The following is a 57,671-nucleotide window of genomic DNA, read 5'->3' on the forward strand; positions in this document are numbered from 1 at the left end:
TCGGTAGTTTCAACTTGAGTCGAATCACCAGAATTATTCGCAATATCTTTGACTTCTTCCTCAGTCGTCACTGCTGGATTAGTAGGCTTTGTATCTACTTTGTCGGTAGTTTCAACTTGAGTCGAATCACCAGAATTATTCGCAATATCTTTGACTTCTTCCTCAGTCGTCACCGATGGAGTAGTAGGCTTTGTATCTACCTGATCCGTTGTTTCAACCTGAGTCGAATCAGTAGTATCTTCGTCGGTAGTAGCGGTAGGCGCTGGAGTGGTGGGAGTCTCTTGATCTGAAGTTGATGGATTCAGAATTTCCTTTTCTAAATCATCCAGTAAATCTGATAATTCAGCATCTACATTTGGTTTTGCTTCCGGGGTAATGTAAGGTTTCGCATAAGCAATAAGTGCCTTGCCCAAATCAGTTTTTCGCCACTCTTTATCCTGGTTAATCACAGTATCAAGCAAAGCAGCTTTTGCTGTCGCACCCCGCACTTGGAAAATGATATCGTTGTAATCCCTATCACTCCCCGAATCTAACCGCATATCCTCCATGACAAAGGTATTGCCTTCTCCCGTGACATCGGCAATTTGACCAAAGTGAAATCCCTCCACAGGATTCGCCATTGCCATAGAAAATAAAGGACGTTGAGCGCCGCCAACAGTCGGATTATCATACACAGACTTTACACTACCGTTGGGTACTAACATCACCCCATATTTACCCCCAGCAGTTACGGCAAAACTCTTGACTCCTAGGTAGACTCCTTCGTTGGCATTACTCTCTCCTAAGAAACCGGAAAACCGTGCACCTTCTGTAGCATCATTAATCACTACATGACCTTTCACCGAGTTACTTAAAGAACGCGCAGCTACTTCTTTAATGAATGCTTCCGAACCGGGTTCAAATTTGTCTAAATCGTCTAAGCTGAAAATAGCTAACTCACCTTGGAACCTCCCACCATCAAATGTGTAGTCTATACTGATGCGACCTGTTTGATCCGTAGTAAATACCCCCGATGTAAAGGGAGAAATTAACTTTTTATCTGTAGTCGCTTCTGGTTCTTTTTGGGTTTCAGTTGTTGCTACGGTAGTAGTTGAATTCTCTTTCTCTGTTTCTTCCCCGTTGCTAGTGTCAGTATTTGTTTCGTCTTCTGGCTTGCTGGCATCTGGGGAAATAGTAACTACCGTCTCGCCTGTTTTTGATTCTTGAGTGGCAACTGTTTCGCCTGCAACTGCATCTGTTTTGGCGGCGGCTGTGCTATTTGGATTGTTGGTGGCAGCAGTTTCGCTGGGTTCTTCGGCGATTGAAATTGCCGAATCGGTTGGTGGTTTGTCTGGTGCGATTTCCCCCGCTGATGTAGTCTCTTCATTTGGCAGTTCTTCGCTAGCTGATTCAGTCGTGGCTACAGGTTTTTCCGCTTCAAATGTGAGAGTTGTTTCGGAGTCGGTAGTGACTGGTTTGTCGGTAGTTATTGAGGTTATTTCTGTGGCTGCTTCAGTCGCTGCGACAGGTGGTTCCGGTTCAGATGTGAGAGTTGTTTCGGAGTCGGTAGTGACTGGTTTGTCGGTAGTTATTGAGGTTATTTCTGTGGCTGCTTCAGTCGCTGCGACAGGTGGTTCCGGTTCAGATGTGAGAGTTGTTTCGGAGTCGGTAGTGACTGGTCTGTCGGTAGTTGTTGATGTTGTTTCTGCCGCAGATTCAGTCGTTGCTACAGATTTTTCCGGTTCAGATGTGAGAGTTGTTTCGGAGTCGGTAGTGACTGGTTTGTCGGTAGTTGTTGATGTTGTTTCTGCGGTGACAGTCTTGTCTTCAACAGGAGTTCCTGTAATTACATCTATGTTTGCAGTGGGTTTTTCCGAAGTTTCGGCGCTGTTTGAGGGAAGTGGAGAATCTGATTGTGCACCGGTGAGGGTGTCTGCGTCGGATGATTTTTGAGTGCTAGTTGGTGCTAAATTCAGCGTGTATTTGATGTCGCCACTGATTTGCAAAACTTTGACTGAATAGTCTCCGGCTAGTAAGCTGTCAACACTAATTGTTTCTGCACTGGTTCCCGCGTTGGTGGAACTGTAAAGTGGTGCGCCACTAGAGTTTAACAAAAATATGTCGGCATTCCCGCTCAAACCGTCGATCGTGAATTTGAAACTTCCCGGACTGTTGATGTTAAATTTGTAAAGGTCAAAAATATTTGTAGTGTCAACACTACCTGTGTAGGTTTTGCCGTCAGTCAATGCCCCGATGTTAAGTTCAGTCATACTACCCCTGAAAAATAGTTGGTTGAAAACGCTCTTAATTATCTATCTGGGGGAAGTTGAGGTTTTTATGCGAAGCGCGGTGAATCGTTACATAAGTTTACATTAGGGTTGCCGATCGCCCAAAATTTGCAATCTACCCGCATTTAATTTACTGGTGATTTTGCTTAAAACTCCTGTGGGGAGTATGGGTTGGGCATCCTGCCCGCCCCAAAGGTGCAATTTAAATACAGAAAAGCTTAGTTGCACTTCACTGCGGAAAGACCAAAGTGCGTGAAAGTCAACAGTCACACGCCACCAGTCAAAGATTTCTCGCCCTCACGCATCCTACAAGTGCGATCGCCCCAGACAATCCCTTATCCCCTACAATAAACAAGCAATTATTATATTTTGAGTTATCCTGTGAGTCCTACTGCCGAAGTCAGCAATACCCTAAATGCGGGCGCTCTACCAACCGTTACCGCTACCGCAGCCCGCCGCGCTGTTTTTCCCTTCACTGCAATTGTTGGCCAGGAGGAGATGAAACTGGCGCTGCTGTTGAATGTCATCGATCCCAAAATTGGCGGGGTGATGATTATGGGCGATCGAGGTACTGGTAAATCTACCACAATCCGCGCCCTCACTGATTTGCTGCCGGAAATTGAGGTGGTGGCTGACGATCCTTTTAACAGTCATCCCACTGATCCTGATTTGATGAGCGATGAGGTGCGCGATCGCACTTTATCTCAAACTGACATTAAAATCGCCCGCAAAAAAGTCCAAATGGTAGATTTGCCTTTGGGCGCTACCGAAGACCGAGTTTGCGGTACGATCGACATCGAGAAAGCTTTGTCGGAAGGTGTTAAAGCTTTTGAACCGGGGCTTTTAGCTAAAGCTAACCGCGGCATTCTGTACGTGGATGAAGTCAATTTGCTCGACGATCATTTAGTCGATGTGTTGCTCGACTCCGCCGCCAGCGGTTGGAATACTGTTGAAAGAGAAGGCATTTCGATCCGCCACCCGGCTAAGTTTATTTTAATCGGTTCCGGGAATCCAGAAGAAGGAGAATTGCGGCCGCAGTTGCTCGACAGATTCGGGATGCACGCAGAAATTCGGACTGTAAAAGACCCGAATTTAAGAGTGGAAATTGTCGAACAGCGATCGAGTTTTGACCAAAATCCGCCGGAGTTTCTCGCGAAATACCAGCGCGAACAAGATGAAATGCAGCAGAGGTTGGTGGAAGCCCAAGAAAGATTGAAATCGGTAACTATCGATCGAGAGTTGCGGGTAAAAATCTCCCAAGTTTGCGCGGAATTGGACGTAGATGGGCTGCGGGGCGATTTGGTGACGAATCGGGCTGCGAAAGCTTTCACGGCTTTGGAATGCCGCACAGAGGTGACTGTGGACGATATTCGCCGGGTGATGACTCTGTGTTTGCGGCACCGGTTGCGGAAAGACCCGCTAGAATCAATAGATTCGGGGTATAAAGTGACTAAAGTGTTTGATCGGGTATTCGGCCTAGAAACAACTGAGGGGTAATTGGTAATTGGTAATTGGAAATGGGTAATTGGTGGTGATGAAACCTTCCCAAATTTTCATACCTAATTCCCATTCCCAATTACTAATTCTGGCAATGGAAAAACGAATTTTAGGATTAGATCCGGGCTTAGCAAATCTTGGCTACGGGGCAATTTCCTGTCAAATTGTCCCCGGCCAACAAGATAAAAACAGCGTTTCCATGATTGATTGCGGCGTCATACAAACAACGCCAAAACAGGAAATGGGACAGCGCTTGAAAACAATTTACGACGATTTGCACGAAGTAATTGAACAGATTAAACCTGATATAGCAATTGCCGAAAAACTGTTCTTTTACAAGATGGGAAATACCATACTTGTAGCGCAAGCGCGGGGCGTTTTGACCCTAGTATTGGCGCAGTGTGGAGTGCCGCTGTTCGAGTTTACGCCGGCTCAAATTAAGCAAGCTTTGACCGGCCGCGGTAATGCAGATAAATCCGAAGTGCAAGAGGCCGTGGCGCGGGAGTTGGAGTTGGGTTATATTCCGAAACCCGATGATGCGGCGGATGCTTTGGCGGTGGCTTTGACTGGTTGGTACGATGATGATATTTGTCCGAAGAAAATACAGTTGGAAACAGGAAAAATTTGATGCAATATCAAATCATCGGCAAATTAAGCACAAATCCGGGCAAGACATCTTCTCCCGATAAAATTACAGGAAATTGTACAATCTCTACTTCGCGAGAAGGGCGATAAATTTCTACTTGTTCGTCTTGAGGATTAATTAGCCAACCCAAACGCAAGCCGCTGTTTAGATACTCCTGCATTTTCTCCTGAAGCGGCAGCAGCGGGTCTGTGCGCGAGCGCAATTCTATGACAAAATCAGGACAGATTGGCGGAAATTTCTCTTGTTGTTCTTCTGTTAAAGCAGACCATCTTTCTAAGCTAACCCAAGCCGCGTCTGGAGATCGATCGCCATTATTAGGCAAGCGAAAAATTGTGGAAGAACTAAACACTCTCCCTAGCTGCGTTTGACGGTTCCATAAGCCCAAATCTGTAATTAAATCGGCTTCTCGATTGCCGCTGACTCCGCCTACGGGTGACATAATGATAATTTCTCCTTTAGCAGTCCGTTCAAATTGCCAATCTCGATTCATCTGGCATAAACGGTAAAACTGTTCGTCTGTTAGTTCGACAGTATCTAAGTTTAAAGTAACGGTCGTCATTTTTCTTAACTCCCTAAAAATATGAGTCCTGCAAACTTATTTTAGCGCCGCATTTGGTCAATTTTAACATCACTCCTCATAGCCCGGACTTAAGCTTTAATACGAGAGTTTAAGTCCCAGCCCGACTATTGCGAAGTGCAAAATATTAGTGGAAAATGTAATTAAGTTCGATCGCCCAATTCCACCCTCGCTCAAAAAATGCTATAATAGCAACTTTAATTGCTAAACTTATCCCGCAAGCAGAAAACACAGGAAAATAATATGGTGATTATTACCTCACAACAAATTGCCCAATTCCGCTCGCAATTAGCAGAATATCCCGAAGCCCTAAAAGCCCTAGACGCCATCGAAGATTGCGAAGGTAACATCGAAGATGCAGCGATATCTCTAGCAATTCAAGCCGGACAAGAACCGAATATCTCGGAAAATTGGTTAGACGGATTGGCCAAAAGATGCCGCGTTGCTATCTGCAAATCAGAGGTTAAAGAAGAGTTGACAAACGGACAATTGAATGCAGCATTTAGAGATTTAGTTGCCGCAAAAATTTGCCCTGATATTTTGGTGACTTCGGTGATTATTTATGTATTTAAAACTGGGGTGAATGATTTTTGTGAACCTCTCGAATATAAACTGTAAAGCCATCGAGGCATTTAAAAATTAGGTGAGGCGAAGCTATCCCGAAGGGTAGGGAATCGCCCTCTTTTCTCAAAACATGATACAACGAGGCGATCCTCTTCGAGGGCTTCGCTAACGCACTTTTTCTCTACCCCTTTGCACTACTGTACCCAGTCGGCACAAAATCCGGCGACAAACCCAAAGATTTCCCCAGCAAACGAGCAAGTTGCACTAAAAAATTAGCAGTATCTTCGTCACCTTCGCGGGCCATTGAAGCCGATATCTGGATTAGCATTTGCACAAATCCCGCATCAATTAAATCGGAACAGGAACTCAAAACTTCTGGTTCTTGGCCGTTGGGACAGGTAAGCACTCGCTCGATTAAGTTCAAATAAGCCTCTTGGCGTTCTGGATTCATTTTGGGAGGATCTGTACAGTAAATAATTTATTATTACGTTTAACTCACTCCTGTCAATCAGGCGATCGAATAAGCGATCCCCGTCTTTCCTCTAGAAACTCCATTCAGTCAGGAATAGACAGAAGCTTAAAGAAAATCTTAAGTTTCTCCATGCTAGTTTAGTCGAGGTAAGGTGCGCTGAACATCACCCTACTATTCAAGGGAATTAGGAATATAAAAAATGAAAATAGGAATATTTTTAGGAAATCTAGGAAATCCCGCCATCTACTATCCCAAATTCGCCAAAATCACCGGCGGGGTCACAGCCAGTATTTTTCTGTGCCAATTATTGCAATGGCAATCACAACATTCCTACTTCGGCGAATGGGTGAAAACTAACAGCACTGAAATAGAAAAAGCCACCGGTTTAAATCAGGAAGAACAGGAATTAGCGAGACAGCAACTCAAAGTGCGATCGCTCCTCAAAGAAAAACTACAAAATCCCAACACCGACACCCTAGAACTCTGGGCGGACATTGACGCTTTTGAGGAAAAACTCAATAACTTTTGGACATCGAATCCTGCGGTAATTATACCACAGACAAGCCGCGAAAGCAACAATCGCCCTGTAGAAATATTCCCCGAAACATCACCCCCAAATCATGTAGTTAAAAGCGACAAATATTTCGGGCAACCCCGCCAACAAATAGCCGTTGCTGTCACGCCTCATTACCGATTTAGCGGCCCTTGGAACTCCCAAGAAGAATTGCACAACTTTCAGCGAGCTTTAGAAGCATATGCTCAAGAGCGTAATTTAGGATTTGGCAATCCTTCTGGATGGGCATTTAAAATTATTGACAGCATGACAAAAGGCTTAACCTCGACTTTTTGGGAGGAATTTATCGCCGGAATCCCTTTAGGAGAAAGTCAGAAAGTCAAGCGGGATTGGGAAATCGAGCCGGAAGTGCCTTATCCTGCCTTTGAAGAGGAGCGAATTCAGTATTACGTGCACAAAGGCGAACCGCTGGAAGCAGCAGTATCTAAAGCCCGTGCTGACTTGAGAAACCCGGTTTTGGGCAAAGATTTGTGGGAGGGATTTTTGCGAAAGTGCGATCGCCTTGCCGATGATGCACTCAAAGCAAAACAGCAAGGCGTTGACACACCATATCTGCCGTCTTCCTTCAACGAAAAACCGCAAATCACCAAGGATAGTGTAATGCGGAAGTTAGGGGCGATCGCGCCTCAATCGGCATTAAATCAATCCACATCTGAAACAATTGCTGAACCGCCAAAAAACGAACTAAAAGAGCTGCCAACTCCCGCCGAAATTCCCAGTGTTTCCTCTTTGCAAAAAGCTTATCAAACTCCTCTCGGTCGAAGTATAGTTGAAAAACAAATCGCTGCAAATCCAGACTGGGGCTACGAAATAGTTGACGGTGAAATAGTCGAATCAATCCCTTTTTAGGAGGCGGATATGAAACGAATTAGCGATATTAATCCGCTGGGAGAAGAGCGACCAAATCCTTCTGAGGAAGAGAGAGAACAACTGCGGCGGTCAAGATTGCAGCGAGAAAGAGATGAAGGATATCAAAAGTTAGTTGAACTCTGCTATTTAGGCGAATGCGATATGGCCGAGCAGTTGGCAAATCGCAACTATAATTGGGGTTATGAAATAGTTGATGGAATTGTGATGGAAAGGATAAATTAGGTTCGCAGTTATCCCATTTGTCACTTTCATGGGCGGGCAAGATGCCCGCCCCACAAAAAATTTAATATGTCGTGGAACAGGCATCTTGCCTGTTCCTAAGAATATGGGCCGGCTCTCCGGCATACCCCACAAGAAACTTGATATGTTGTGGAACAGGCATCTTGCCTGTTCCTAAGAATGGTGCAAGTGGACTACCGCAATGTCTATGTTATAATTATAACTAAAAATTAAATAACTATTAAAATATGACGACAATTATTAATGCCAAAAACCTAACTTTATCCGAAGTCCACCGTCTGTTCGGCTTTCAAAAACAGTACACTAACTCATTTACCTCTCTGTTATCCCTTGAAGATATCACAGAACACGAACAGCAGGAAATTATACAAATTAGGGATGATTTCGATGACTACATTTCAACTGATAGAGTTTCTGAAGGACTGGTAAAAGCTCTGACTACCTTTCCCTTAATGCGATTGGCTGGCTTCTACCGCCGCCCGATTAAAATTAGTTTAGAACAAGACATCGCCGAAATTAGCATTGAAGATGAAGATAATATCATTAAAGGACGGTTTGATATCTTGGCTGTCAACAGGATAAAACCTATCAGAAGCGATACATATTTTTGGGTTTTGGTGATTGAAAGTAAAAATTCTGGAATCAACGCATTGATGGGTTTATCCCAATTGCTAACCTATGCTTATCAAAATTTAAAGTATCAAGACACAATCTGGGGCTTGACAACAAACGGAATGCACTATCAGTTCGTCAATATTCAGGGGGGCAATAACCCAACCTATCAGCTAATGCCTTTGCTAAACCTGATGGAGTCCGACTCTTCAATTTTGTTGCTGCAAGTGTTAAAAGCTATTTGTAAGCTATAAAAAAAGAGGCAGAGAAAATTCTCCGCCTCCAATCTGCAATGACTGTTAACCTAAAAGTTAGATTAGCCAGCCAATACTTTTTAGTAGCCTCTGGTGTTAGGCTTGTGGACGATGAAGCTGAGCACTTGGCACTGCTTCACGTTGTCAAAACCCATGACGCGGATGTAGCAGCTAGGATTTTCTTGACGGCAAGCTTGAACTTCAGCCATGATTTCTTGGACGCTGCGAGCACCAAACAAAGGCAACTTCCACAAAGTCCAGTAGCGCATTTCAGCGGCAGAGGTTTCGTTGAATTCTACGCCGGGAATGTAGCCTTGATCCAGGATGTACTGGAGTTGCTTGGCAATTTGGGCGTCTGTCAGCGGGGGCAAATAGGACAGAGTTTCGTAACGACGCTCTTTAGGTAAAGTCTTCATTTTTTGTATCTCTAAGGTGTGTGTTCGATCGCACTTGTCGATCGATTAACTCGACAAATTATCCAGATTCGGTTCAGAATCTATTGATGTTTCAGGATTACTGCTAGAAACAGACCAATTAAGTTGCGTAGTTCGCTCTAAATGCTGGCGTCTGTGTTCCATATTCGCCTGTTGAATGCCAGTACAAACCATTTCTGGCAAAAATTCCGTCACATCGTGAGCCAGATACTCTCGCACAGTCATGATCCGAAAGCCTAAATCTTGATTTTCCAAAAGCAACTCTTGAATATAAGCTTCTCCATCTTGGATTTTGCCCTTAGTGGAAAAGTCATTCAACCAGATTGCCAGAGGAGGATTGGTTTCGCTCAACTGAGCGACCACCATCCGCACGGATTGATAGGTTAGGTAACTTGCCAGCACCTTAGCGGTGTCTTTCGCAACTTGTTTGAGATCCATTTTGACCCCAGCTCCCTCAAATTTTAGATTTTGGATTTTAGATTTTGGATGCAAACTTACTTGTAAATCTTCTTCAAAGATAAAGACTTCCCAGCAAGTTTGCGACCTAAAACCTAAAATCTCAAACCAAAAATCCTTAAAGGGTATCCATTGCCTCGAACTCAAACTTGATTTCTTTCCAGAGTTCGCAAGCAACAGCCAGTTCAGGAGACCATTTGCAAGCTTCGCGAATTACGTCGCCGCCTTCGCGCATCAAGTTGCGACCTTCGTTACGAGCTTGGACGCAAGCTTCCAAAGCAACGCGGTTAGCAGTTGCACCAGGTGCGTTACCCCAAGGGTGACCCAAGGTGCCGCCGCCGAACTGTAAGCAGGAGTCGTCGCCGAAGATTTCCACCAAAGCCGGCATGTGCCAGATGTGGATACCACCAGAAGCAACCGGCATGACACCGGGCATGGAGGCCCAATCTTGGGTGAAGTAAATACCGCGGCTGCGGTCTTCTTCGATGTGGTCTTCGCGCATCAAGTCTACGAAGCCCATCGTGATGCCTTTTTCGCCTTCGAGTTTGCCCACAACTGTACCGGAGTGCAGGTGGTCGCCGCCGGACATCCGCAAGCACTTGGCAAGCACGCGGAAGTGGATACCGTGGTTTTTCTGACGGTCAATCACGGCGTGCATAGCGCGGTGAATGTGCAGCAAGATACCATTGCGGCGGCACCATTTAGCCAAGGTGGTGTTTGCAGTGAAACCACCGGTCAGGTAGTCGTGCATGATGATGGGGGTTTTGATTTCCTTAGCGAACTCAGCCCGCTCCATCATTTCTTCGCAGGTGGGGGCGGTTACGTTGAGGTAGTGACCCTTGACTTCGCCGGTTTCTGCTTGGGCTTTTTCAATAGCTTCTTGAACGAACAAGAAACGATCGCGCCAGCGCATGAACGGTTGCGAGTTGATGTTTTCGTCGTCTTTGGTGAAGTCCAAACCGCCGCGCAGAACTTCGTAAACGGCACGGCCGTAGTTCTTAGCAGACAGACCCAATTTAGGCTTAATTGTACAACCCAGCAAAGGACGGCCGTACTTGTTCAATTTGTCCCGCTCAACGGTAATACCGTGAGGAGGGCCTTGGAAGGTTTTCAGGTAAGCGATGGGAATCCGCAAGTCTTCCAAACGCAGAGCGCGCAGAGCTTTGAAACCGAACACGTTACCGACCAAAGAGGTCAGCAAGTTGGTGACGGAACCTTCTTCAAACAAATCCAAAGGATAAGCAATGAAGCAGATGTATTGGTTGTCTTCACCGGGAACTGGTTCGATGTCGTAGCAGCGACCTTTGTAGCGGTCGAGGTCGGTCAGGAGGTCTGTCCAAACTGTCGTCCAAGTACCAGTCGAAGATTCAGCAGCCACAGCAGCGCCTGCTTCTTCTGGGGGAACTCCCGGCTGCGGTGTGACGCGGAAGGCAGCCAAAATATCTGTATCTTTCGGCGTGTAGTCCGGCGTGTAATACGTTAGTTTATAGTCTTGAACTCCGGCTTTATACCCAGCCTTTGATTGAGTTTGGGTTTGCGCGTAAGCCATATCTCGCTTCCTAGTATTCGCTTAATTTTTTTGCCCGATCGCAGGCTGTTAAAAATATATCAACAAAGTGTCACTCTCAAATTTTAATATTCTTTTAATCATCATAAGTATTATTTATTTTGCTTTACATTAGGCAAATATTTGTAACATATCTTATGAAATACCAGCGACGAAGGATGCAGGAGGAAAGGCTGGGGATCGAAGAGATTTTGGATTTTAGATTTTGGATTTTAGATTGAGGAAACAGGAAAGATTAGTCATAAATACTTAATTTTATGGTGGAGATCGATTAAATTTGAGATTGTAAATTTTAGGTTGGGGGGAGGAAAAGTTAGTTATAAATACTTAATTTTAGGGTAGGAGATCGAGCTCAACTGCAATCGAGTATGCAATTCTTTAATTGAAAATCCCGTGGGGGGCCAAGAAACCGGGTTGATGGGAAAAATTTGGGTGTATTAACGAGAAATATAGCAAGAAACCGGGTTTCTGAGGTTGTAAAGCCCGATCGCGCCAACTCTGGCACAATCAAAAATCCAAAATCCAAAATCCAAAATCCAAAATCCCGTGGGTGGGCGAGAAACCGGGTTTCTACGAAAAATTGGTGCTAAACGAGAAATATACCAAGAAACCCGGTTTCTGAGGTTGCTGCTGCGATCGCGCCAACTCTCCCAAAATCCACAATCTAAAATCCACAATCTAAAATCGAAAATCTAAAATCCCGTGACTTCCAGACCGCCAACTCAAAAATCGACAGCATAGCACATAATATGGACAGGACTTGTACTCTCAAACCAAATCCGTCTTACAGCCATTTAACCTCGCTGAAAACCGGGTTTCTGCGTTAGCTGCGCGTAAGTCTAGTATGGATATTTAGCCCCATTTTTACTCTGGTTGTGCCTCACCCCCCTTCAAAAGCCGTTCACTGCATCAATCCAGATTGCCCAAGGCCCTACCCTCAGACTTGGGGCAACAATTTTTGTCATAGTTGCGGGGCTCCCCTGCGGCTAAAAAATCGCTACGTGCCTCTACAAAGCCTCGGTTCCGGGGGTTTTGCAGCGATTTTCACAGTTTGGGACACAGAAACTGAAACCGAGCGCGTCCTGAAAGTGTTGCTCGAAACTTCCGCCAAAGCGCTGAAACTGTTCGAGCAAGAAGCTTGGGTTTTGGCACTTTTGCGGCACCCTGGCGTCCCTAGAGTCGAGCCTGACGGTTATTTTCACGTTCAAACCCAAAATTTTGCAGGCGGGGAGGGAAATCCTGCGGCGAAGCGGCTGCCTTGTTTGGTAATGGAAAAGATTCACGGCAAAACTTTAGAAGAGGTTCTCGACGAGCACCCTCAAGGATGTCCGCAGGAATGGGTGTTTAGTTGGCTGAGTCAAGCTGTGGAAATTTTAGAGGAGTTGCACAGGTGTCAGATTATTCACCGCGACATTAAACCCTCAAATTTGATGCTGCGAGACCCGGAATCGCCCCAAGTTTTGCTAAGCAAGGGTTTGGGTGGACTGCAATTGGTGACGATCGACTTTGGGGGAGTTAAACAAATGGGCGGTGTCGAATCCGTGGGGAAAGATTCTCGGAGTTCGACGCGGTTGATTTCGCCTGGGTACAGTCCCCCGGAACAAATTGTGGGAGGCGGTGTGGTGCCGGCGACGGATTTTTATGCGCTGGGGCGGACTTGCATTCATTTGCTGACGGGGAAGTATCCGGCGGAAATTGAAGATCCGATGACGGGTGAGTTGCGGTGGCGCCACATTGTATCTGTGAGTCCGGCTTTTGCGAATTTGTTGGACGATATGGTGCGATCGAATGTGCAGCAGCGTCCGGCGACTGCTGGCGATGTTCGGGCGCGTTTGCAGGAGATTTATTCTAGGAGTAAGGGCAAAATCGCGCTCGCCCCAATGGGTCAAGCTATTGTAGAATTCTGTCGGCAAGTCGTGGTGGCGGGGGCGCAAAAAACGGCAAATTTGACGGTTGTGCTGTTCGGCGCGATCGCCCAAATCGTGGTAGCTTCTCTGGATACCGGCTGGGAAATGGTGCTGGGTGCCGTTGGTGGATGTGCGGGGGCGATCGGCGGTTTGGTTTTGGGTTATGCTTCGCCTATTGGCCCGGAAATTGCCAGTTTTCTAAATGAAGGTTTGCAGCAATTAATTCCTAACATGACTTTCGCTGTCGGGCCGGAAGTGTTGCTGTTTGGATTTGCGGGGTTCGGAACTGCGATCGGTTTGACGGATGCGGGGAGTTTTCGCCAGCAAAAACAGTATTGGCTGTCTGGATTGATGGGAGCTCAGGGTTATTTGTTGGCGGGTTTGTGCTGGATGGAAGCCACAGCTTCTAGTGGTGTGCAGGGGGTTATTTTGGGAGCTTTTGCGATCGCCTCTATGACTGTGGGAATGGGTTTGCGGAGTCATCAATTAGTTCACGCTTTGGTAGTGGCTGTTTTCTCTACGGGAATGTTTCTGTTGCTGAATGCGTGGAACATTTTTCCGGGGAGTTTCTTTGGGATTTTGTCACTGTCTAACGTTACCTTCGGCTGGCTGCAAGTTTGGGGCTCAATTGTGTTTTTTGGTTTGTTGGGAAGTGCGATCGGGCTTTGTTTGGGAGTTAGTCATTATTTAATTGTGCCTTTGTTAAGGTGGTTGGGTTGGAAGTAGGAATTAATACCAAATTACTATGCTAATCGAGTCGTTATCAATTAAGTCTGTCTCAAGATTTTCAATGGTTGGTGCTGTGGCGATCGCCCTTGTGCTCAGCAGCCCCAATCTCGCCAAAGCCGAATCGCGAGAACAAGCTGTCGATCGATTGACCGATTTCTTATTCTACAGGGTTAATCCTCAGTTAAACAATCGCAAACTCCAAGCGGGCGATCGCGAATATAGCAATCAATGGCGGAGATTGCGCGAAGCGATCGATCCACGAGTTAAGTCGGTACAAGAAGTCTGTTTTAGGCCAGCCCCAGAAGAGACAGGATGGGAATTCACGACAATTAACGGCGAAACCTACGAGCAAACCTACGATTTACTTGCAGATACAATTTTTTACAGTCGCCATCCTCAACGAACCGGACAGCCCATTCCCAAAAGCGATCGGATCGGCATTAGTGAATGGTCAGCAATTCGACGCGAAATGTATATTTCCAATTGTGGACTGTGAGACTCGATCGCCTTACAGCGCAGCATTTATCGAAGATAACTCCTAGAGTAGAGGTCATCTCTACATAACTATGTAAAAAGAAAGGTTTTAAACCGATGAGTATGAAAAGTTGGATATGCGATCGCACTCTTATTACAACCAGAATTATTGCACCATTGATGGGACTAATCACTATTGGATATACAAGTTTTGCCGATGCTGCCCCACAGCAACAAGTTCCCAGCATAAATAGTGCAAACATCGATACAACAAGTAAAAAGAATTACCTGAATAATCCAGAAGAAAATTCAACAATCGAGGCTTTAAATAAAAAAGTTCAAGTCAGCCTTGAAAATTCTGTAAATTCCCCTAAAAAAATACCTCTTCAACAAGGTATGCCATACAAAGAGGCGCGTCAAATCCTGATTCAACAAGGGTGGCAGCCCAGCTTACAAGGTCAACCTAACCTCAGAGATCGTTCTGTTAAAGAGCTATTTGATTTGGGATATAAAGAGATTAAGGATTGTTCTGGTACAGGAGAGGGGCCTTGTCGTTTTGAGTTTATCAATCAACAAGGAGAACTGCTAGTTATAGTCGCTACGACCAGAGGTTCTGAAAATACAAAACGTTTTGTGAGGAATTGGTGGATTGAGAAAAAGACAGATAGTAATCAACAAAAATCGTCATCAAACATAATTGAAGAAGGTCGTTATTGGTTGGGAGGTACGGATCAGGGTTTAGAGGTCAAGGGAAAACAATATCGATATTATGACGAGTCTAATATCGAGCGACCGTGGCAACCTCTCTCTGAGTTACAATCTATCAAAAAAGGCGTTGTGTTTGATGGTAAAAATTATTGGTGTTTATCTACTCTAGCACCTCAAACAGGAGGAATTTCTTGTTCTAGAGATGGATGGCAACAAAAGATTTATCATCAGCTATATCGGAGAGATTGATAATTTTTATTGGGTTTAATCGTGCTAATTAAATTACTTTCAATTAAGTCAAGAGCTAAGTTTTTAGGGGTGTGTGCGTTAGCTATAGCCCTTGTACTCGGTGGCGCCAATCTAGACAGGGCTACAGCGCGCGATTATGAATCACGCACTCAAGCTGTGGATAGGTTTACGGATTGGTTTTTTTATAAAGTGAATCCTCAATTGGGAGGTCGCAAATTGCGATCTGACGATTCTTCTGCCTACATCCGCGAATGGAATGCTATTCGTAATACAGTCGATCGAGAAATGATTACTACACAAGGAGATTGCGTCGGTGATGCTTTCTGGGACTTCGATTATCGTTCTCATGGGCGATCGCTCGATCGGATTGCAGATACAATTTGGGATATCCGCGATCCATCGGGTGACAAAACTCGTGCAGATGTTTCTAAACAAGAATGGCAGAAGCTTCGTAATTCAATAATTAGAGAACATTTTTGCTATTAAGTTGCCATATTTCTCAACCCAATTTAAAGAATAAAGAACAACAGCGCTTTTAGTTACAAATATTGTTAAAATGTAAAATAGGCAACCTCGCTTGTAGATCATTCAGTCGAAAGACAACGAAAACATTCTCTAGCAAAACAAAAGGATAAAATAATGGGCCGAGTCACCGCAACAATAACCGTCACCAACGAAGTAGACAAGATGCTAGCAGAAAGAGGGTTCATCCCCGCAGAGCAAATACGCTGTATCACCATCGATAACGTCCTAGTAGATAAAAAAGCAACTCGACTCTGTTTACCAGCAGATATTATCAGTCAGTTAGGTTTAACTTTAGTTGGTGAAATCCAAGGAAATACAGCAATAGGAACCCGACCATTTCGTCTGTTCAAAGATGTCAGTCTTGCCGTAGCTGAACGGGAAGGCAGGTATGATTGTGTAGAAATTCCCGCAGGAGAAGAACCTTCACTGGGCTTAATTACCCTCGAAGATTTGGGTTTAGAACCGGACTTGAAAAATCAGCGGTTGATTGTTTTGCCGGCGGAGGGAATGCAAAGCTATATTCGCGTGTAAAATCTAAATTATTAACGTTAAATGCTGGCTATACCTACATTAGAGCTTACTTGTCTCTGATTCATTGTTTAAAATCCCGATCGCAAAATTTGATAGTTTTTTGTTATTATGGGAAATAGTAGTTGACTCAAATAGGTGACTCAACGTAATGAACATATCCTTAACTCCCGAACTAGAGCAGTTTGTTCAGTCAACAGTAAACAACGGTAGATACTCATCAGCTTCTGAAGTGGTATGGGCTGCGTTACGATTGCTAGAACAACGAGAAATGGAACGCTTGGTGCGTTTAGAGGAACTCCGCAAGGAAATAATGATTGGAATTGAAGCTTCCGATCGCGGAGAGGTTTTTGATGGTGAAGAAGTGTTAAGAGAACTGCGTGAGGAGATTCAGCAAGCCGATGAGGGTGAAAAATGAGTCGATACACTTTGAGTGCCCCTGCCAAGCAAGATTTAAGGGAACTCACGAACTATCTGTTGCTGTTTAGCGCCAATGCAGCCAACCATTTTCTTAATGTTTTTCAGGAAAAAATTCGTTTATTAGCAGATTTTCCAGAAATGGGGCGCAGTCGTGAGGAATTAGCACCGTCTCTACGCAGTTTCCCTGTAGATAAATATGTAATTTTTTACCGGGTTATTAAAAATGGTATCCAAATTGAAAGGGTGTTGAGTGGTTATAGAGACTTTGAGGATGTTTTTGTAGAAGACAGATAATATTATATTTTTGCACTAAAATGTCAGTCACTACTCATCAATTAATTCAGTGGAAACAACAAGGGCGGTCAATTGTTGCCCTGACAGCTTATGATTATGCGATCGCCCAACTCATCGATCAAGCAGGCGTAGATATCATCCTAGTCGGCGATTCCCTCGCCATGACAGTCTTAGGCTACGACACAACCCTACCCATAACCCTCGATGAAATGCTGCACCACGCTAAAGCTGTGCGTCGCGGAGTTAAACAAGGATTAATTGTTGTCGATTTGCCGTTTTTGACTTACCAAGAAAGTCCCCAGCAAGCCATGCACTCGGCGGGGAGAGTTTTGAAAGAAACCGGCGCTCAAGCTGTAAAATTAGAAGGTGGATATCCAGCAATGGCGGCTACAGTTTCGCAGCTAACATCCGCCGGAATTCCGGTGATGGGACACGTCGGTTTAACTCCGCAGTCTGTACACCAACTCGGTTATAAAAAACAAGGAAAAACGGCTTATGCAGCCGATCGCATCATAGCAGAGTCGATCGCACTTCAAGAAGCCGGTGCCTTTGCGATCGTCTTAGAACACATTCCCGCCGACTTAGCCGCTCAAATTACCCAAAAATTAACTATTCCCACCATTGGTATCGGCGCCGGGCCGCACTGCGACGGACAAGTATTAGTTACTTCCGATTTGCTGGGACTTTCTGAAAAACAGCCGCCTTTTGCCAAAGCTTACGCCAATTTGCGAGAAACAATTACCCAAGCTGTGAAAGATTATTCCCTTGAAGTTAGAGAAGGCAAATTTCCCGAATAGGTTCGTAGTGAGGGCTTGAACCCTTAAAAATGAGGACTAAAATCCTCACTACAAACCTAATTTACACTTTCGGCTGGCCCTCTTCCTCTTTATCCTTCTCAACAGCTTCATCCTCCGATTGACCAACCCCTTCCTTAAAACTCCGCAGCGTTTTGCCCAAAGCATTTCCTAACTCAGGAATCTTCTTGGGGCCGAAAATTAGTATGGCAACCACCGCAATAATGCCCATTTCGGGCAATCCCAGACCAAACATACAAAATCTCCTCTAAAACTTGCTCGATCGTAAGTCAATCTTAAGTCAATCTACTGATATTGTTAAAGTATCTACCTTTTTTCCTGCATCCTGCAACAGTAGAATCCAGTTTAATTAAGCTATCGCACGATAAATAAGAATGTTAGAAACATCCCAGCCTTCTCTACGCGACCAACAGCACCATCTCATCCGCGATTTAGCAGACCGGATGGAAGCAGTATGGCACCGCTATCTCGACCTCGAACCCTACCACCTGCCCGCTGAGTTGGGATATGTAGAAGGCCGCTTGGAAGGAGAAAAACTGATCATTGAAAACCGCTGCTATCAAACGCCCCAGTTCCGCAAAATACACCTCGAACTCGCTAAAGTCGGGCCGGTACTTGACATTCTGCACTGCGTGATGTTTCCCAGACCGAATTATGCTTTGCCGATGTTCGGTACGGATATCGTAGCAGGCAAAGGCCAAGTTAGCGCCGCGATCGCAGACCTTTCTCCCCTCAATCGAGATCGAACTTTGTCGGAAACCTACCGAACCCAACTGGAAATTTTGCCCCTCAAGCAATTTTCTTGTCCCCGCCAAATTCCCGAATGGGGGGATATTTTCTCAGAATTTTGTCTGTTTGTGCGGCCAGAGTCGATCGAAGAAAACAGTCGGTTTTTGGATATTGTTGAATCCTACGTTGAAATTCACTGCAAACAGGCAGTCGCTTCCGAACCTGTCTCTGCCACCGAAGCATCGGAAATTCTCGACGCTCAAATTTACTACTGCACCCAGCAGCAGCAAAACGACAAAACCCGCCGCGTACTCGAAAAAGCTTTCGGTCAAGATTGGGCAGAACATTACATGACAGAGGTGCTTTTTGATATCCCTAAATAGCTGAAATTGGTTTACAATACTTAATAGTAGGTGGGCAAAACTTAATTAGGAAATCACCTACTTTATAAGTAATGGGAAAGGAATCACGGCTCAAGGATAAATCATTTTTAAAACCCCCAGGGCGAGGAATCATCGGTTTAGCGATCGCCGCCACTGTTATTACCACAGGAGTAGGTTTTTGGCAAGTATCTCAACTTAAAAAAGCCGAAGAGTTACAGGCGGCGGCTGCAACGGCGGCTGCAACTTCCGTCGCCACCCGCAACAGCGTTACCGCTTTGGGTAGGTTGACTCCGCAGGGGGAAGTTATCAAATTGTCGGCCCCTTCGGCGTCGGAGGGAGCAAGAATTGAACTGTTGCAGGTGGAAGAGGGCGATCGAGTCAGTCAAGGACAAATCATAGCAGTTCTCGATACGCGCGATCGGCTCCAAGCAATCCTCCAACAAGCCGACAAAGAAGTCAAAGTCAAACAAGCAGAATTAGCGAAAATTCAAGCAGGCGCAAAAACAGGCGTTGTCGGCGCCGGGAAAGCAGAAGTTGCCAAGTTTGAAGCACAAGTGCAAAGAGAAACCGAAGGCGAATTAGCCAATATCGCCCGCTTAGAAGCTCAACTACGAAGAGAAACCGAAGCCGAACAAGCTAACGTCGCCAAATTCGAGGCACAACTGCAAAGAGAAACCGAAGCAGAACAAGCTAATCTTGCCAAATTTGAGGCACAATTAGAAAGAGAAACAGAGGTGCAGCAATCCAAATTGGCTAGGTTAGAAGCTCAATTGCGCGGCGAAATTGCCTCTCAAAATGCTACAGTCGATCGGCTAAAAGCCGAATTAACCAACGCCGAAGCCGAGGAACAACGCAATAAAGAACTTTCCGAAACAGGCGCAATTTCTGCTTCCGCCTACGACACCAAACGTTTAGCAGTAGAGACGGCTCGGCAGAGAGTCAAAGAAGCTCAAGCTGTATTAGAAACAACAGTGCAAACACTGCAAGAGCAAATAGTCGAGACTAAAGCCACAGTCAAACAAACAGTAGAAACAGGCAAGCAGGAAATCAATCAATCCAGAGCCAATCTCCGACGCAAGTTAGAAACAGGTAGGCAGGAAATTAACCAAGCCAGAGCCACCTTAAATCAAAAGATAGAAACTGGTAGAGAACAAATTAATCAAGCCGAAGCAATACTCAAACAAAAAGCAGAAACCGGCCAAGAAGAAATCAATCAAGCCAAAGCAAATCTCGACCAAATTGCCGAAGTACGTCCCGAAGACGTGCAAGCGGCCCAAGCAGCCGTAGAAAGTGCGATCGCCACCAGACAAAAAGCTCAAGTAGACTTAAACTTAAGTTACGTCAAAGCACCCGTATCCGGCTACATCCTCAAAGTTCACACCCGACAAGGAGAAGGCATCAACACTGAAAATGGCATCGTAGAACTAGGCCGCACCGATCAAATGTACGCCGTAGCAGAAGTTTACGAAACCGACATCGCTAAAGTGCGAAACGGCCAGCGCGCTACCGTCAGCAGCCCCGTATTTGCAGGCACTTTGGAAGGAACAGTCGCTCGCATTGGCAAACAAATCGGCAAAAAAGATGTCCTCAATACAGACCCCGCAGCCGACACCGACGCGAGAGTTATCGAAGTAAGAATTCGCCTCGATCCGGAATCGAGCAAGAAAGTTGCAGCCCTAACAAACTTGCAGGTTGAAGTTAAAATAGATATCTAAATTTTACCTTAACAAAACTTACGCATGGGGACTCAAGAAACCGGGTTTTTTACCGAGATTAAGGGTTTGAATCAAATATAAGCGTAAAAAACCCGGTTTCTCAACACCCGTGCTTAAGTCCTAAAATTCTTCAATCCAAAATCCAAAATCCAAAATCTAAAATCTAAAATTGATTGACTGTTATGGCAAAAATACCACTAGCTTGGGCACAGTTAACCCGCGAAAAAATGCGCTTAGCCGTCGCACTAGCCGGCATTGGCTTCGCCGACTTGCTAATGTTTATGCAGTTCGGGTTTAGAGACGCGCTATTTGAAAGCTCCATCACCTTTCACTCACAGTTAAAAGGGGATATTTTTATCACCAGCACCCAGTCTACGGCTTTAATAGCCATGAAAAGTTTTCCCCAGCGTCGCTTGTATCAAGCTTTGAGTTTTGACGGCGTTACAGCAATTAGTCCCGTATATTTAGGCTTTGGGTTGTGGAAAAACCCCGACCCCAACCAGCGCAATACCCGCCAATTGATGGTAATCGGTTTTGACCCCGCTCATCCCATCTTTGATATGCCTGAAATCCAAAATAATTTGGACAAAATCAAAATTTCCGATGTGGTTTTATTTGACCAAGCTTCCCGGCCGGAGTTTGGGCCAGTAGCAGAATATTTCAAACAGGGAAAAGTTGTTGAAACTGAAGTTGACAATCGCCGCGTTAGGGTAGATGGTTTATTTACTATAGGGGCATCTTTCGGTGCAGACGGAAATCTTGTCACCAGCGATTTGAACTTTATGCGGATTTTTTCTACGCGGAGAACAAGAGGTTTAATCGATATAGGTATTGTTCACTTGCAGCCGGGAACAGATGTTAAGGCTGTTGTTGATAAAATGAGGGCAACTTTGCCGAATGATGTGAGAATTTCTTCTAAAGAAGAGTTTGTAGATTTTGAAAAAAAATATTGGCAGGAAAGTACCTCAATCGGATTTGTTTTCACTCTCGGCGCGGCAATGGGATTTATCGTTGGGATAGTGATTGTTTATCAAATTCTTTATACTGATGTTACCGATCATTTACCCGAATACGCTACGCTGAAGGCGATGGGATATAAGGACATTTACTTTTTGGGTGTGGTGTTTCAAGAGGCTTTGATTTTGGCAATTCTTGGTTATTTGCCAGGGTTTGGGGTTTCTCTGGTGCTGTACAATTTAGGGAGAAGTGCTACGAGTTTGCCGATGTATATGACTTTGATGAAAGCTGGAACTGTTTTTGCAATGACAGTTGTCATGTGTTCTGTGTCGGGGGCGATCGCAGTTAGGAAGTTGCAGGCGGCTGACCCGGCAGATATTTTTTAAGGAAGGAAGGCACGACACGGATTTTGACACGGATACACGGATTGAATAAGAAGCAATTCTGAAATAAAAAACAACTAATAACTAATAACTAATAACTGATAACCATGAATACTTTACCAGTTGTCTCAATTAAAAATCTCAATCATTCTTTCGGTGAAGGTCAACTTCGTAAACAGACCTTATTTGACATCAACCTCGAAATTTATCCTGGCGAAATCGTGCTGATGACAGGCCCTTCGGGGTCGGGTAAAACAACATTGTTAACCTTGATTGGAGCTTTGCGATCGATCCAAGAAGGTAGTCTGAAAATTCTCGACCAAGAATTGCGGGGAACCGGGAAAAATAAATTAGTTAAAGTCCGCCGCGACATCGGCTATATTTTCCAAGCTCACAATTTGCTCAAATGCTTGAGTGCTAGGCAAAATGTGCAGATGTCTTTAGAATTGCACAGTCATCTTTCTCCCCAAGAAACTAATGATAAAATAGAGGAAATGCTGCAAGCTGTAGGCTTGGGAGAAAGAATAGATTATTACCCCGACAGTCTTTCTGGCGGGCAGAAACAAAGAGTTGCGATCGCCCGCGCCTTAGTCAGCCAGCCGAAATTAGTATTAGCAGACGAACCCACAGCAGCACTAGACAGTAAATCAGGTCGAGATGTGGTAGAAATTATGCGAGGTTTGGCCAAAGAACAGCACTGCACTATTTTGCTTGTCACCCACGACAACCGCATTTTAGACATAGCCGATCGCATTATTCACATGGAAGACGGCTACCTCGCACAAGATACATCAACATCGGCTGCCACAGGCGTTCTTTCGGGAAAATAATATTAATCCACCTCAACTTATTTCCGAGAACCGGGACGCTTTCCTCCTACTTTAGCTGGACTTTTTGTTGCACCTTTGGCTGGACTTTTAGAACTACTTTTGCCACTTTTTTGACTTTTAGCTCCTGTCAACTGGCTCTCAAGGTCATTTGCAGGTCTGCCGGCAGGCGTTCTCGTAGTCCTAAAGGTAACATTCACCCCTTCATTCGACTGTTCCAACACCAACATCGGCGTCGGCTTGGCTTTTTGATCCCACTCAATATGAACGATGCGACCTTGAATTGTTGGCTGCCAACTGTCGTGGTCGTCTGAAGGACTCAGATAAGTTTCCAAACAGTCAATAATTTGATTAATTGTCGCCGATGTTGCCTGAGTCGGCAGTTTCATCAGCTTAATTTGAATCCGAAACAGCACTCGTTTTTCTATTTTTACCGCCGGATCGCCAGTTTCGTATTCGATATCAAACATCGAATCTACTTGCCTGCCGCTGCCGGCATTCCCGTTTTTATCTCCCACTGCACCCTGAGTCGGACGCAGGGCAATACTAATTTTCTCTTTGACTTTTACCTTAATCTGGTTCACAATGGCAAAGTGAAAGACTTCTTCCGCCATCCGCATTCTCAGGTAGTCTAAATTAAAGTCTCGCGAGTGGATAAGGTCGGGATTCTTTTCCATCTTTGACATGGTTTCCAGAGCCATTTTGTATTTTTTCTGGAGTTCTCGATTTCTAAACTCTTCAAATTTGAGCTTTTTACTCAAATCGTCGAGTTTTAGCTTGGTAAACACCGCTAAACCGATAAGCAATAACAACAGTAATCCCGCCCCTCCTATTAAGAGTTGGTCTGAGGACGGATCTCCGGGTTTAGCCTTTTTAGGTTTGGGAGAGGCTACTGCCAACCTTGGTTCTACAAGGATTATTTGGGTTGACATGGGCTTTTAAAGGGTAAAATTTGACGCTATATTTATACAGGACTCCAGAGTAGAGCTGGTAGTGCAACTGGATCAACCAACATTGACATTATTCCACCATCATCTTGGTACAACTGGATTTCTGCAACTGGATCACGCACCCTCTAATTAATACTTTATCTTTAACTGCAAGCAGGTTTCCGAAATATCGGAGAATCCCGCGCTGGTACTGGCCAATAGAAATGGTGAATTGTCTGTAATATATTATACCAATACAGCTAAAAAAATGTTTGTTCGGCGGTCTCCGTTTCTAGCAAAATAAAAAGAAATACACATAAATTAATAGTAACTCTGGGAGCGAGCAGCGGAAAACATCACGGAGAACAGCCGATCGCCCGGACGATCGAGAGGCGGACGTTGGGAGAGTGCTAATTCCTACTGTTGGCTCACTCCCCCCGTGCCAGCCCACCGGGCGGCTTGCTGTGAGAGTCGGGCTCTCTTTGCGATCGAACAACGTCTCCTTAGCTAAGATTACAGCTAATACCACCAATATTCGATCGTGACTTACGAACCCCTGCACCACAAATATCGCCCTCAGACATTTGCCGAATTAGTCGGTCAAGAGGCGATCGCCCAAACCCTCACCAGCGCCATCCTACAAGAGCGCATAGCACCAGCATATCTATTCACCGGCCCCAGAGGCACCGGTAAAACCTCTAGTGCCAGAATTTTCGCCAAATCTCTCAACTGTATTTCTACGGTTACCCCCACCCCGACCCCCTGCGGCAAATGCAACGTTTGCCAAGAAATTGCCCGAGGTTCGACACTAGATGTCATCGAAATCGACGCCGCCAGCAACACCGGAGTAGATAACATTCGGGATTTGATCGAACGAGCTCAATTTTCCCCGGTACAGTGCCGCTATAAAGTATATGTAATCGACGAGTGTTTGAGCGGGGATTCTCAGGTAAAAACTAGCGAAGGTCTGATGCGGATCGACAATCCCAACATCAAAGGAAAACAAGTTATCAGCTATAACGAAACTTCAGAAGTTTGGGAATTTAAAAAAGTTTTGAGGTGGTTAGACCGAGGGGAAAAACAAACACTGGTGATTAAAACCGCCAACCGAGAAATCAGATGTACTGGCAATCATCCAATCAGGACAGAACAGGGATGGATACGAGCAAAAGATGTAAAAGAAGGAGTGAAGATACTATCCCCTGTGAATGTGGGTGCGGCACCGTCATTCACAAAATTGGAACAGATGGACGCTTGCGGAGATTTGCCAGAGGACATCAATTTTACGGGAATACCTACGGACAAAAATCCTACGACTTGGCCTCTATTATCGAACAGGCTCAAGCCATCCAACCTCTCTGTGCGTGTGGCTGCGGAGAACAACTCGAAATACCAGACTTTTTACAAAAAAAAGGCAAAGGGATTAAGAGTATTCAGTCTCATTGGCCGCGAGATCCGTATAAAAAAGGACATGGACTTTGGGATGCAAGAACGGAAAAGTTCTTGGCAAATGCCGAAGTTTTGCAACCAGAAACACTCGGACTCATCTACGGAACATTACTTGGAGAGGGTTTTATCACCTACCCAAATAAATATAGCCGATTTCCAAGATTGGGCTGGACACACGGAGAAAAGCAGCGGGAATGGTTGGAATACAAAGCTTCTTGCCTTTCGACACTGCGACAAAAGTTACGAGTTACACCTAACCGAGGATACGGAAATATATCAGTCTGTTGCCACACAGTCTGCCATCCCCAACTTAGAGATGTCTTTGACGCTGTTAAACCCAACGGAAACGGAAAATACGTCACAATGGATTGGCTCGATCGCGTCACTCCAGAAGGACTTGCTTGGTGGTACATGGATGATGGTTCGCTCAGCATTTCCCCAGAAGGAAGTCCAAGCATCCAAATTCATACAGAAGGATATTCTAGGGCAGAAAATCAACTCCTTGCCAATTGGCTTACAGGTTTGGGATACCCAACAACCACTAAATTTTACACAAGGTCTAACACCTGTAAAACCTACGACTACATACACATGGGTGCTGAAACCAGTAGAAAATGGGTATCAGACTTTAAAAAGTATTCAATCTCTTCAATGGATTACAAGTTTGGAGACAGTCGAATCTGTAAAAGTCGCTGGGGTCGAGAGAGTTTATGATATTGAAGTAGAAGACAACCACAATTTTGTCGCTAACGGTCTTCTGGTTCATAATTGCCATATGCTAAGCACCCAGGCATTCAACTCTCTACTCAAAACCCTAGAAGAACCGCCCGATCGCGTTGTATTCGTCCTCGCCACAACCGACCCACAAAGAGTATTACCAACTATTATTTCGCGGTGCCAAAAGTTCGACTTTCGCCGCATCCCTCTCGAAGCAATGATTGCTCACTTGCACAAAATTGCCCAATTAGAAAACATCAATATTGCCAGTGATGCAGTACAAATGGTTGCTCAAATTGCCCAAGGCGGTCTACGAGATGCCGAAAGTTTGCTCGACCAACTGAGCTTATTTCCCGGTCAAGTAACAGTTGAAAAAGTTTGGGATTTAGTCGGTGCCGTCCCTGAAAATGACTTAATGGATTTGCTGCAAGCTATTGATACAGATAACGCTACAGCACTAATAGACATGACTCGTCACCTCATGGATCGCGGTCGGGAACCGCTCATCGTCCTGCAAAGTCTCGCGAGCTTTTACCGAGATTTGCTAATAGCCAAATCTGCCCCGAAACGGTCAGATTTAGTAGCTTTAACATCGGCCACTTGGGAAAAACTGGGGAATTTTGCCCGCCATTGGGATGCGGAGTTGATTTTGGCAGGTCAGAAACATTTGCAAACCCACGAAGTGCAAATTAAAAACACCACTCAGCCGCGTTTGTGGCTGGAAGTAACGCTGTTGGGATTATTGCCCTCAGCAATTAGAACTCAGCAGCAACCGGCAGCCGAACCAGCTAAAAATGTTGCTCAACCACCACAAAATCACCCCCCCCAACCAAGGGCGGGCACGGGGGCACCGCCCCTACAATCGGCGGGGAGCCAGACATCTAATATTGAACAATCTTCTGTTCCCAATTCGCAAAATCCTCCACCGACTTCGCCACCTGTGGCTAATCGAATAGAAAGCACACCTGCAGCAGCGATTCCCGCACCTGTACCAACTGCTGAAACGAATCAAACAAATTATTCACCGACTAATTCAGCGGATGAAATCGATTTAAATCGAGTGTGGGAACAGGTACTTGACCGCGTGCGGCCGCATGGCACTCAATCGCTGCTTCGCCAACATGGACAGCTAGTAATTTTTAGCAATGATACTGCTTATGTTAAGATTAGTTCGCAGCCGTTGCTCAATATGGTTAAAGACAAAGTAGCTAATATTGCAGAAGCTTTTTTGCAAATTTTTAACCGTCGAGTAACAGTAAAAGTGGGCTTGACAAATCCCGCTGAAACTAAAAGTTCCCGCACCAAGGATTTGCCCACTTCTAACGGACGTGTGGGCGAAAATCCCAGGAATTCTCATCCTGTGAGTGATGCTGGCCAACAGGTGCAGAACTCGGCGGGTTCTGAGATTACAGATGATTTTTGGGGGAAGGGTGGAGAAGAACCAAAACACCCGCCAGCGCCTGAAAATACCGCTGTTAATGTGCCTGCCATTTCCGAATCGCGATCGACCACAAACGCCTCTACCGACTCTCAAACTGACTTTAACGCTCAGGCTATAGCGGTGCGTGATGACGCGCGAAATGTCGCGAATTCGACTAGGAAGTTGGCTGATATGTTTGACGGGGAAGTAGTCGATTTGTCGGATGACTTGGAGATTTGGGAGTCGGAAACTTTTAGATTGGAATCTGAACCGGATTTTTCCGAGTTATCTTCTGAGTTAGGTGAGGATGATTTTATAGATTGGTAAATGAGAATTGGGCATTGGGCATTGGGCATTGGCTTGATATGATATCAATTCCGGTTGCACTCTTGGACATGATAGAGGAGACGGCAGTGCCATCTCCCTACAATGTTATTTTGGGTAGGGAGACGGCAGTGCCGTCTCCTAATTTCGGCTACTAATAATTTCGATGCAACCGGAAACGATATGATATGTTGTACCATGCTCAAGAACAGGCTTTCCGGCCTGTTCCACAAAGAGTGAATTTTCTTGTGGGGAGTATGGGTTGGGCAGGAGAGCCCGCCCTAAAAGACTTGTTGACAATGTGAAAACTTTTAAGCCGATTCCGGTTTTGGTAGCGAAGACGGAAGTACCAACAACTCAGCAGTCGATCGCTTCTCGACCATTTCCTTAGTAATCGTACACCGGGCGACATCCTTGCGCGACGGCAACTCGTACATCACATCCAACATCAATTCTTCGACAATTCCCCGCAGCGCCCGTGCTCCAGTTTTCCGGCGGTATGCCTCCTGGGCGATCGCGCGAATCGCCTCCGGCTTAAAGTCCAACTGCACATTATCCATCTTCAGCAGCTTTTGATACTGCTTAACCAAAGCATTTCGGGGCTCAGTCAAAATCGCCATCAGCGTTTCCTCATCCAGCGGCTCTAACACCGCCGCCACCGGCACCCGCCCAATAAACTCAGGAATCATCCCAAACTTCACCAAATCATCCGGTTCCAGTTGCTTGAGCACATCAGCAGCCCGCTTTTCCTTCGGCTGAGCTTCTCCGGGCTGAATAAAACCCATTGACTTTTTGCCCGTTCTCTGCTCTATCACTTTCTCAAGACCGACAAAAGCACCACCGCAGATAAACATGATATTGCTAGTGTCAATTTGGATGCAGTCTTGGTAAGGATGCTTGCGGCCACCTTGGGGAGGTACATTGGCGATCGTCCCCTCCAGCATTTTCAGCAGCGCCTGCTGCACGCCTTCCCCAGACACATCCCGCGTAATCGAAGGATTTTCGCTCTTGCGGGCTATTTTGTCAATTTCATCAATATAAATAATTCCGCGCTGCGCCTCTTCCACGTCCATATCTGCCACTTGCAGCAGCCGCAGCAAAATATTTTCCACATCTTCCCCGACATAGCCCGCTTCCGTCAGCGTCGTCGCGTCAGCCACCGCAAACGGCACGTCTAGCATATCCGCCAAAGTCTGAGCCAGCAGAGTTTTGCCGCAGCCCGTTGGCCCGATTAACAAAATATTCGATTTTTGCAGTTCTACTTCTTCCGGCGGGTGCTTGCCGCTATTTTTGGCATGAATAAAGCTGAGGCGCTTGTAGTGGTTGTAAACTGCCACCGAGAGCACCTTTTTCGCATCATCTTGCCCGATCGCGTTTTCGTCGAGGTAATTTTTAATTTCCCTCGGCTTCGGAATTTGGCTCATCAACATACTTTTGCCCGAAGTAGCGCGGCGCTTTTGCGTCGTTTCCTGCTTCGGAGCCACCGCCGCTGGGGGTACTGCACTCGAGTCAAACAACTCCTCATCTAAAATTTCATTGCACAAGTCTACGCATTCGTCGCAGATATACACCCCGGGCCCTGCGATCAACTTGCGTACTTGCTCTTGAGACTTGCCACAAAACGAACATTTTAGATGGGAGTCGTACTTAGACATAACAGCCTCTTAATTCAGTGCAGTGACATTCTCTCCCGCCGTCGGAAGGTTTTCCTTAGCGATTACTCGATCAACCAAACCGTAATTTTTGGCTTCCTCGGCTGACATAAAAAAGTCACGCTCTGTATCCGCCTCTAATTTGTCGATCGGTTGACCTGTGTGGTGCGCTAGCAGTTGATTCAGCTTACGCTTATGATAAAGGATTTCTTTGGCTTGAATCTCAATATCAACTGCTTGACCTTGAGCGCCTCCAAGCGGCTGGTGAATCATAATCCGGGAACTCGGAAGAGACATCCGCTTACCGTGAGCTCCTGCTGTCAACAGAAATGCGCCCATACTCGCTGCCAAACCGTAACAAATCGTCACCACATCCGGGCGGATTTGCTGCATTGTGTCATAAATTGCCATGCCGGCCGTCACCGAGCCGCCGGGGGAATTAATGTACATTTGGACATCTTTTTCTGGGTCTTCGGCATCTAGATACAATAGCTGAGCCACTATTGAGTCAGCAACTTCGTCGGTTACGGGAGTTCCTAAAAACACAATTCGCTCCCGCAGCAAGCGCGAGTAAATGTCAAAAGCCCGCTCGCCCATCCCCGACTGTTCTAGTACCATCGGCACTACATTGCTGGGGCTGGAACTGACATCAAAATCGTTATAGCTTGTAATTAGGTAATTGGAAGATTGAGATACAACCATAAGACACCAGTCAAGGATTCTAGACAATTTGCTGCTGCTGATGAAAGCTTTAAATTAAGCCGCCAGCTTTTAACTATTATGCCTCTTCTGAACGGATATCGGGGGAATGGGCCAAACAGGCCAAACAGGCCAAACAGGCCAAACAGGGCATTGGGTATAGTCGAGCCAAATCTTGTGACTATTTAACCCAAATTCAACTGTAGTTCGACATTAAACGTAAAATTCGATCGCACTTGAGATACCCCCGATCCCAGCCGTAGGGACACTCCAATACCCCATTAGTGTCCACTTAAGATTTCAGCCCGCCAAGTCCACCAGTGGACCCGCTAGTCCGGCAGGGAATGAATTCCCTCCCGGAATGCGGGTTTAACGTGTTTGTTGACACGAAGAAGGGCTGGCGTGCGGTGTCCCTACTACTTTGATTCTGCGCCCTAATCTTCGCCTACAACTTCAACTTCAACGCTCGTGGCTGCTTCTGCTGATTCTTCAGCGTCCGATTCTTCTGATTCTTCTGCTGCTGCAGGAGTCAGAGAGCCTTCAGGTACGAGTTCGATTGTTCCTTTTTCTTCCAACCATTTCAGGGTTTTTTGTTTGAGCAAGTCTTCTGCTACAAATTCTTGCAACCTTTGGGGGTCAAAATCTCCTTTGGGAAACTGCTTTCTGATTTTTGCTACTTCTGCTGCTACTTCTGCTGGTTCAACAGATAAGGATTCCAGCTTGGCTACTTCTGCCAGAGCTAAATTCTGCTTGAGGCGCTCGATTGCTTCCGGGCGCGAGCGTTCCCGCATCGGGCCCATATTTTCTTCCGTAAACAGTTGGTTGATATCTATGCCGTAATTTTTCAATTGGAGGGCTTGTTGATTCAACAAATAATCGATTTCGCGATCGAGCATTGTTTCGGGAATCTCGACTTCTATTAGCTGCACAAGTGCTGCTGATATAGCTTTTTCCTTATTGGCTGATGTCTTGTTTTCTTGGTCTGCTTTAAACCGAGTTTCGAGCGATTCGCGCAGTTCTGCTAAAGTTTCAAACTCGCTGACTTCTTGGGCGAAGTCGTCGTCCAACTCCGGCAATTCTTTTTCCTTAAGTTCTTTGAGAGTAATCGTAAAGACTGCCGGTTTTCCTGCTAATTCTTCACTGCTATACTCTTCGGGGAACTGCACAGAAACTTCTCTCGTTTCTCCCGGATTCATCCCGATCATGCCTTGGATAAAGCCCGGTACAAACTGATTTTCCGACAATTCTACTTGGAAGTCTTCTGCTTCGCCACCGGGAATTTCTGCGGGAGTTTCGCCTTCGGGTGCTTCGGCAAATCTACCGGAGAAATCAACCAAAGCCGTGTCTCCCAACTGAGCCGGTCTGCCTTCTACAGGGATTAAAGTAGCTTTGTCTGATCGATATTTTGCCAGAACCTCATCTACCTGAGCCTCATCATACTTTGCTTCTTCTGCTTGAAGCTGCAAACCTGTGTACTGACCCATTTTCACTTCGGGTTGTACATCAACCTTCGCCGAAAAAATCAGAGGCTGTTCAGGATCGAACTTCTCTAGTAATTCTTCAAACTCGGTGCGAAGTTCAAAACTGCCAATTGCGGCAATTTTTTCTTGTTCGAGGGCTTTTTGCAGGGAATCATTAATCAAATTTTCCAAAGCCGTCGCCTTCAAACGAGTCTGGCCTAGGCGCTGTAGCAAAACTTGACGGGGAACTTTGCCTTTGCGGAACCCAGGAATATTAACCTCGCGAGCAAATTGTTTAATTACTTGCTCGTAAGCTTGTTTTGACTTTTCTGACGGTACTTCGATTTCCAGACCAATTTGGCTAGCTGGAAGTTTTTCCTGGGTTACTTTCATCGGCTTTTTTGATATTTAACAATAGTAATAAAATACATACAAATCTGACTTTGCCTGCATTTTAATTTTGTACGCTTTGACTCGTAACGGCACAACTACAACACCTTTACCGGATGAGACTGTAAGTCATTGCCGGCTACTTTTTTGGCTCTTGCCAAATAGTTTTGGTTTGAGGATACTAGCTTTTGCTGCTAGGAATGTGGAGGTTAAGTCCACTAATTGCCGATGCACCATAGCACATATCGCCCTGTGATGTCAATCTTGCCGGCCTCTGCGGCCAGTCAAAGTCAATGGATGCGCCTGCGAAAATACAGATATATCGCAAAACTTAACCGGATGCGGATTGGGCGTGGGCGAGCGACAAAAGATGCTAAACTGGCATTGGGTACGATCGCCCGGATCGATCGGGAAGTTCGATCGCCCTTTTAGGTTAACTGCACCATTGCCATCCTCTCATGCTCCTGATGTCGCATAACATTAATTAAGTTTGATATTGAGAATTGCAGTTATTTAAATTTTTGATTTCGATCGTTGAAACTATAATTTGTGGAGGAAACTAATTTGTCTCAATCCTATCGAGTTGCCATTTTAGGAGCTACCGGCGCAGTCGGTGCCGAGTTGCTAGAACTATTGCACAGCCGGAGTTTTCCGATTTCTCACTTGAAGCTGCTGGCTTCGGAACGTTCAGCAGGCACTACCTTGCCTTTTGGGGGCGAGATGCTGCCGGTCGAAGCAGTTTCGGCGCGATCGTTTGATAATGTAGATTTGGTGCTCGCCTCTGCCGGCGGCTCTACTTCTAAATTATGGGCTCCGCAAGCGGTGGCAGCCGGAGCAGTGGTAATTGATAATTCTAGCGCCTTCCGCATGGATGCGACGGTACCGCTAGTGGTTCCAGAAGTCAATCCCCAAGCGGCGGCTGCTCACCGAGGTATAATTGCTAATCCCAACTGCACGACTATTTTGATGGCAGTTGCGGTTTGGCCACTTCACAAAGTTAGGCCCATACAGCGCATAGTGGTAGCGACTTACCAGTCTGCCAGCGGGGCGGGGGCGAGGGCAATGGAGGAAATGAAGGCTCAAGCAAGAGCAATTTTGCAGGGGGAAACTCCCAAAACAGATATATTTCCCTACCCCTTAGCATTTAATTTGTTTCCGCACAACACCCCGATTAATGATTTAGGGTATTGTGAAGAAGAGATGAAAATGGTAAACGAAACTCGGAAGATATTTGGTACGGACGAGATTAAAATTACGGCAACTTGTGTGCGGGTTCCCGTACTGCGCGCTCATTCGGAAGCAATTAATCTAGAGTTTGCAGAGCCTTTTAGCGCGATCGAGGCCAGGGAAATCTTAAAGCAGGCAAGCGGGGTTAAGCTGGTAGAAGACTGGCAAGCTAATTATTTCCCGATGCCCGCAGAAGCCAGCGGTAAGGATGAGGTGTTAGTTGGCAGGATTCGCCAAGATATTTCTCACCCCTGCGGGTTGGAGATGTGGCTCTCTGGCGATCAAATTCGCAAAGGGGCGGCTTTAAATGCGGTGCAGATAGCTGAGTTGCTGGTAGAAAAAAATTTGTTGCGAACCCAAGCGGCGGTGGCTTCTAATTAGGGGCAACCCTGGCAATTTGGAAATTCAAATTGGGGATTTTAGATAAACCGTTCATCTGAAATCAAAAATTTAAAATCAAAAATCAACAGTCTAAAATCGGAGAAAGTGTGGTAAAGTTTGGACGGGTTCTGACTGCAATGATTACGCCGTTTAAGGAAGACGGCAGCGTTAACTATGCGGTAGCAGAACAATTGGCAGTTCATTTAGCCGATCGCGGTACAGATAGCTTGGTAGTGTGCGGCACTACAGGCGAGTCTCCCACTATGACCTGGGATGAAGAGTACGAATTATTTCAGGTGGTACAAAAGGCGGTGGCCGGTAAGGCGTTGGTAATCGCAGGAGCCGGATCGAATTCTACTTCAGAAGCAGTAGCAGCTACCCAAAAAGCAGCTAAACTAGGGTTAGATGGTTGTTTGCAGGTGGTTCCTTATTACAACAAGCCGCCGCAAGAAGGTTTATATAATCATTTTCGGGCGATCGCGCAATCTGCTCCAGAATTGCCTATAATGTTATATAACATCCCCGGTCGCACTGGTCAGAATATGTTGCCCGAGACGGTGGCTAGATTGGCCCAAATCCCCAACATTGTGGCCGTAAAAGAAGCAAGTGGCAACTTGGATCAAGCAAGTCAAATTCGGTGCTTGACATCCCCTGAATTTGCCATCTATTCTGGAGATGATTCCCTAACTTTGCCAATGTTGGCGGTAGGAGGATCTGGTGTAGTTAGCGTAGCCAGCCATCTGGTAGGAGAGCAACTACAACAGATGATCAAAGCTTTCGAGGCCGGTCAAGTTCAAGTCGCTACCCAGATTCACTTGCAACTTTTTGACCTGTTTAAAGCTCTTTTTCTCACCACAAATCCCATTCCCGTCAAGACAGCTCTCAAACTTCAAGGCTGGGATGTAGGCTCCACCCGTCCGCCCCTGTGCGATCCGCCCGTTGAGGTAACTCAAAAGTTAAAGGACGTACTGAGTCAGCTAGCAGCAGTATCAGCTAGCTAGACGAGCGAGAACGAGTTTTCAGACAACTGAATATTGGTTGTGATAAGTCATTAGTTGTTAGTCATTAGTCATTAGTAATTAACTGTTAGTAATTAGCTAACAGTCAAAAAGTAAAGACTGAGGATTAAAGACTGAAGGCAAAAGACAACTGACTGTAGGGGATAGTAAAACCCCGTAGGGGAGTTTTCCACAAATATCTTGGAAAAAATCGCCCCCATCAACGAACAACAGATAAAAACCTCCCAAAAAGCTTGTCTTGAACAGGCAGGATGCCTGTTCCACAGGGATTATTGGAGAGGTATAGACAGTAGGCGACAGACGACAGACAACAGTCAACAGTCAACAGTCAACAGTCAACAGTTAACAGACCAATAACAAAAATAACTAACAAAGGATACGCATGATCAAAAATACAACTGCATCTGCTCTAAAAGTTATTCCCCTCGGCGGGCTGCACGAAATCGGTAAAAACACTTGTGTGTTCGAGTACGGCGACGAAATCATTCTTTTAGATGCCGGTTTAGCGTTCCCGACAGATGGAATGCACGGGGTAAATATTGTCCTTCCAGACATGACTTACCTGCGGGAAAACAGCCACAAAATTAAAGGTATGATCGTGACTCACGGTCACGAAGACCACATAGGCGGTATCCCTTATCACCTCAAACAATTTGAAATTCCGGTCATTTACGGCCCCCGTTTGGCGATGGCTTTGCTAGCAGGAAAACTCGAAGAAGCCGGAGTGTCTCACCGTACTGAATTGAGAACGGTTCGACCCAGGGATACTGTCAGAATTGGCAAGAATTTCTTAGTCGAATACATCCGCAACACTCACTCGATGGCCGACAGTTTTACTGTGGCAATTCACACTCCCGTGGGAATTGTGATCCACACCGGAGACTTTAAAATTGACCACACTCCTGTAGACGGCGAGCATTTTGATTTGCAAAAGCTGGCGGAGTACGGCGAAAGAGGCGTGTTGTGCTTGATTAGCGATTCTACTAACTCGGAAGTTCCCGGTTTTACGGCTTCGGAAAGTTCTGTGGCGCCGAATTTAGACAGAATTATCGCTCAAGCACCGGGAAGAGTGCTGCTGACGACTTTTGCTTCGTCGGTACACCGATTGCAAATTGTTTTGGACTTGGCTAAGAAAAACAATCGGTATGTCGGAGTGGTTGGCCGGTCGATGCTTAACGTCATCGCCCACTGCCGCAATCTCGGCTACATCAAATGCGAAGATAGTATTTTCAAACCGCTGAAAGAAATCCGCAATTTGGCTGAAGACAAGGTACTGATTTTAACTACAGGTTCCCAAGGCGAACCGATGGCGGCGATGACTCGCATTGCTAACGGCGAACATCACGAACTGAAAATCAGAAAGGGCGATACAGTCATTTTCTCGGCTAATCCGATTCCCGGAAATACGATCGCAGTGGTAAACACGATCGATAAACTGATGATGCTGGGAGCACACGTGGTTTACGGCCGCGACAAAGGCATTCACGTTTCGGGTCACGGTTGTCAAGAAGACCAAAAGTTAATGATTAACATGACTCGTCCCAAGTTCTTCTTACCAGTGCACGGGGAACATCGGATGCTGATCCAGCACTCCAAGACGGCTCAAAGCATGGGCATTCCCGCTAGCAATATGGTGGTTATTGATAACGGCGATGTCGTAGAATTAACTGAAAATTCGATGCGAGTTGCTGGCCAAGTGCCTTCAGGAATTGAATTGGTAGATGCTTCTCGATCGGGCGTGGTCAAAGCTAGCGTCCTCAAGGAACGTCAGCAGTTAGCCGGAGATGGCGTTGTAACGGTAGCGGCGGCTTTGAATTGGGAAGGCAAATTAGTTGCCAAACCAGAAGTACACTTGAAAGGTGTAGTGACATCAGCCGATCGCGCAGAGGTGATCGGATTAATCACTCAAACCATTGAAACAGTTTTGAGCGATCGCTGGTCAGAATTTGTCAAACCCGCCACTGCTGACTCACAAGTTGATGTTGACTGGGTAGGAGTTCAAACGCAAATAGAAAAAGCTATTCAGCGAGTGATGCGCCGGGAACTGCAAAGCAATCCGCTGCTGGTATTCCTGATGCAGATTCCTGAAGAAGCAGTGCGATCGGAAAAAGCAGCAGTATCTCCAGGTTCCCTGGAAGCACCTAAGCTATTATCATCGCCATCATCGCCCTCTCCATCATCGCCATCATCGCCATCATCCCCATCCTTGCCATCTCCTGCCAATCAGGTGACTGGCCGGCGCCGTCCCCGGACTGCCGCAAGGGCAGCTTCCTAGTGCGATAATTCTCTGACGCACTGCGAACAAAGAAATAAGTTTTAGGTTTGTAGTAGCGCTTGAGTACCCAAGCGCTACTACAAACATACATTTGATTTCATAAAACGCAAATGAACGCAGATAGATTTAAATAACTATCTGCGTTCATTTGCGTTCGTCTGCCTCAATCTGCGGTTAAAAATTAATCAGCCACCAGCAACAGCAGGAACAATGCTGACTTCATCGCCATCTTGGAGGGCTGTTTTTGAACCATCCAAAAAGCGGATGTCTTCGCTGTTGACGTAGAAGTTGAGAAATCTGCGGGGTTCTCCCTTTTCGTCGCACAGGCTTTTTTTGATGCCGGGACAATTGGTTTCCAGCGATTCAATTAGTTCGGAAATGTTATCGCCGGCGCATTCGATGGTGGCTTGATTGTTGGTAAATTTTTGCAGGGGAGTGGGAATTAAAACTTTGACGGTCATTTTTTTAGTCCTTAGTCCTTAGTCAGTAGTCAGTAGTCAGTAGTCCTTAGTCAGTAGTCAGTAGTCCTTAGTCAGTAGTCAGTAGTCAGTAGCTTAATAACTAATAACTAATGACTAATGACTGATGACTATTAATCAGTAGTCCTCAGTCAGTAGTCAACAGCTTAATAACTAATAACTAATGACTAATGACTGATGACTAATGACTATTTATTAAACCGAAACTTGTTGCCATTCTAAGCGTTCGAGGGTGCGGGCGCGTTCTAGGGCGCGCTCGAACGCTTCTAGTTTCGGTTCGAGGGTGATGGGTTCGCCGATGTAGCCTTGAACAGCTTCTTGCGTTTTCAAACCGTTGCCGGTGATGTAAACGACGGTGGTTTCATCGGGATTGATTTTACCTGCTTCTACGAGCTTCTTCAAGACTGCGATGGTCGTGCCACCTGCTGTTTCTGTGAATATGCCTTCAGTTTCTGCTAGCAGTTTCATGCCTTCGATGATTTCGGTGTCGCTGACGGATTCAATGTTGCCGCCTGTTTTGCGGGCGATTTCCAAGGCGTACATACCGTCGGCTGGATTGCCGATCGCGATCGACTTAGCAATTGTATTCGGTTTCACCGGTTTGACGAAATCACGGCCTTCGCGGAAGGCTTGGGCGATGGGGGAACAGCCGTCAGCTTGGGCGCCGCTGAACCGGACTTTCTTTTCATCAACTAAACCGACTTCGGTGAATTCTTGAAAACCTTTGTAAATTTTTGTGAACAAAGAGCCGGAGGCGAGGGGAGCGACGATGTGATCGGGCAATTGCCAGCCTAGCTGTTCGGCAACTTCGTAACCGAGGGTTTTTGAGCCTTCGGAATAGTAGGGACGCAAGTTGATATTGACAAATCCCCAGCCATGTGTATTGGCGACTTCGCAACAGAGGCGGTTAACTTGGTCGTAGTTGCCGTGAACTGCCATGACAGTTGGATTGTAAATCAGAGTGCCGAGGACTTTGCCTGCTTCTAAGTCGGAGGGGATGAAGACTACGCAGTCGAGTCCGGCGTGGGCGGCGATCGCAGCGGTGGAGTTAGCTAAATTGCCGGTGCTGGCACAGGATACCGTTGTGAAACCCAATTCTCTGGCTCTGCTGAGGGCGACTGACACCACTCTGTCTTTAAAGCTGAGAGTGGGCATATTGACGGCATCGTTTTTAATATAAAGATTTTTTAGACCGAGGCGGCGCGCCAAGCGGTGGGATTTTAATAGAGGAGTCATCCCCGTGCCGACATCGATGACGTTATCTGTAGCGACTGGTAAAAATGCGCGGTAGCGCCAGATCGAGTTGGGGCCGGCTTCGATGGTTTGGCGAGTGACGGTGCGGCGGATGGCGTCGTAGTCGTACTTGACTTCAAGCGGGCCAAAACAGCAATCGCAGACGTGCTTGGCTTGGAGTTCGTACTCTTCACCGCATTCTTTACATTTAAGGGCTGTGAAGGTTGCTGCTGTGGATTGTGTTCTGGTGGCCTGGGTCATAGCTCAACTCTCTAGTTTTGCGATGTTTGTTAATTCTTTTCGCAGAATACCACGCTCAAATTAGTGCGTCAACCATACCCGATTTTTTTAGTCGGGATTGATTTTTCAATTAAATTCAATTAAAGAGTGGTGTATTTAACTTTGATATTTGGGCGGGCGGGACGCCCACACCACAAGGATTTGAGTTGTTTTCACGATCTGGCTCTTAATCCAGATTGTCAGGCCCGCACGCAAGCCCGATCGAGATCCAGGATGATTTACCGACGGAATTGTTACAAAACTTAATAAATCTTTTTTGGGCTAAGAATTGGGCAGTGGTGCGATCGAACACAACTACAAAACCTCGAAATTTTGATTAACTGAGATGTTGCACCATTCTCGCTTAACAGGCATCTTGCCTGTTAAGCGAGAAATTCTTTGTGGAACAGGCATCTTGCCTGTTCCTAAAAAGCTTATTGAGAATGGTGCAACATTTCAGATTAACCAACTTAGCCTACCCGCCGCTGACGGGAGGGATGAGGACAACTTCGTCGCCGTCTTGGAGGATGGTGTCGGGGGAGACGAATTCCAGGTTGAGGCCGAAGCGGGTGCGATCGCGCCATTGTTCTAATTGAGGATATTGGGCGATCGAGCTTTCGAGCACTTGAGACACTGGGGTTTCGGGAGGAAGTTCTAATGTAAGTTCCGAAACGCCGTAGGCTTCACCGAAGGCGGCGAACAGTTTAACGGTGATGGTAATCGAAGAGTTAGACACGGCTGTTGAGTGCGATCGACGGTTTGGCAATTATCAACTACACCATACAATTAATTAGGAATTAGGCGCGCCGAGGCTTAGAATTGAAAGCGGCAACCTCTAGTTAAGTTTTACCCCATCGGGTAAAGATGATAGTTGATTGCCGCAAAAAGTCTTAACAGGATTGTATGCCGATCGCTCTCACCAACCAGGCGTTAGAAGCAGTTAGCATCCACTTAGATGCAGCTAGCTAAGGTCTAGTTGGCTGCGGTTGAGGCTAATGCGAGAATAATTTTTGATGATGCGGTATAGATACTTTACGGTAATTGTGGGAGAGTACAAAAAGCTCGCACTACATTTAGCAGGCAACAACGCAGACAAGGCCTTGTCAACCCGCTTCCCCTGACAAAAAATCAGGTTATCAAGTGAGGCTTGGGATGGTCAAACCTTTGCCATGCTTAGCAAGCTAGCCGTTCTATCTAAGAAGAATACTGAAGTTAACGCGATAGAGATATATGGCAAATAACGATTTTAAAGTGCTTCAAATTATTGAAGCTAAAGGCTGGTATGCCTTTGGGAGTACCAAGCAAAGCCAGCACGTTGAGAGATGGGTAAGACCTGTCGTGTGTTGGGTTTTAATAGAAGATAAAAAAAAGCGACGGGTTGTGACAGCTACCGCTAGCTATCAAATCCAGATTGACGACAAAGAAGTCGAGTTTTTTGCCCACGAAAGCGAAATTCAAGATCTGGAGAGTCTCCCGAAGTCTGTCTCGGTATCGGAATTTCTGAAAACTGAAGATTGAGAGAAGGGCAAAAGGAGCTGATTTAACAAGTTATTAATTATTCCTTAGTGATTCCTTAAACTTGCTGTCGGATTCTATTGGAATTAGAGGCAGAAGCTCTAGATTGGGGAGAGGGGCAGATGGGGACAGGGGGAGAATTTATACTTTTGCTTGGCCTTCTGCATCTTGTCTCCAATGCCTCAAGTACCGCAAAAAATAAAGAGGCCGGAAGATTGCTGGCAATGCCAACACGCTTCCGACCTTGCTGAATAACAGGGTATGCATATGTTTTTAAAGTATGGCAGGGAGGCTTTTGAGATATCAAGAGGACTATTGCAATCACCCACTTTTGCTTTCAGGCTGTGTTTGCAAGGCTCCTATTATTTTAGACTGAGAATTTGAAAATTGAGAGGGGGGAGGCTTACAGGTTAAGGATTCTAGCTGTTTATCTGTAGCAGGTGCTACAAAAAATGGTGGCATTTGCGGACGATCGCACATTCTCGCTAAATTGTTTGCACTCAAAGCCCAAAGTTCGATCGCCCGCTGCAACTGCTGCGACTTTAAACCCCACTAACAACAGGTTCAGGCTTCTGCTGCGGCATCCGCCGCCCCAGCAGGGCCATCCGCACGCCGCCGGCAGGCCCTAAAGTCACCCCTCGGCGTTTGGCCTGTACGGGCTTTTTCTCGGCCAATACTAGGTCGAAATCCCGCAAAATGGTTGCCAGCACGAGTTTCATCTCCAACTGCGCCAGCGCCAAGCCGATACAGCGGCGGCTGCCGCCTCCAAAGGGCAAATACTCATAAGGCGAGAATTGCCTCTCCAAAAACCGTTCCGGTTTAAATTGCAGCGGTTCTGGATACAAATCCTCCCGTCTGTGGGTCAAATAAATCGAGCCGATGACAACCGTGCCCGGTTCGAGTTGATGTCCCATCAGTTCCACGGGCGTGAGCACTTCTCGCGCAAATGTCAGCATTCCCACCGGGTAAATTCGCAGCGTCTCCTGACAAACTGCACTCAGGTAAGGTAAGCGGAAAATCTCCATCGGGTCGGGATTTTCCCCCAAACTGTCCAATTCTTGCAGCAACTTCTGGCGCACCGAGGGCAAACTGTGAATCCAGTAAAACGCCCAAGCTAGGGCCGTTGCTGTGGTTTCGTGGCCTGCAAACAGCAGCGTCATCAACTCGTCGCGCAATTCTTCATTGGTCATTGGTTGCCCGTTTTCGTCGCGGGCGGCCATCATTAAGCTGAGAATGTCGGTGCGGCTGGCGTCTGGTTGTAGTCTGCGTTCTTCAATTTCCCCGTCGATCAGAGCGTTAACTTTCCGCTGCCGCTGTTTCATGCGTCCCCAAGGACTCCAAGAACCCCAATCTTGCTGCATCCAGCCGAAAAACAGTATGCTCGATCGCAACGGAGAACCAGTCATATCCACGAATGAGGCAAGTAGTGGCCTGAGTTTTTGTAACCGCGGCCCGTCATCGAGGCCGAAGACAGCTTGCAAGATTACCCGCATGGTGACTTCCTGCATAGCGCTGCGGGCTACAAAAGGTCGATCGACCGACCATTTGCTGGCAACATCTTGAGCGATATCGCAAATTAGTTGGCCGTAGTTCCGCATCCGTTCCCCGTGAAAGGGCGGCATCAATAATTGGCGCTCGCGTTTGTGCCTTTCTCCTGAGAGCATAATCATGGATTGTTCTCCCAGCATGGGTTTGAGAATATTATTCAGGCAGCCTGGAGCGTGAAACGCGTTGCTGTTGAGCATCTCCTGGACAGCTTGCGGGTGGTGGATCATCACCAATGGTTTCCCGTTGTTCACTTGAGCTGTGAAAATGTCGCCGTATTGTTTGGCACATTTATCCATGTATGTCAGCGGATCGCCGATCCATTGAATTAGCTGCACAAAGGGTGGATCTGTGGGGCCGTTAGGTAGTGTCATAGGAATTACCGGGGTTTTGGTCACAGGACTTAGCAGCATCAAAAAACCTCAAAGGGTTTGAAGGTTTATTCAATCCCTCCCAACCCTTGTTTTTAAGGGGAAAATTGCGTAAGTCCCATCTCCAATAATTTTAATAGCTTATTCTTTAACCGTGTTCAAAATGTCCTCTCCAAGCTCTGTAAAACGCACAGTTTTGATTTGCCAAGGAGCATAACTGGTTAAAGTTTGGCGCACGCCGCCGAACAAACCTAACATCTGACAACTCGACAGATTTTGCAATTTCTGCCGCGAATTTCCGGAGGCTCGCAGATCCACGGTAGCTATTCCCCGGCTGCGATCCATACTGAGCCGATAACCAACCAAACCAAGACTATCAAAAATCTGCTGCTTTAACACTTCATTAACAGCCAATGACATTAACTGGTTGTCTGGGCCTGTCACTGTTTCCGGCTTCAGAGTTTGACACAGATTGTCTACCTTATACACGGTAACGGTGACAGTATTCTCTGAGACGGCCGCACTGCCTAAAACTAAGGCAACAGAGTTAGAAGGCTGCGTTAATTGACTCGATCGAGCCTCAATTTGATTTCCCGTTAGCTGTAGGTGTTGGAACGGAGGGGCGCTTCGGGAGAGTTGGCTCTGGTTTTCGGTTGAGGTAGCTGCATCTGAGCTAGAACAACCGCTACCGCCTATCAAAATTAACCAAACGCCTAAATATCCTAACTGTTTGCAGATACGGTTCATAGTTTTTAATACTCCACTAAACGTCAGTGTATGGAGGGTGAATTTTGGTGGTAGAAAGCACTTAGACCCTGATTACACTCACTTAGAAGTATTTCCCGCAGTACGGAGATGAAAACAAGTTAAGAGTTCTTTTTAATACCTGGATTTTAGTGTTAGCTCCAGCAAGATGGGTTTTACCCCTCAGTGCAGTAACCCAGGATTCTACCTGTCTCAGCAGATCAAGCTCGCGACCGAGCACGTAAGTGATATCAAATATCGTGTCACTAGGTGTGATGTACCCTTGCAATTCGAGCCATTCCAATATCTGAGGTAAAGAGCCTCTTTCCGGTTTGCGACAGCCCGAGCTGGATTAGTAGTAATGAGGACAGAATTCCGACTGGCGCGCGCATTTTAATGTCGGCTTCGGAGCGCTTTTTTTAACAGCGCCGAAATCGCCGTTAGAGGAAACGTGCAAGTCGCGAACAATATCAAAACTTACGCATCAAGAGCAAAAAAACCGGGTTTTTTAACCAGGCATAAGGGCTGCAACGAAGTGTTTTCGTAAAAAAAACTGGTTTCTGGTCAAGTCGCGAAGAACATAATTTCCAAGTCAGCGGAGTTGTAACGAACAAGCGTGTCAAGGGTGTTATCGCAGCATTCGGTGATTTTTGTGCCGAATCTCATAAAACACAGGGAAAAAATCATGAAACAGCAATTATTGACAAAAGTTTTGGTGGCAACAGCGATCGCCCTCAGTGGCATGACGGTTGCTTCTGGACCGAGTTACGGTCGGGGAGCACCGGGGGAAAGTGGATTTTGGTGCAACACCTCGACCGGTGCGCCGGTGACGGTGTACAAAAACCCTCAAGGTGCTGTAGAGCCTTGGATTGAGTGGACTTCCGATTATTTCTCCGGTTCTGGCTACGATCCGGCAACTCGGTGTCAATTAGTGAGTCAACGCCTCGAAACCTATCGCCGCCAACGAATGCTTAAGTACATTACTGCGGGCCAAATGAACGGCCAGAACGTCATCTGCACGGCGAATCAAGTCAATGGGCGGTGTCAAAATTTGATTTATACCCTCAGACCCGGCCAAGACCCGATCGGCTCTTTGTATAATTTGTTGGCTTGGCGCCAAGGATATGTCGGGATGCCCTCTTTTGATGAAACCAGTAAAATTCCTTACATTGATGTCAGCGAAAAGCTAGGGGAAAACACTGTTGATGGCGTGCAACTGCCCCCTTTTCCCCACCGTTCCGACAGGCTGAAAGATTGGCAAATTTTCCATCCGATCGCCAATTCCAAGGATTGAGGTGGAAAATTTGGCGCATCAAACAGCGGTACGCAGCCCGACGGGAATGTCTCCTGGTTCTGGGACGATCGTCCCAGAACCAGGGTCAAACCTGTAGAGTGCTTACTAACTGGCAGGTTGTGGCGATCGGACTTGTCACCGATGACGGCCTCCTCCACCCACTGCTAGGAGTTCTGAGGCGGCTGGGCAATACCGATCTGGCGATCGTTCTGTTTCGTGGCGCTATCGAGTATAAACTAGCACTATTTATCCTTGAACCCGGATCGGTGTCTGAGGCAATGCTGGCAGTGGGCTTTCCTGCAGGTGCTGAGGTTGGGAGTTTCGCTGACCACGAATTTCAAAGGTGGTACCCGCCACGTGATTTATCTCGCGCAAGTCAATCCAAAATCGAAAATCGAAAATCCTCAAGAAAGAGCATTTATCCGTGGGGTCGCCTCTAAAATCTAAAATCTAAAATCTAAAATCGATTGACGCGGGCTTCGTTTCGGTGCTGCTACTCAAATCTTTGCCTCAAGGTTATAGGTTGGGCTATACAAATGAGGTTAAAATCGGTATGAGTCGCGACCCGATTTTTAATGCCAAAGGTTTCTTGATTGGGATTAACGGTAGGGGCAAGTATCGAGAGCCAAATTTTGGCGTCTATGCTTTTGAAGATGGAAGTGAATCAACAGCGGAATTATTGGAGAAAATGGTTAAATCCAGTTGGGGAATTCCGATTAGTATATATTGGCAGTTCGCCTCGTTTCATCTAGGGAGTTATCGATGAATGTGTGGAGTTTGCGGTTTGACGCGCTGACAATCATCTTGACAGGTGCATTAACAGTGACGGCGGTTGTTAGCCAACAATATGCTGCCTGTGCCAAAACAGCAGAAGAAATTGCCCAGCTAGCGACGTTGACAACCGTGGAAGTCAACAACACGCTGGGTTTTTTTGCTAGTGGATCGGGAGTAATTATTGCAAAACAGGGTAATATTTACACTGTTCTGACAGCTAATCATGTGGTGGCAAGCCTCGCTCAAAAATACAGTATTCGCACTCATTTGGAAAAGGATTATGCTGCGATTAGAATACAGCGCCTACCGAAAAATGACAGGGATATAGACTTGGCTTTGATACAGTTTCAGAGCCGAGAACAGTATCCAGTAGCACCAATGGGCGAGTCAGAACGTGCTGTTGTGGGTTCTGCTATTTACGTTTCTGGCTATCCGCTGCCAATTTCGGGATTTGAACGAAAACTTGAGTTTACTACTGGTATCATCTCTTCTCGCTTGGGCAGCGCCTCATCAGGGTATCGTCTGCGCTACCAAGCTGTAACCAGGCGCGGGATGAGCGGCGGGCCTGTATTTGATGCTGATGGCAGGGTGGTAGGAATTCACGGCCAGGGGGATACTGTTGGCACAATTAGGAGTCAGTGGAATGGTCAGATTGAAGAGATAAAAACGGGGTTGAACGCGGCAATCCCGATCGATGCTTTTAGGGAGTTGCTTTCACAAAACAAGCGTAACGGCTTGGATATTCTCAGCAATCTTTCTATCAGTAGCGCCTCTGGTCAAAACCAACCGAATCTGGGTTATGGAGGATTTGTGTGCGATACCTCCACGGGCGAGCCGGTGACTGTGTATCAAAATCCGCAAGGGTTCAGGGAGCCTTGGATTCGCTGGAATTCTAATTTCTTTTCTAGTTCGGGTTACGATCCTCTAACTCGCTGCCAACAAGTGACTCAGCGCCTTGAGAATTATAACCGAAATAAACAGCTAAATTATGTGACTGTGGGTATGGTAAATAACCAGCAAGCGATTTGCACGACTAGCCGCGTTAATGGGCCTTGCGAAGGTTTGATCTACACGCTGCGCCGCGATCAAGATCCGACTCCTGCACTAAGCAGTTTTTTTGTTTGGCTGCGGAATCAAAAGGCTGTGCCTTCTCTTTCTGAAAGCGGTACTGTGCTGTATATCGATGTCCGGGAACGGCTGGAACAATTTTAGATTGGCGATTGGAGATTTTAGAGGGATTAGTAATGGGTAAACACAGACCCCCGACTTATTAAAAAAGTCGGGGGTCTCAAACAACTACTTATTAGCTGAAAATTTGAGAGATTTTACTTATTTATCATTAACATAATAGAACTCATGATTTTTTGGAACACGGAAGCTATAAAATTACTCTTACATTAATCTAACTCAAATTTTTCAGGTATCAAGCATGACAGCAACGACCCCGCAGGCAAAGTCAACAACGCCCGCTTTTTGCGAAGGCATTCAATATTTTTCTGAAACAGTCCCTGGTTTTGATACTTATGGGAAAACACCTGCGATCGCCCAGGGGAGCAAGTCGATCGCCGATCCTGCCGATCCCGTCGCCGTCTTTCAAACGATGCTGGGAGCAGACGCCCTGCGGTACCTGACGCTGCAAGTCACCGCCAGTAAGGCATCGGGACATCCAGGGGGGTTCGCTAGCCAAGCTGAGGCCTATGCAGCTTTGGTGATGCTCGGACACAAGAACATTGTCACCGAAGTCGGCCATCACGCGCCCGGCTTTTACAGCGCCATGTTTCTCGATCGATCTTTGGAGGATATGGGAATTTTCAACGTGCAGCAAGTACGCGATAAATTCCGAGAAAAAGACGGTTTATTAGGACATCTTTCCGGTTTCATTCCCGGCCTTTTAGCACCGGCAGGCCCCCTCGGACAAGGGCAGCATTTCGCAATGGCTGGAGCACTTTTGCACCCCGACAAACTGTTTGCTTTCACAATGGGCGACGGCGGCATGGGCGAACCTTATCCGATGAGCAGCATGGCGCATTTCCACACTGCTTATCCCAAAGCTACTAACTTTTTGCCAGTGTTAGTTTGGAACGGATATTCTCAGGAACATCACAGCATGGTTTCGACTAAAACTAATGCTGAAATGATTGCTTATTGGCAAGGTAACGGTTTTGAAGAAGTTATCTTAGTTGATGCTAAGGAATTTGACGATAAAAATCAACCGGAAGATTATGTGGACAGCACTGCTTTTTCGATCGAACAGCGGATGGCATTTACCAAAGCTGTTTTACAAGGAGTTGACAAAGCGGCAAAATCTGCTCTCGGCGGCAAATTAACTGCGTTTATTATCAAACAGTTGAAAGGTGCCGGCGTCCACGCGCGCGGAGCAAAATCTCACAACCTTTATCCGAAAGATACGCTGGATGCACCGCACATTGTCAGTGCTTTAAAAGAGCGCGCTTTAACTGCTGCTGCTTGGCAATTGGTGCGGACAAATTGCGAGCGTGCGGGCGGCGGGCCGGCGGCGAAAACAGTTGTTACTGAGTTTACCTTGCCGCTGGCAGATTTAGGCGAATTGCCTTTGGAAGAATTTGCAGTTGGGGGAGAACCGAAGATTTCGACAACAGCAATGGGACGTTTGGTAGGGAAAGTCGGCGAGCGCGATCGTACTTTTCTTGTCACTAATGCTGACGGCAATGAAGCATCGGCAATTGCCAACATCAACCAAGCTCTCAAAATTATTCACCCTACGACAGATGACCTGTACAATCAATCGCCCAACGGTCAAGTTTACGAACCTTTGAGCGAAGATGCTTGCGCCGGTTTAGCCGTAGGTTTATCGCTATTCGGAGCGCGGAGTTTGTGGTGTTCCTACGAATCTTTTGCCATCAACGGTTTACCAATTTGGCAAACTGTAACCCAAGCAATGGCAGAATTGCGCCGTCCAACTCCCGCAACTGTCACCTTATTTACAGCGGGTGCATTGGAACAAGGCCGCAACGGTTGGACGCACCAGAGACCGGAAATTGAGGCTTATTTTGCGGCGATGATGCGGAACGGAAATGTGTTTCCTTTGTTTCCACCGGATGCTAACAGCATTCAAGCTTGTTACGAGTGGGCTTTGACTGCTAAAAATAAGGGAGTTGTGATTACTGCAAGCAAGTCGCCACTGCCAATTCGCACTACTTTTGAACAGACTCGCCAAGGTTTGCAAGACGGTGGAATAGTGCTGCACGAAATAGCAGGAGATAAGACAGTTGTGTTTGCAGTTGTCGGCGACATGACGTTAATGCCAGTGTTTGAAGCGGCGGCATTTTTGGAAACAGAAGGGATTGGAGTGCGGATTGTTTCTGTTGTGAATCCCCGGCGTTTGTACCGTGCTAGCGATGTTGCTTGGGATACTTGTTCGGAAGCTGACGGCGGCTTTTTGAGCGATGAGAAATTTGCCGAATTGTTTGGCGGAGATGCCTTAATTGGCGTGACAGGCGGTGCTTCTGGGATGTTGGAACCTGTGATGCTCCGCAGCAATTGCAAGCGGGATACTTTCGCTTGGAAGCGGGGGGAAACTACTGCTAGTGCTGGTCAGTTGATGGCGTTTAATGGGTTGACTGCTGAGGCGTTGACTAAAAGGGCGATCGAGCTAGTTCATTAAGTTAGAATGTGAGTGAATGCCCCTGCCTGGTTTGTGCTGGGTAGGGGCTAGTAATATTCAAGTAGGATGGTGATACCTATGACAGCAAAAATTTTAGAAGAAAGGCGAAGAACATGAAAGCTTTAAAAAAGCGATCGCTAATATGAAAATTTATAACTTTGATATTAAATCTATTAGGAGCGGAATTATTCCTATTTCTCTTCTCGACCTCTGCGTGAATCAGCGTCAATCCCTTGTCCGGGGCGGTTAATACATTCTCTTTTTTTAACCGCAGATACAGGCAGATAAACACAGATTAACGCAGATGAATTATATCAAATCCGGTTGCACCGTCCGTGCTTTTTTACTGTTGACTAGATTGGCCGCCAGACGATGCTACCGGATTTGATATGATACGGTTCTAGAGCTATACGTGCAGCTTTAACCTAATGCTGAGGGGATAATTTATTCTGAATTTTTCCCTGTTTTACTGTTAGATAAGCTTGCTTTGTTGGCTGGGAATGTAGCGAGAGTGCTAGAGGCTGTGCTGCGACGGGACATCAATATTGTGTGAAATATGTGTCTTAATTTTATTGCTTTTTTCCCCGCACGCCATCAACCAAAAACTTATCATCGATCGATCGCCCGCAGCGACAAACTCATCCTGCGAAACCAGATAGCTGGCTATTTCCGACTCTGAAATCAACCCCTGTTTGACCATTTGCAAAATGGGCCCGGAGTCAAGTAAAGGTTGGAACGCTTCAATTCCGATGATATCGCTGTGGCTGACAACGGCTTCTAAATCAACGCTAACAAACCCAGCTTCTTTGAGAATGCGGCACAGATTTCGCCCGACGCATAAATTGCCGCCCCGCGATGCCATCACCTGCTTGAATTTCTCCCTGACAATCTGGACTGACAGGGGGGGATTTGTCAGCCAAAACAGATCCGCATCGCTATCAATAATCACCAGTTTTCCCCCAGGCTTCAAGATGCGGAATATTTCTCTAGCTGCTGCGACGGGCTCTGGGAGGTGAACGAACAGCAAACGGGCGATCGCAAAATCAAAAGTGTTAGCCGCCAAACCAGTATCCGCAACCGACGCTTGGACGTGATTTACTCGATCGCCCCCTTTGTCCTGTAAATATCCTACTGCTTTTTCCTGCAGTGCGGGGTCAATTTCTACCGCTGTTACCGCACTGTTTTGCAGCAATTCTAACAGTTTTTCTGTGAAAAATCCCGGCCCGCTACCCGCTTCCAAAACATTCATCCCGTCGGCTAAACCGAACCACTTTAAAGTGCGCGCTTCCTTTTCCCAACTGAGGAGAACTTGAGCTTTTAACCGCTGAATTTCTCCCTCAAACTCCAGATTGTACGTGTTTGCTTGATACGAACCTTCTGCCGTCATAAAATCATTGTTTTTAGCGCGAAATAGGTGGCTGTAAAACTTTAGCATCATTTGCTATTTCCGCTGATTCCAAAACCTGCTCTAAAACCGGAGGAGGAATCGGCACTTCTTCAACTACCTGATGCTTTTCCAAAGTCAAACGAGACTGCGACGAACCAGACAATCTTTTCAACAATTTTGGTGTCGGATCGTACAGCAAATAAATAATTCGATCGCCTGCTTGCCAAATCTGAGTCGCCGACACTACTTGCAAGTATCCTTGCCTTTCCAGCAGCAGCGGCGCTAACTCCCCGGCTTGAACCAAAGCTTGCAAGTGAGCAATCTGAAACTGCAAGCCCTCTGTTTTTAACTCAGTTTCCCCCAATTTTACTTCGCCGTCGCTCAAATATTCGTTCCAATCCTTCAGCGACAAATCGGAGACAAAAGCTTGATTGATTTTAGCCTGATTTGCAGGCGTATTTGTTTGCGGATCTTTGGGGAATATTGCCAAAACTCTCGGCGGTGCAAACTCTTCGGCTGCTCGCTGAGCTAACACTAAGTTTACCTCGCCATTGTTAGTCATTGCCAAAAAAGTTCCCATCGATTCCAGTCCGGCTTCTTCTAACACGCTGTGGTCGAGAGCACTGCTCAAAAACACCCGCAAACCCTCTCGTTCTGCTTGTTCGCAAGCTTCCGGATTTGTGTCGATAATTGCCACTGATTCTCCGCGTTCTTGAAACAAGCGAGCAATTAATCTGCTCAAAGGATTTGACCCGACAATTGCAGCACCGGTTGCCGATTTTGAGGTGATGCCCAACAGTTGAGCGATCCGGCCGGCGGTTAGTCCCTGGACGAAAACTGTCATAATAATTGTTAGGAAAACTAAGGCTTTAATCGAGTCGCCACCGTTGATTCCCCGCTGGGTGAGCAAAATTGCAAATAAAGATGCGATCGACGCTGAGACAATTCCCCTCGGCGCTACCCAACAAACAAATAATTTCTGTCGCCAATTCAGTCCGCTGTTCCAAGTACACAGCCAAACGTTGATCGGCCGCACTACCCACATTAAAGCTAAAACTGTAAACAAACTTCCCCAACCGAGCGCGACCACACTAGCGAGGGATAAATCGGCCGCCAGCAGCACGAACAGCATGGAAATAGCCAGGACTGTGAGTTGACCTTTAAACCTCCTCAACAGCCTTTCTTCCGGCACAGCAGCGGCTCTGAGAACGATGCCGGATAGGACTGTTGCCATCAGTCCCGATTCGCTGCGGATTTCTTCTGCTAAGCCGAAAAATCCCCACAAACCGGCTAAAACTACTAAGTTTTTGAGGTCTTCTGAGAGAAATTGCGATCGCTTGAGAATGAATCCCAGCAGCCAACCTCCCGCAACTCCGATGACTGCGCCAACTAATAGTCGCACGATTAAATCTCGGAACAAAACCAGCAAATCAGCATTGCCGTTCAAAATAATATTCAGCACCAATACTGCCAGAATTGCCCCGACAGGATCGATTAAAACGCCTTCAGCTTCTAGCAAGGCGGCGACTTGTTTGTCAACGGATACTTGTTTGAGCAAAGGGCCGATTACTGTCGGGCCGGTGACGACTACTAGAGAAGCATACAAAAATGCGATCGGCCAGGGAAATTCCCCCAACCAGTGTGCGGCCATTCCGCCGCCAATTAGCGTAATTAAAGTGCCTACCGTAACTAAATTGCGGATGCTGCCGGAAACTTTGCCCAAATCTCGCAATTCCAAATTCAAGCCGCCTTCAAACAGAATTAACGCTACGCAAAGGGATACCATAACTTCCAAACCGCTGCCCAGCAGATTGGGGTGCAGCACTCCCAAGCAGTCTGGGCCGGCTAAAATGCCAAACAACAGCAAAAAGACGATCGCCGGAACTTTCAGATAGGCGGCCAGAACTTGAGCACTGATGCCACAGATGACGGTCATGACCATCAACTGGGTGATGTTAAAGGGGATTTCCATAGATATAATTGTTACAGGCAGCCCGCTTAGTTTTAAATGTTCGATCGCGGGTAATTGGAGTGCAGGCGCTATTTTCGGCGCAGCTTACAAACTCGGCACGGCCCTGGATTTTTCCCAATAAGATTAAAAAACCTTGATAGTCGCTATAACTTTATCAGATAATTCTCTTGGCGTCAAAGATGGGACTAAGCTGTAGCTAAGCGAGAGATTGTCTGTTATGTTTGAGATTTCGATGGGATACGGGCACAGAGGGAGAGGGTTTGACGAATTTTGATGGGGAGTCAATCGATTTGAGATTTGAGATTTGAGATTTGAGATTAAAGAATTGAAGCATTGACTTGCGCGAGATAAATTCCGGGGGCAAGTTTCATCGGATACAGGTTTTTTATTTCACCGGTCCTGAGTCTGCTTTCGGAATGAATCACGTGGCGGGTATCCTGGATGCTTGATTGTCAATCTCACCTCTCAAATAGCAAGATTTGCCAGCTTTCCCATTATAGAGCCTTTCAACTTCCCGATTCATCTGTGGAGTCAATCGATTTGAGATTTGAGATTTGAGATTTGAGATTTGAGATTTGAAGCATTGACCCCACGGATAAATTCGGGGGATCCTTTATCGGATACAGGTTTTTTATTTCTGGACGGCTCAATCTGGGGGCTTGTATCCTGGATACTTTCGGTCAATTTCCAATTAAAAAGCTCACATCTCAAATCGATCGCCCGCAGACTCATCTTTAGAGTAGAGTTTCCATCTAAAAAACTCTAAAATCCCAAGATTCATCTGTAGAGTCAATCTCAAATCTCAAATCTCAAATCTCAAATCTCAAATCTCAAATCTAATCGATCGCCCCAGACTCATCTTTAGAGTAGAGTTTCCATCTCAAATCAATCTCAAATCGCAAGATTCATCTGTAGAGTCAATCTCAAATCTCAAATCTCAAATCGACTGGCATTCTGCCACCTGCGAAAAAACTCCGAGAGAATGGCCGGGGAAATTCGCCCTTCCAGCCAATCTAAAGCCTGGTTTTGCTGGGGTGCTGCCCGATAAAATTTGCACGCATCTATTAGCCGAATCGGAGAATTAGTGACAATAGATTGAGAGCGCCATTTTTGTGCAAACTCGGTAATAATAGCCGGAGAAATTTGTTTTTGCAGCCAATCTAAAGCTTGGTCTTGTTGTGCTAAACCGCGATAAAATTTGCCCACATCTATCAATCGCAAATTACTGTCTTGAGGTAAGGTAGTTGCCCGCCATTTTTGAGCAAATGCCCCTAAAACAGAGGGAGGAACCTGACTTTGCAGCCAAATTAAGGCAGTATCTTGGCTAGCCTTAGCTTGATAAGACGAAAATATCTGAGTCAGCCGCACGTCTGATATGGGAGTGGGAGTCGGCTGCGGGACTGGTGTCGGGGCTGGAGGGGGGACAACTACTTTGGGAGATTTTCGCATCAAAGCGGCCCAGATTTTGAGGCCTGCAATGCCGTCTGGATTGAGACCTTGAGATTTCTGAAACGAGATGAGGGCCGCTGTGGTGGTAGCTCCAAATTTACCGTCCATCGCGCCTTGATAAAAACCTTTAATTCTTAATTCCCTCTGGATGTCTGCAACTTTATAACTTATGGCGCCTTCTCGGACGCTTTCAAAAATATTGGTGTCTACATTGCTCGATACGCCGGAGACGCTGCCGCTGTCGCTGTATTGCCAAAAAGTCCAAGTTTTCCAGCCGCCGGGAACCCAAGGTTCCTCAGCATTGGTATAGTGAGCAATCCACAGTGGGTAATCGGCAAACCGTTTTGTCCCCAGATTATCCCAGAAAGCGGGGTAAGTGTAGATAATCGGCCGCATCAAGGTGGCTTTTTCAACTGCTTCTAACCAAATTGCGGCTCGATCGCACAATTGATCCACACTCAAATCGCCTGTAGTTTCGACATCCAAGACTGGCGGCAAATCCCCCGGTTCTAGTTTTACAGTTTTCAAGAACAAATCTATTTGTCCTTGAATGCTGCTTGCAGGTTGAAAAAAGTGGTAAGCACCGCGTTGAATCCCCGCCGCTTTCATCGCCGCCCAATTGCGAGCGAAAGTTTGGGCAACGAAGGTTGCACCTTCGGTCGATTTGACAAAACTGAAGGTAATACCATCCCTGGCAACTGCTTGCCAATTGACATTGGGCTGGTAGTCGGAAACATCTATACCGCGAATACTCATATTACAAAGAGTTGAGAAAAGCTGGTTTGCTCTGAAGCAGCGACTCGATTAAGGGTACATTAATTTGTAATGCTAAGTCGCTAATTGTTTTTTTGGAGGGGAGATGGTGCACATGAACTTCGATCGAATAGAGCCCGGCCCTGGTCAAGAGTCTGTTTGGGATTACCCGCGTCCCCCTCGGCTTGAGGAATCGACCAAACACGTACAGATAATTTTTAATGCAGTGACGATCGCCGACACGCGCCGTCCTCAGCGGGTATTGGAGACCAGTCACCCTCCTGCCTACTATATCTGCCCCGATGACATCAAAATGGAATATTTGCACAAAACTTTACGGGGTTCTTGGTGCGAGTGGAAGGGACAAGCCGGTTATTACACTGTGACCGTAGAGTCGAAAGAAGTAGTAAATGCTGCTTGGTTTTATCCCAATCCTAATCAGGTTTTTGCAGCTATTAAAGATTATGTGGCTTTTTATCCAAGCAAAATGGATGCCTGTTATGTAGACGGGGAATTAGTGCAATCTCAACCAGGGGATTTTTACGGCGGCTGGATTACCAAAGATATTGTCGGCCCGTTTAAGGGAGGGCCAGGAACTTGGGGGTGGTGAGGGAGTTTTGAGTTTTGAGTTTTGAGTTGAGGACAGGGGCCGACACCGAGTTTTTTTACCCAAAACCTCGTTACAGCCTCGACCCCGGTTTAAAAACCTGGTTTTTTGAGTTTTTGTGCACCGTCAATCGATTTTAGATTTTAGATTTTAGATTTTAGATTGAAGAATTGACCCCAGGGATAAATTCGGGGGACTTGTTTATCGGATACAGGTTTTTTATTTCTGGGTCCTGAGTCTGCGAAGGAATGAGTACGGGGGCTTGTATCCTGGATGCTTTCGGTCAATGAGTTGAGGAATGGCGCCGAAATCGTTTTTTTTACGCTGTAACAAGTCCCTAGTCAAAAATCGAGGAAAAGATCTAGAATAATTCAATAAATCTGTAATTTACGGAGCATGAATCACTGCAATGCAGCTACGGCAAAAACTCACGCTACCGCTTCTTCCATTCTGAAAAAATAGTGTAGTAAATAATACAACCAATGGTAACAAATAAATAATTATATAATTTAATAGCTGATAGTAGCTTGGTTGCTGGTTTATTGTTTATTCGGATCTGCGCTGTGTCTGTTGAATTTATTGAGCCGTCTAACTCGGCAGAAAACTCACCCCAAAATTTATCTTTAGAGTCTACCCTTAAGGATCTGGCTCTATTCAATTTTCAGGTTGACTCCTCATATCTCGCCAAAGAAGTAGCTCGGTTGTTTCAATCTCACCCGCTGCTTCCGGGAGTTATCTTGACCGTAAATGGGGAATTTTTAGGGATGATATCGCGTCGGCGATTTATGGAACGCATGAGCCGCCCTTACGGAGTAGATATATTTGCTTGCAGACCGATTATAGCCTTGTATCAAATAGCTCAAACCGATATTTTGATTTTACCTGGAGTAGCCTTAATTGTCATGGCAGCTCAGCGCTCCGTGCAGCGACCGCCGGAACTGCTTTACGAGCCGATTGTTGTGCAGTTAGAACCTCAAGTTTACCGACTTTTAGACGTGCATCAACTGTGGGTAGCTTTATCCCAAATTCACCAACAAGCTACTTGGTCTATGAGCGAACTTTATTACAATTTATCGCTCACGCAATCCGAGTTAGAAGCAGCTAATTCTCAATTAAAAGCAGCTAATTCCAAATTGTATCGCCTTGCCAACTTAGATGGCTTAACTCAGATTGCCAATCGCCACTGTTTTAACGAATACTTAGAGAAAAAATGGCAAGAATTGGGAGAAGCAGCAGCAGAACTATCTTTGATTTTATGCGATGTTGACTTTTTTAAGACATACAACGATACTTATGGACATCAGGCGGGAGATGCTTGCTTGCAGCAGGTAGCCAAAACTATTGTTGAGGCTGTACATTACTCAGCAGGCGCAGTTTCGGGGGAGACTCTGGTAGCTCGTTACGGAGGTGAAGAATTTGCGGTAATTTTACCCCGCACTTCGTCTGAAATAGCTGTTTGGATTGCAGAGCAAATTCGAGTTTGGGTAAAAGAACTAGAAATCGAACACATTAATTCAGCGGTGTGTTCTTTCGTGACGCTGAGTTTGGGGGTAGCGAGTACGTTGCCTCGGCCCGAAACTTCCCACGAAAACCTGATTGCAGCGGCAGACCGTTCGCTTTATCAAGCTAAAGACCGAGGGCGCGATCGAGTAATTTTAGATTTTAGATTTTAGATTTTAGATGGGAAAAAGTGATCCACGGGTTTATCCGTGGGCTGGTTTAATGGTCTCCATTACAGATTATCTGGCAAATCGCCGATCAACCTGCCGATGCTAGCCAGCAATTTCTCCAAAGCTTTCATCTGCTTGACGGTGAACGTCGGCACGTTCTTCCCCAACTCCCAACGACTGATGGTTTGCGACGAAACGCCAAGCTCTCGCGCCAAATCTTCCTGACTCATCTCCAGTTCTTCCCTGAGCTTCTTCAAATGCGACTCTTCATTTTCTGGTCGCGGAACGGGCTTTTTCGGCATAACCTCGATCGCACATTTTTTATATAAGATGCTTAAGCATATTACTTCCTTCCTCGGAGAAGATTATCTACTTCTGATTCTTCCTGACTCTTCCTTCGCGTTTTTCGCGTCTTCGCGGTTCAATCATACTAATTTTTCCGACCCGAAAACAGTAATTAAACAACAAACAGATCGCGCAACGGTACGGCGGATAGCTGGGGAGGCGCGATCGCTCCTTTCCAGCAATCTTTGTGATAAAATTTGGACAAGTATTTAGCTGTGACGCATTTTTAAGCTATGGATCTCGCTGGTACTCTTGCAGAAATTATTAGTTTGAGCGTTAATGACAGAATTCGCTTAGTACAAGCGATATGGGACAGCATAAGCGCCGATCCCGAACATCTTGAATTAACTGAATCTCAAAGGATAGAGCTATCTCGCCGCTTGCTAGACCACGAAACAAACCCCAATGCGGTTATTTCTTGGCAAGAAGTAAAAGCTAGAACAATGGCGAGGTTGCAACAGTGAGCTTTTCACTTGTCCTTTGAAATTTTCTCCGGCGATCGTCCCGTGCCTACAAAGACTCGCACCAAGCACGTTCTGCCGTCCAGTGTCTGTCCGAAGATTCATAAATCCTCAACCCATCCAACCCGGCATTTTGGATCATCTCCTCAACTTCATCCAGCGTAAATGCTGCTTGCAACGAATCGCTGAATAACTGTTTCTGATGCGCGTTGCAATCTCCCGCATACAGATTGACTAAATTATCCCTGATTTCCGCTTTTTCCGGCCGCAGCAAATCCCGCAAAAAAATTGCTCCCTGCGGCTTCAACACCCGCTTGACTTCCTGCAAAAACGGCAGCGGATCGGGCAAATGGTGGATAATGCTGTTGGAAATCACCATGTCAAAATAACTGTCGGGATACGGCATGGCTTTAGCATCGATTAATTCGAGACTAATTTGCGATCGCACGCCCGCCTTTTCCACATTTTGGGCCCCGACTTTCAGCATATTTGCAGACAAATCAATGCCAGTCAATTTCCATGCTGGCCGAATTTG

At 46.2% G+C, this 57,671-nt stretch carries 57 protein-coding genes (1 of these 57 running past the window's edge); 33 read left to right on the top strand and 24 right to left on the bottom strand.

The window, feature by feature from the left end; all coding sequences use genetic code 11:
• Both QUB24_RS16240 and QUB24_RS16245 read right to left on the bottom strand, forming a co-directional pair.
• Positions 1–2,249: DUF4114 domain-containing protein (locus QUB24_RS16240; protein WP_333154196.1), on the bottom strand; the 2,249-nt coding region annotated here is incomplete at its 3' end.
• Between the two features lie 102 nt (positions 2,250–2,351).
• A complete protein-coding gene (locus QUB24_RS16245; RefSeq protein WP_333154197.1) occupies positions 2,352–2,537 on the bottom strand; it encodes a hypothetical protein in 186 nt (61 codons plus the stop codon).
• A gap of 111 nt (positions 2,538–2,648) precedes the next feature.
• Between QUB24_RS16245 and bchI the strand changes: the two genes are divergently transcribed.
• Together bchI and ruvC are read left to right on the top strand one after the other, a co-directional pair.
• Complete coding sequence (bchI, locus tag QUB24_RS16250) at positions 2,649–3,764, top strand: magnesium chelatase ATPase subunit I (protein ID WP_333154199.1); 1,116 nt, start codon at positions 2,649–2,651, stop codon at positions 3,762–3,764.
• 94 nt (positions 3,765–3,858) lie between these two features.
• A complete protein-coding gene (gene ruvC, locus QUB24_RS16255) occupies positions 3,859–4,392 on the top strand; it encodes a crossover junction endodeoxyribonuclease RuvC (RefSeq protein WP_333154278.1) in 534 nt (177 codons plus the stop codon).
• Between the two features lie 7 nt (positions 4,393–4,399).
• Here ruvC and QUB24_RS16260 read toward each other — a convergent pair whose 3' ends face one another.
• On the bottom strand, positions 4,400–4,969 hold the full coding sequence (locus QUB24_RS16260) for a Uma2 family endonuclease (protein ID WP_333154200.1): 570 nt from the start codon (positions 4,967–4,969) through the stop codon (positions 4,400–4,402).
• A 261-nt stretch (positions 4,970–5,230) separates the two neighbouring features.
• On the opposite strand from QUB24_RS16260, the gene QUB24_RS16265 reads away from it, so the two are divergent.
• The gene (locus tag QUB24_RS16265) at positions 5,231–5,605 is read left to right on the top strand and encodes a hypothetical protein (protein ID WP_015179219.1); all 375 of its coding nucleotides are present in this window, start codon (positions 5,231–5,233) and stop codon (positions 5,603–5,605) included.
• A 127-nt stretch (positions 5,606–5,732) separates the two neighbouring features.
• Here QUB24_RS16265 and QUB24_RS16270 read toward each other — a convergent pair whose 3' ends face one another.
• Positions 5,733–6,002 (bottom strand): hypothetical protein, encoded by a 270-nt coding sequence (locus QUB24_RS16270; protein ID WP_333154201.1) that lies wholly within the window; start codon positions 6,000–6,002, stop codon positions 5,733–5,735.
• Positions 6,003–6,222: 220 nt separating this feature from the next.
• Here QUB24_RS16270 and QUB24_RS16275 point away from each other — a divergent pair, with 220 nt between their 5' ends.
• The 3 genes from QUB24_RS16275 to QUB24_RS16285 all read left to right on the top strand — a co-directional run bounded on the left by QUB24_RS16275 (position 6,223) and on the right by QUB24_RS16285 (position 8,573).
• The gene (locus QUB24_RS16275) at positions 6,223–7,446 is read left to right on the top strand and encodes a hypothetical protein (protein ID WP_333154202.1); all 1,224 of its coding nucleotides are present in this window, start codon (positions 6,223–6,225) and stop codon (positions 7,444–7,446) included.
• 9 nt (positions 7,447–7,455) lie between these two features.
• A complete protein-coding gene (locus QUB24_RS16280) occupies positions 7,456–7,689 on the top strand; it encodes a hypothetical protein (protein ID WP_333154204.1) in 234 nt (77 codons plus the stop codon).
• 245 nt (positions 7,690–7,934) lie between these two features.
• On the top strand, positions 7,935–8,573 hold the full coding sequence (locus tag QUB24_RS16285) for a restriction endonuclease subunit R (protein ID WP_333154205.1): 639 nt from the start codon (positions 7,935–7,937) through the stop codon (positions 8,571–8,573).
• 80 nt (positions 8,574–8,653) lie between these two features.
• Here QUB24_RS16285 and QUB24_RS16290 read toward each other — a convergent pair whose 3' ends face one another.
• The 4 genes from QUB24_RS16290 to QUB24_RS16305 form a co-directional block, all read right to left on the bottom strand.
• On the bottom strand, positions 8,654–8,989 hold the full coding sequence (locus QUB24_RS16290; protein WP_190745620.1) for a ribulose bisphosphate carboxylase small subunit: 336 nt from the start codon (positions 8,987–8,989) through the stop codon (positions 8,654–8,656).
• Positions 8,990–9,034: 45 nt separating this feature from the next.
• The gene (gene rcbX, locus QUB24_RS16295) at positions 9,035–9,445 is read right to left on the bottom strand and encodes a RuBisCO chaperone RbcX (RefSeq protein ID WP_333054738.1); all 411 of its coding nucleotides are present in this window, start codon (positions 9,443–9,445) and stop codon (positions 9,035–9,037) included.
• A gap of 136 nt (positions 9,446–9,581) precedes the next feature.
• Complete coding sequence (locus QUB24_RS16300) at positions 9,582–11,012, bottom strand: form I ribulose bisphosphate carboxylase large subunit (RefSeq protein ID WP_333045238.1); 1,431 nt, start codon at positions 11,010–11,012, stop codon at positions 9,582–9,584.
• Between the two features lie 455 nt (positions 11,013–11,467).
• Positions 11,468–11,707 (bottom strand): hypothetical protein, encoded by a 240-nt coding sequence (locus QUB24_RS16305; RefSeq protein ID WP_333154207.1) that lies wholly within the window; start codon positions 11,705–11,707, stop codon positions 11,468–11,470.
• 198 nt (positions 11,708–11,905) lie between these two features.
• Between QUB24_RS16305 and QUB24_RS16310 the strand changes: the two genes are divergently transcribed.
• The 8 genes from QUB24_RS16310 (at position 11,906) to panB (ending at position 17,661) form a co-directional block, all read left to right on the top strand.
• Positions 11,906–13,663, top strand: coding sequence for a serine/threonine-protein kinase (locus tag QUB24_RS16310; RefSeq protein WP_333154208.1), 1,758 nt, complete (start codon positions 11,906–11,908; stop codon positions 13,661–13,663).
• A 19-nt stretch (positions 13,664–13,682) separates the two neighbouring features.
• Positions 13,683–14,162: a hypothetical protein gene (locus QUB24_RS16315; protein WP_333154209.1), complete on the top strand. Its 480-nt coding sequence runs from the start codon at positions 13,683–13,685 to the stop codon at positions 14,160–14,162.
• Between the two features lie 95 nt (positions 14,163–14,257).
• Positions 14,258–15,097, top strand: coding sequence for a hypothetical protein (locus QUB24_RS16320; RefSeq protein WP_333154211.1), 840 nt, complete (start codon positions 14,258–14,260; stop codon positions 15,095–15,097).
• Between the two features lie 21 nt (positions 15,098–15,118).
• On the top strand, positions 15,119–15,583 hold the full coding sequence (locus QUB24_RS16325) for a hypothetical protein (RefSeq protein WP_333154212.1): 465 nt from the start codon (positions 15,119–15,121) through the stop codon (positions 15,581–15,583).
• 153 nt (positions 15,584–15,736) lie between these two features.
• On the top strand, positions 15,737–16,153 hold the full coding sequence (locus QUB24_RS16330; RefSeq protein WP_333154213.1) for an aspartyl protease: 417 nt from the start codon (positions 15,737–15,739) through the stop codon (positions 16,151–16,153).
• Positions 16,154–16,301: 148 nt separating this feature from the next.
• Positions 16,302–16,568, top strand: coding sequence for a type II toxin-antitoxin system ParD family antitoxin (locus QUB24_RS16335; RefSeq protein ID WP_333054747.1), 267 nt, complete (start codon positions 16,302–16,304; stop codon positions 16,566–16,568).
• A complete protein-coding gene (locus QUB24_RS16340; RefSeq protein WP_333154215.1) occupies positions 16,565–16,864 on the top strand; it encodes a type II toxin-antitoxin system RelE/ParE family toxin in 300 nt (99 codons plus the stop codon). Before QUB24_RS16335 ends, QUB24_RS16340 begins: the two co-directional genes overlap by 4 nt.
• Before the next feature lie 20 nt (positions 16,865–16,884).
• Complete coding sequence (panB, locus tag QUB24_RS16345; protein WP_333154216.1) at positions 16,885–17,661, top strand: 3-methyl-2-oxobutanoate hydroxymethyltransferase; 777 nt, start codon at positions 16,885–16,887, stop codon at positions 17,659–17,661.
• A 61-nt stretch (positions 17,662–17,722) separates the two neighbouring features.
• Here the strand turns inward: panB and tatA are convergent, their stop codons facing one another.
• Positions 17,723–17,914, bottom strand: a complete 192-nt coding sequence (gene tatA / locus QUB24_RS16350) for a twin-arginine translocase TatA/TatE family subunit (protein ID WP_006632937.1) — start codon at positions 17,912–17,914, stop codon at positions 17,723–17,725.
• Positions 17,915–18,053: 139 nt separating this feature from the next.
• Here tatA and QUB24_RS16355 point away from each other — a divergent pair, with 139 nt between their 5' ends.
• From QUB24_RS16355 to QUB24_RS16370, 4 genes are all read left to right on the top strand, one after another.
• Positions 18,054–18,791 carry a phycocyanobilin:ferredoxin oxidoreductase gene (locus QUB24_RS16355; protein ID WP_333154218.1) on the top strand — a complete coding sequence of 246 codons (738 nt, stop codon included), beginning with the start codon at positions 18,054–18,056 and terminating at the stop codon, positions 18,789–18,791.
• A gap of 71 nt (positions 18,792–18,862) precedes the next feature.
• Positions 18,863–20,506, top strand: a complete 1,644-nt coding sequence (locus tag QUB24_RS16360; RefSeq protein ID WP_333154219.1) for an HlyD family efflux transporter periplasmic adaptor subunit — start codon at positions 18,863–18,865, stop codon at positions 20,504–20,506.
• A 182-nt stretch (positions 20,507–20,688) separates the two neighbouring features.
• The gene (gene devC / locus QUB24_RS16365) at positions 20,689–21,849 is read left to right on the top strand and encodes an ABC transporter permease DevC (RefSeq protein ID WP_333154280.1); all 1,161 of its coding nucleotides are present in this window, start codon (positions 20,689–20,691) and stop codon (positions 21,847–21,849) included.
• 104 nt (positions 21,850–21,953) lie between these two features.
• Entirely contained in the window at positions 21,954–22,676 is a 723-nt protein-coding gene (locus tag QUB24_RS16370; protein WP_333154220.1) for a DevA family ABC transporter ATP-binding protein, read from the top strand.
• Positions 22,677–22,693: 17 nt separating this feature from the next.
• Here the strand turns inward: QUB24_RS16370 and QUB24_RS16375 are convergent, their stop codons facing one another.
• Complete coding sequence (locus tag QUB24_RS16375; protein WP_333154222.1) at positions 22,694–23,605, bottom strand: hypothetical protein; 912 nt, start codon at positions 23,603–23,605, stop codon at positions 22,694–22,696.
• A gap of 289 nt (positions 23,606–23,894) precedes the next feature.
• On the bottom strand, positions 23,895–24,167 hold the full coding sequence (locus QUB24_RS16380) for a hypothetical protein (protein ID WP_333154223.1): 273 nt from the start codon (positions 24,165–24,167) through the stop codon (positions 23,895–23,897).
• Between QUB24_RS16380 and dnaX the strand changes: the two genes are divergently transcribed.
• On the top strand, positions 24,144–27,515 hold the full coding sequence (dnaX, locus tag QUB24_RS16385; RefSeq protein WP_333154224.1) for a DNA polymerase III subunit gamma/tau: 3,372 nt from the start codon (positions 24,144–24,146) through the stop codon (positions 27,513–27,515). The genes QUB24_RS16380 and dnaX overlap by 24 nt on opposite strands.
• A 308-nt stretch (positions 27,516–27,823) precedes the next feature.
• Here the strand turns inward: dnaX and clpX are convergent, their stop codons facing one another.
• From clpX to tig, 3 genes are all read right to left on the bottom strand, one after another.
• Positions 27,824–29,167, bottom strand: coding sequence for an ATP-dependent protease ATP-binding subunit ClpX (clpX, locus tag QUB24_RS16390; protein ID WP_333154225.1), 1,344 nt, complete (start codon positions 29,165–29,167; stop codon positions 27,824–27,826).
• Between the two features lie 9 nt (positions 29,168–29,176).
• Positions 29,177–29,866, bottom strand: a complete 690-nt coding sequence (gene clpP / locus QUB24_RS16395; RefSeq protein ID WP_333041644.1) for an ATP-dependent Clp endopeptidase proteolytic subunit ClpP — start codon at positions 29,864–29,866, stop codon at positions 29,177–29,179.
• 431 nt (positions 29,867–30,297) lie between these two features.
• Positions 30,298–31,716: a trigger factor gene (gene tig, locus QUB24_RS16400; protein ID WP_333154226.1), complete on the bottom strand. Its 1,419-nt coding sequence runs from the start codon at positions 31,714–31,716 to the stop codon at positions 30,298–30,300.
• 225 nt (positions 31,717–31,941) lie between these two features.
• On the opposite strand from tig, the gene QUB24_RS16405 reads away from it, so the two are divergent.
• The 4 genes from QUB24_RS16405 (at position 31,942) to QUB24_RS16420 (ending at position 36,615) form a co-directional block, all read left to right on the top strand.
• Positions 31,942–32,145 (top strand): hypothetical protein, encoded by a 204-nt coding sequence (locus QUB24_RS16405; RefSeq protein WP_333154228.1) that lies wholly within the window; start codon positions 31,942–31,944, stop codon positions 32,143–32,145.
• 132 nt (positions 32,146–32,277) lie between these two features.
• Positions 32,278–33,321, top strand: coding sequence for an aspartate-semialdehyde dehydrogenase (locus QUB24_RS16410; RefSeq protein ID WP_333154229.1), 1,044 nt, complete (start codon positions 32,278–32,280; stop codon positions 33,319–33,321).
• A 107-nt stretch (positions 33,322–33,428) separates the two neighbouring features.
• Positions 33,429–34,322: a 4-hydroxy-tetrahydrodipicolinate synthase gene (gene dapA, locus QUB24_RS16415; RefSeq protein ID WP_333054761.1), complete on the top strand. Its 894-nt coding sequence runs from the start codon at positions 33,429–33,431 to the stop codon at positions 34,320–34,322.
• A 400-nt stretch (positions 34,323–34,722) separates the two neighbouring features.
• Positions 34,723–36,615, top strand: a complete 1,893-nt coding sequence (locus QUB24_RS16420) for a ribonuclease J (RefSeq protein ID WP_333154231.1) — start codon at positions 34,723–34,725, stop codon at positions 36,613–36,615.
• A gap of 185 nt (positions 36,616–36,800) precedes the next feature.
• Here the strand turns inward: QUB24_RS16420 and QUB24_RS16425 are convergent, their stop codons facing one another.
• The 3 genes from QUB24_RS16425 to QUB24_RS16435 all read right to left on the bottom strand — a co-directional run bounded on the left by QUB24_RS16425 (position 36,801) and on the right by QUB24_RS16435 (position 39,342).
• On the bottom strand, positions 36,801–37,076 hold the full coding sequence (locus tag QUB24_RS16425; RefSeq protein WP_006632924.1) for a MoaD/ThiS family protein: 276 nt from the start codon (positions 37,074–37,076) through the stop codon (positions 36,801–36,803).
• 213 nt (positions 37,077–37,289) lie between these two features.
• Entirely contained in the window at positions 37,290–38,588 is a 1,299-nt protein-coding gene (thrC, locus tag QUB24_RS16430) for a threonine synthase (protein WP_333154232.1), read from the bottom strand.
• Between the two features lie 493 nt (positions 38,589–39,081).
• Positions 39,082–39,342, bottom strand: coding sequence for a MoaD/ThiS family protein (locus QUB24_RS16435; protein ID WP_015179186.1), 261 nt, complete (start codon positions 39,340–39,342; stop codon positions 39,082–39,084).
• A gap of 494 nt (positions 39,343–39,836) precedes the next feature.
• Between QUB24_RS16435 and QUB24_RS16440 the strand changes: the two genes are divergently transcribed.
• A complete protein-coding gene (locus QUB24_RS16440) occupies positions 39,837–40,124 on the top strand; it encodes a hypothetical protein (RefSeq protein WP_006632921.1) in 288 nt (95 codons plus the stop codon).
• Positions 40,125–40,663: 539 nt separating this feature from the next.
• On the opposite strand, the gene QUB24_RS16445 is transcribed toward QUB24_RS16440, so the two are convergent.
• Together QUB24_RS16445 and QUB24_RS16450 are read right to left on the bottom strand one after the other, a co-directional pair.
• Positions 40,664–42,040: a cytochrome P450 gene (locus tag QUB24_RS16445; RefSeq protein ID WP_333154234.1), complete on the bottom strand. Its 1,377-nt coding sequence runs from the start codon at positions 42,038–42,040 to the stop codon at positions 40,664–40,666.
• Positions 42,041–42,178: 138 nt separating this feature from the next.
• Positions 42,179–42,784 carry a hypothetical protein gene (locus QUB24_RS16450; RefSeq protein WP_333154236.1) on the bottom strand — a complete coding sequence of 202 codons (606 nt, stop codon included), beginning with the start codon at positions 42,782–42,784 and terminating at the stop codon, positions 42,179–42,181.
• 682 nt (positions 42,785–43,466) lie between these two features.
• Between QUB24_RS16450 and QUB24_RS16455 the strand changes: the two genes are divergently transcribed.
• The 5 genes from QUB24_RS16455 to QUB24_RS16475 all read left to right on the top strand — a co-directional run bounded on the left by QUB24_RS16455 (position 43,467) and on the right by QUB24_RS16475 (position 48,492).
• Positions 43,467–44,075: a COP23 domain-containing protein gene (locus QUB24_RS16455; protein WP_333154237.1), complete on the top strand. Its 609-nt coding sequence runs from the start codon at positions 43,467–43,469 to the stop codon at positions 44,073–44,075.
• A complete protein-coding gene (locus QUB24_RS16460) occupies positions 44,036–44,515 on the top strand; it encodes a hypothetical protein (RefSeq protein ID WP_333154238.1) in 480 nt (159 codons plus the stop codon). Before QUB24_RS16455 ends, QUB24_RS16460 begins: the two co-directional genes overlap by 40 nt.
• 113 nt (positions 44,516–44,628) lie before the next feature.
• Positions 44,629–44,841 carry a hypothetical protein gene (locus tag QUB24_RS16465; protein ID WP_333154239.1) on the top strand — a complete coding sequence of 71 codons (213 nt, stop codon included), beginning with the start codon at positions 44,629–44,631 and terminating at the stop codon, positions 44,839–44,841.
• Entirely contained in the window at positions 44,838–46,061 is a 1,224-nt protein-coding gene (locus QUB24_RS16470; RefSeq protein WP_333154240.1) for a COP23 domain-containing protein, read from the top strand. Before QUB24_RS16465 ends, QUB24_RS16470 begins: the two co-directional genes overlap by 4 nt.
• Before the next feature lie 217 nt (positions 46,062–46,278).
• Positions 46,279–48,492 (top strand): phosphoketolase, encoded by a 2,214-nt coding sequence (locus QUB24_RS16475; RefSeq protein ID WP_333154241.1) that lies wholly within the window; start codon positions 46,279–46,281, stop codon positions 48,490–48,492.
• 514 nt (positions 48,493–49,006) lie between these two features.
• On the opposite strand, the gene QUB24_RS16480 is transcribed toward QUB24_RS16475, so the two are convergent.
• Positions 49,007–49,930, bottom strand: coding sequence for a methyltransferase domain-containing protein (locus tag QUB24_RS16480; protein WP_333154243.1), 924 nt, complete (start codon positions 49,928–49,930; stop codon positions 49,007–49,009).
• Positions 49,893–51,851, bottom strand: coding sequence for a cation:proton antiporter domain-containing protein (locus tag QUB24_RS16485; protein ID WP_333154244.1), 1,959 nt, complete (start codon positions 51,849–51,851; stop codon positions 49,893–49,895). The genes QUB24_RS16480 and QUB24_RS16485 overlap by 38 nt, the downstream gene beginning before the upstream one ends.
• On the opposite strand from QUB24_RS16485, the gene QUB24_RS16490 reads away from it, so the two are divergent.
• Complete coding sequence (locus QUB24_RS16490) at positions 51,814–51,972, top strand: hypothetical protein (protein WP_333154282.1); 159 nt, start codon at positions 51,814–51,816, stop codon at positions 51,970–51,972. The genes QUB24_RS16485 and QUB24_RS16490 overlap by 38 nt on opposite strands.
• 809 nt (positions 51,973–52,781) lie before the next feature.
• Here QUB24_RS16490 and QUB24_RS16495 read toward each other — a convergent pair.
• Positions 52,782–54,056: a GH25 family lysozyme gene (locus tag QUB24_RS16495; RefSeq protein WP_333154246.1), complete on the bottom strand. Its 1,275-nt coding sequence runs from the start codon at positions 54,054–54,056 to the stop codon at positions 52,782–52,784.
• Positions 54,057–54,168: 112 nt separating this feature from the next.
• Between QUB24_RS16495 and QUB24_RS16500 the strand changes: the two genes are divergently transcribed.
• The gene (locus QUB24_RS16500; protein ID WP_333154248.1) at positions 54,169–54,663 is read left to right on the top strand and encodes a DUF427 domain-containing protein; all 495 of its coding nucleotides are present in this window, start codon (positions 54,169–54,171) and stop codon (positions 54,661–54,663) included.
• A 560-nt stretch (positions 54,664–55,223) separates the two neighbouring features.
• Positions 55,224–56,333, top strand: coding sequence for a diguanylate cyclase (locus QUB24_RS16505; protein WP_333154250.1), 1,110 nt, complete (start codon positions 55,224–55,226; stop codon positions 56,331–56,333).
• Between the two features lie 59 nt (positions 56,334–56,392).
• Here QUB24_RS16505 and QUB24_RS16510 read toward each other — a convergent pair whose 3' ends face one another.
• Positions 56,393–56,632, bottom strand: coding sequence for a helix-turn-helix transcriptional regulator (locus QUB24_RS16510; RefSeq protein ID WP_333154252.1), 240 nt, complete (start codon positions 56,630–56,632; stop codon positions 56,393–56,395).
• A 276-nt stretch (positions 56,633–56,908) separates the two neighbouring features.
• Between QUB24_RS16510 and QUB24_RS16515 the strand changes: the two genes are divergently transcribed.
• A complete protein-coding gene (locus QUB24_RS16515) occupies positions 56,909–57,139 on the top strand; it encodes an addiction module protein (protein ID WP_333104998.1) in 231 nt (76 codons plus the stop codon).
• A gap of 46 nt (positions 57,140–57,185) precedes the next feature.
• On the opposite strand, the gene QUB24_RS16520 is transcribed toward QUB24_RS16515, so the two are convergent.
• Positions 57,186–57,671, bottom strand: the 3' end of a protein-coding gene (locus QUB24_RS16520; RefSeq protein WP_333154253.1) for a methyltransferase domain-containing protein. Its footprint extends 531 nt past the window's final position; the window shows 486 of its 1,017 coding nt (coding positions 532–1,017); its start codon lies beyond the right edge, outside the window — the gene reads right to left on this strand; its stop codon occupies positions 57,186–57,188.

It is taken from the genome of Microcoleus sp. B9-D4 (assembly GCF_036705105.1).
Taxonomy (GTDB): Bacteria; Cyanobacteriota; Cyanobacteriia; order Cyanobacteriales; family Microcoleaceae; genus Microcoleus.

Coding starts and splice junctions, on each gene's coding strand:
- QUB24_RS16450 (WP_333154236.1), bottom strand. CDS start 42,784: ATGAACCGTATCTGCAAACAGTTAGGATATTTAGGCGTTTGGTTAATT.
- QUB24_RS16510 (WP_333154252.1), bottom strand. CDS start 56,632: ATGCCGAAAAAGCCCGTTCCGCGACCAGAAAATGAAGAGTCGCATTTG.
- QUB24_RS16370 (WP_333154220.1), top strand. CDS start 21,954: ATGAATACTTTACCAGTTGTCTCAATTAAAAATCTCAATCATTCTTTC.
- QUB24_RS16260 (WP_333154200.1), bottom strand. CDS start 4,969: ATGACGACCGTTACTTTAAACTTAGATACTGTCGAACTAACAGACGAA.
- tatA (WP_006632937.1), bottom strand. CDS start 17,914: ATGTTTGGTCTGGGATTGCCCGAAATGGGCATTATTGCGGTGGTTGCC.
- clpP (WP_333041644.1), bottom strand. CDS start 29,866: ATGGTTGTATCTCAATCTTCCAATTACCTAATTACAAGCTATAACGAT.
- QUB24_RS16330 (WP_333154213.1), top strand. CDS start 15,737: ATGGGCCGAGTCACCGCAACAATAACCGTCACCAACGAAGTAGACAAG.
- QUB24_RS16270 (WP_333154201.1), bottom strand. CDS start 6,002: ATGAATCCAGAACGCCAAGAGGCTTATTTGAACTTAATCGAGCGAGTG.
- QUB24_RS16420 (WP_333154231.1), top strand. CDS start 34,723: ATGATCAAAAATACAACTGCATCTGCTCTAAAAGTTATTCCCCTCGGC.
- QUB24_RS16480 (WP_333154243.1), bottom strand. CDS start 49,930: ATGATGCTAAAGTTTTACAGCCACCTATTTCGCGCTAAAAACAATGAT.
- QUB24_RS16340 (WP_333154215.1), top strand. CDS start 16,565: ATGAGTCGATACACTTTGAGTGCCCCTGCCAAGCAAGATTTAAGGGAA.
- QUB24_RS16355 (WP_333154218.1), top strand. CDS start 18,054: ATGTTAGAAACATCCCAGCCTTCTCTACGCGACCAACAGCACCATCTC.
- thrC (WP_333154232.1), bottom strand. CDS start 38,588: ATGACCCAGGCCACCAGAACACAATCCACAGCAGCAACCTTCACAGCC.
- devC (WP_333154280.1), top strand. CDS start 20,689: ATGGCAAAAATACCACTAGCTTGGGCACAGTTAACCCGCGAAAAAATG.
- QUB24_RS16495 (WP_333154246.1), bottom strand. CDS start 54,056: ATGAGTATTCGCGGTATAGATGTTTCCGACTACCAGCCCAATGTCAAT.
- QUB24_RS16470 (WP_333154240.1), top strand. CDS start 44,838: ATGAATGTGTGGAGTTTGCGGTTTGACGCGCTGACAATCATCTTGACA.
- QUB24_RS16265 (WP_015179219.1), top strand. CDS start 5,231: ATGGTGATTATTACCTCACAACAAATTGCCCAATTCCGCTCGCAATTA.
- rcbX (WP_333054738.1), bottom strand. CDS start 9,445: ATGGATCTCAAACAAGTTGCGAAAGACACCGCTAAGGTGCTGGCAAGT.
- QUB24_RS16515 (WP_333104998.1), top strand. CDS start 56,909: ATGGATCTCGCTGGTACTCTTGCAGAAATTATTAGTTTGAGCGTTAAT.
- QUB24_RS16445 (WP_333154234.1), bottom strand. CDS start 42,040: ATGACACTACCTAACGGCCCCACAGATCCACCCTTTGTGCAGCTAATT.
- QUB24_RS16500 (WP_333154248.1), top strand. CDS start 54,169: ATGAACTTCGATCGAATAGAGCCCGGCCCTGGTCAAGAGTCTGTTTGG.
- QUB24_RS16425 (WP_006632924.1), bottom strand. CDS start 37,076: ATGACCGTCAAAGTTTTAATTCCCACTCCCCTGCAAAAATTTACCAAC.
- clpX (WP_333154225.1), bottom strand. CDS start 29,167: ATGTCTAAGTACGACTCCCATCTAAAATGTTCGTTTTGTGGCAAGTCT.
- QUB24_RS16475 (WP_333154241.1), top strand. CDS start 46,279: ATGACAGCAACGACCCCGCAGGCAAAGTCAACAACGCCCGCTTTTTGC.
- QUB24_RS16375 (WP_333154222.1), bottom strand. CDS start 23,605: ATGTCAACCCAAATAATCCTTGTAGAACCAAGGTTGGCAGTAGCCTCT.
- QUB24_RS16300 (WP_333045238.1), bottom strand. CDS start 11,012: ATGGCTTACGCGCAAACCCAAACTCAATCAAAGGCTGGGTATAAAGCC.
- QUB24_RS16290 (WP_190745620.1), bottom strand. CDS start 8,989: ATGAAGACTTTACCTAAAGAGCGTCGTTACGAAACTCTGTCCTATTTG.
- QUB24_RS16490 (WP_333154282.1), top strand. CDS start 51,814: ATGACCATCAACTGGGTGATGTTAAAGGGGATTTCCATAGATATAATT.
- QUB24_RS16485 (WP_333154244.1), bottom strand. CDS start 51,851: ATGGAAATCCCCTTTAACATCACCCAGTTGATGGTCATGACCGTCATC.
- QUB24_RS16280 (WP_333154204.1), top strand. CDS start 7,456: ATGAAACGAATTAGCGATATTAATCCGCTGGGAGAAGAGCGACCAAAT.
- panB (WP_333154216.1), top strand. CDS start 16,885: ATGTCAGTCACTACTCATCAATTAATTCAGTGGAAACAACAAGGGCGG.
- QUB24_RS16335 (WP_333054747.1), top strand. CDS start 16,302: ATGAACATATCCTTAACTCCCGAACTAGAGCAGTTTGTTCAGTCAACA.
- QUB24_RS16275 (WP_333154202.1), top strand. CDS start 6,223: ATGAAAATAGGAATATTTTTAGGAAATCTAGGAAATCCCGCCATCTAC.
- QUB24_RS16360 (WP_333154219.1), top strand. CDS start 18,863: ATGGGAAAGGAATCACGGCTCAAGGATAAATCATTTTTAAAACCCCCA.
- QUB24_RS16405 (WP_333154228.1), top strand. CDS start 31,942: ATGCACCATAGCACATATCGCCCTGTGATGTCAATCTTGCCGGCCTCT.
- QUB24_RS16440 (WP_006632921.1), top strand. CDS start 39,837: ATGGCAAATAACGATTTTAAAGTGCTTCAAATTATTGAAGCTAAAGGC.
- QUB24_RS16320 (WP_333154211.1), top strand. CDS start 14,258: ATGAGTATGAAAAGTTGGATATGCGATCGCACTCTTATTACAACCAGA.
- QUB24_RS16285 (WP_333154205.1), top strand. CDS start 7,935: ATGACGACAATTATTAATGCCAAAAACCTAACTTTATCCGAAGTCCAC.
- QUB24_RS16315 (WP_333154209.1), top strand. CDS start 13,683: ATGCTAATCGAGTCGTTATCAATTAAGTCTGTCTCAAGATTTTCAATG.
- QUB24_RS16455 (WP_333154237.1), top strand. CDS start 43,467: ATGAAACAGCAATTATTGACAAAAGTTTTGGTGGCAACAGCGATCGCC.
- tig (WP_333154226.1), bottom strand. CDS start 31,716: ATGAAAGTAACCCAGGAAAAACTTCCAGCTAGCCAAATTGGTCTGGAA.
- ruvC (WP_333154278.1), top strand. CDS start 3,859: ATGGAAAAACGAATTTTAGGATTAGATCCGGGCTTAGCAAATCTTGGC.
- QUB24_RS16465 (WP_333154239.1), top strand. CDS start 44,629: ATGAGTCGCGACCCGATTTTTAATGCCAAAGGTTTCTTGATTGGGATT.